The organism is Pedobacter sp. AJM, from assembly GCF_002197755.1.
GTDB lineage: Bacteria > Bacteroidota > Bacteroidia > Sphingobacteriales > Sphingobacteriaceae > Pedobacter.
In genome coordinates this window covers 57,672-115,342 of the sequence record NZ_NHOT01000004.1, presented here as the reverse complement: position 1 = coordinate 115,342, position 57,671 = coordinate 57,672, and the positions used below count along the sequence as shown (strand labels likewise).

Annotated in this window: 54 protein-coding genes (1 of these 54 only partly in view); 31 read left to right on the top strand and 23 right to left on the bottom strand. The window is 37.5% G+C overall.

The annotated features are described in order from the left end of the window. Window positions 1-844 carry the 3' portion of a serine hydrolase gene (locus tag CBW18_RS11450; RefSeq protein WP_088301470.1) on the top strand. Its footprint begins 257 nt before the window's first position, so 844 of the gene's 1,101 nt are visible here — the last part of the coding sequence; its start codon lies off the left edge, out of view; its stop codon occupies window positions 842-844. 472 nt (window positions 845-1,316) lie between these two features. On the opposite strand, the gene CBW18_RS11445 is transcribed toward CBW18_RS11450, so the two are convergent. From CBW18_RS11445 to CBW18_RS11435, 3 genes are all read right to left on the bottom strand, one after another. After that, window positions 1,317-2,441 carry a CofH family radical SAM protein gene (locus CBW18_RS11445; protein ID WP_088301469.1) on the bottom strand — a complete coding sequence of 375 codons (1,125 nt, stop codon included), beginning with the start codon at window positions 2,439-2,441 and terminating at the stop codon, window positions 1,317-1,319. A gap of 63 nt (window positions 2,442-2,504) precedes the next feature. Continuing rightward, complete coding sequence (locus CBW18_RS11440; protein WP_088301468.1) at window positions 2,505-3,182, bottom strand: hypothetical protein; 678 nt, start codon at window positions 3,180-3,182, stop codon at window positions 2,505-2,507. Window position 3,183: 1 nt separating this feature from the next. Beyond that, window positions 3,184-3,813, bottom strand: coding sequence for a hypothetical protein (locus CBW18_RS11435; RefSeq protein WP_088301467.1), 630 nt, complete (start codon window positions 3,811-3,813; stop codon window positions 3,184-3,186). A 165-nt stretch (window positions 3,814-3,978) separates the two neighbouring features. On the opposite strand from CBW18_RS11435, the gene CBW18_RS11430 reads away from it, so the two are divergent. Then, window positions 3,979-5,223, top strand: a complete 1,245-nt coding sequence (locus tag CBW18_RS11430; RefSeq protein ID WP_088301466.1) for a pitrilysin family protein — start codon at window positions 3,979-3,981, stop codon at window positions 5,221-5,223. Next, window positions 5,216-6,487, top strand: coding sequence for a pitrilysin family protein (locus CBW18_RS11425; protein ID WP_088301465.1), 1,272 nt, complete (start codon window positions 5,216-5,218; stop codon window positions 6,485-6,487). The genes CBW18_RS11430 and CBW18_RS11425 overlap by 8 nt, the downstream gene beginning before the upstream one ends. Before the next feature lie 59 nt (window positions 6,488-6,546). On the opposite strand, the gene CBW18_RS11420 is transcribed toward CBW18_RS11425, so the two are convergent. From CBW18_RS11420 to CBW18_RS11410, 3 genes are all read right to left on the bottom strand, one after another. Continuing rightward, window positions 6,547-6,828: a pyrimidine/purine nucleoside phosphorylase gene (locus CBW18_RS11420; RefSeq protein WP_088301464.1), complete on the bottom strand. Its 282-nt coding sequence runs from the start codon at window positions 6,826-6,828 to the stop codon at window positions 6,547-6,549. Between the two features lie 116 nt (window positions 6,829-6,944). Continuing rightward, entirely contained in the window at window positions 6,945-8,018 is a 1,074-nt protein-coding gene (locus CBW18_RS11415) for an HmuY family protein (protein WP_088301463.1), read from the bottom strand. Window positions 8,019-8,029: 11 nt separating this feature from the next. After that, window positions 8,030-10,108, bottom strand: coding sequence for a TonB-dependent siderophore receptor (locus CBW18_RS11410; protein WP_088301462.1), 2,079 nt, complete (start codon window positions 10,106-10,108; stop codon window positions 8,030-8,032). Between the two features lie 153 nt (window positions 10,109-10,261). Between CBW18_RS11410 and CBW18_RS11405 the strand changes: the two genes are divergently transcribed. The 9 genes from CBW18_RS11405 to CBW18_RS11365 all read left to right on the top strand — a co-directional run bounded on the left by CBW18_RS11405 (window position 10,262) and on the right by CBW18_RS11365 (window position 17,986). Next, window positions 10,262-11,212, top strand: coding sequence for an AraC family transcriptional regulator (locus CBW18_RS11405; protein ID WP_088301461.1), 951 nt, complete (start codon window positions 10,262-10,264; stop codon window positions 11,210-11,212). Window positions 11,213-11,311: 99 nt separating this feature from the next. Next, window positions 11,312-12,406 (top strand): MBL fold metallo-hydrolase, encoded by a 1,095-nt coding sequence (locus tag CBW18_RS11400; RefSeq protein WP_088301460.1) that lies wholly within the window; start codon window positions 11,312-11,314, stop codon window positions 12,404-12,406. 49 nt (window positions 12,407-12,455) lie between these two features. After that, on the top strand, window positions 12,456-12,818 hold the full coding sequence (locus CBW18_RS11395; protein ID WP_088301459.1) for a hypothetical protein: 363 nt from the start codon (window positions 12,456-12,458) through the stop codon (window positions 12,816-12,818). 53 nt (window positions 12,819-12,871) lie between these two features. Next, on the top strand, window positions 12,872-13,669 hold the full coding sequence (locus CBW18_RS11390) for a hypothetical protein (RefSeq protein ID WP_088301458.1): 798 nt from the start codon (window positions 12,872-12,874) through the stop codon (window positions 13,667-13,669). Window position 13,670: 1 nt separating this feature from the next. Further along, the gene (gene miaA / locus CBW18_RS11385) at window positions 13,671-14,597 is read left to right on the top strand and encodes a tRNA (adenosine(37)-N6)-dimethylallyltransferase MiaA (RefSeq protein ID WP_088301457.1); all 927 of its coding nucleotides are present in this window, start codon (window positions 13,671-13,673) and stop codon (window positions 14,595-14,597) included. A 116-nt stretch (window positions 14,598-14,713) separates the two neighbouring features. Further along, window positions 14,714-15,235 carry an outer membrane beta-barrel protein gene (locus tag CBW18_RS11380; protein WP_088301456.1) on the top strand — a complete coding sequence of 174 codons (522 nt, stop codon included), beginning with the start codon at window positions 14,714-14,716 and terminating at the stop codon, window positions 15,233-15,235. A 151-nt stretch (window positions 15,236-15,386) separates the two neighbouring features. Further along, a complete protein-coding gene (locus CBW18_RS11375) occupies window positions 15,387-15,935 on the top strand; it encodes a hypothetical protein (protein WP_088301455.1) in 549 nt (182 codons plus the stop codon). Between the two features lie 96 nt (window positions 15,936-16,031). After that, a complete protein-coding gene (locus tag CBW18_RS11370) occupies window positions 16,032-16,562 on the top strand; it encodes a DUF3347 domain-containing protein (protein ID WP_088301561.1) in 531 nt (176 codons plus the stop codon). Window positions 16,563-16,696: 134 nt separating this feature from the next. Beyond that, window positions 16,697-17,986, top strand: a complete 1,290-nt coding sequence (locus CBW18_RS11365) for a citrate synthase (RefSeq protein ID WP_088301454.1) — start codon at window positions 16,697-16,699, stop codon at window positions 17,984-17,986. Between the two features lie 156 nt (window positions 17,987-18,142). Here CBW18_RS11365 and CBW18_RS11360 read toward each other — a convergent pair whose 3' ends face one another. The 5 genes from CBW18_RS11360 to CBW18_RS11340 form a co-directional block, all read right to left on the bottom strand. Beyond that, entirely contained in the window at window positions 18,143-19,264 is a 1,122-nt protein-coding gene (locus tag CBW18_RS11360) for a DUF3667 domain-containing protein (protein WP_088301453.1), read from the bottom strand. Between the two features lie 19 nt (window positions 19,265-19,283). Next, window positions 19,284-20,669: a nucleoside permease gene (locus tag CBW18_RS11355; RefSeq protein ID WP_088301452.1), complete on the bottom strand. Its 1,386-nt coding sequence runs from the start codon at window positions 20,667-20,669 to the stop codon at window positions 19,284-19,286. Between the two features lie 156 nt (window positions 20,670-20,825). Next, on the bottom strand, window positions 20,826-21,440 hold the full coding sequence (locus CBW18_RS11350) for a bifunctional nuclease family protein (RefSeq protein WP_088301560.1): 615 nt from the start codon (window positions 21,438-21,440) through the stop codon (window positions 20,826-20,828). 75 nt (window positions 21,441-21,515) lie between these two features. Next, window positions 21,516-22,484: an electron transfer flavoprotein subunit alpha/FixB family protein gene (locus CBW18_RS11345; RefSeq protein WP_088301451.1), complete on the bottom strand. Its 969-nt coding sequence runs from the start codon at window positions 22,482-22,484 to the stop codon at window positions 21,516-21,518. A 79-nt stretch (window positions 22,485-22,563) separates the two neighbouring features. After that, the gene (locus tag CBW18_RS11340) at window positions 22,564-23,301 is read right to left on the bottom strand and encodes an electron transfer flavoprotein subunit beta/FixA family protein (protein WP_029284248.1); all 738 of its coding nucleotides are present in this window, start codon (window positions 23,299-23,301) and stop codon (window positions 22,564-22,566) included. Window positions 23,302-23,363: 62 nt separating this feature from the next. On the opposite strand from CBW18_RS11340, the gene CBW18_RS11335 reads away from it, so the two are divergent. Then, window positions 23,364-23,699 (top strand): lipopolysaccharide assembly protein LapB, encoded by a 336-nt coding sequence (locus CBW18_RS11335; RefSeq protein WP_088301450.1) that lies wholly within the window; start codon window positions 23,364-23,366, stop codon window positions 23,697-23,699. A gap of 41 nt (window positions 23,700-23,740) precedes the next feature. Then, window positions 23,741-24,958 carry a chromate efflux transporter gene (gene chrA / locus CBW18_RS11330; protein WP_088301449.1) on the top strand — a complete coding sequence of 406 codons (1,218 nt, stop codon included), beginning with the start codon at window positions 23,741-23,743 and terminating at the stop codon, window positions 24,956-24,958. Between the two features lie 194 nt (window positions 24,959-25,152). Here the strand turns inward: chrA and dnaB are convergent, their stop codons facing one another. After that, complete coding sequence (gene dnaB, locus CBW18_RS11325; protein WP_088301448.1) at window positions 25,153-26,733, bottom strand: replicative DNA helicase; 1,581 nt, start codon at window positions 26,731-26,733, stop codon at window positions 25,153-25,155. Between the two features lie 350 nt (window positions 26,734-27,083). Between dnaB and rlmB the strand changes: the two genes are divergently transcribed. Then, window positions 27,084-27,854: a 23S rRNA (guanosine(2251)-2'-O)-methyltransferase RlmB gene (rlmB, locus tag CBW18_RS11320; RefSeq protein ID WP_088301447.1), complete on the top strand. Its 771-nt coding sequence runs from the start codon at window positions 27,084-27,086 to the stop codon at window positions 27,852-27,854. Window positions 27,855-27,957: 103 nt separating this feature from the next. Here the strand turns inward: rlmB and CBW18_RS11315 are convergent, their stop codons facing one another. Together CBW18_RS11315 and CBW18_RS11310 are read right to left on the bottom strand one after the other, a co-directional pair. Next, window positions 27,958-29,049 carry a mannose-1-phosphate guanylyltransferase gene (locus CBW18_RS11315; RefSeq protein ID WP_088301446.1) on the bottom strand — a complete coding sequence of 364 codons (1,092 nt, stop codon included), beginning with the start codon at window positions 29,047-29,049 and terminating at the stop codon, window positions 27,958-27,960. 14 nt (window positions 29,050-29,063) lie between these two features. Further along, the gene (locus CBW18_RS11310) at window positions 29,064-30,032 is read right to left on the bottom strand and encodes an SIS domain-containing protein (protein ID WP_088301445.1); all 969 of its coding nucleotides are present in this window, start codon (window positions 30,030-30,032) and stop codon (window positions 29,064-29,066) included. A 91-nt stretch (window positions 30,033-30,123) separates the two neighbouring features. Between CBW18_RS11310 and recQ the strand changes: the two genes are divergently transcribed. The 3 genes from recQ (at window position 30,124) to CBW18_RS11295 (ending at window position 33,927) form a co-directional block, all read left to right on the top strand. Continuing rightward, complete coding sequence (gene recQ / locus CBW18_RS11305; RefSeq protein ID WP_088301444.1) at window positions 30,124-32,313, top strand: DNA helicase RecQ; 2,190 nt, start codon at window positions 30,124-30,126, stop codon at window positions 32,311-32,313. 82 nt (window positions 32,314-32,395) lie between these two features. Further along, a complete protein-coding gene (gene kdsA, locus CBW18_RS11300; RefSeq protein ID WP_088301443.1) occupies window positions 32,396-33,208 on the top strand; it encodes a 3-deoxy-8-phosphooctulonate synthase in 813 nt (270 codons plus the stop codon). Between the two features lie 2 nt (window positions 33,209-33,210). Next, window positions 33,211-33,927, top strand: a complete 717-nt coding sequence (locus tag CBW18_RS11295; protein ID WP_088301442.1) for a YqjF family protein — start codon at window positions 33,211-33,213, stop codon at window positions 33,925-33,927. A gap of 28 nt (window positions 33,928-33,955) precedes the next feature. On the opposite strand, the gene CBW18_RS11290 is transcribed toward CBW18_RS11295, so the two are convergent. Beyond that, window positions 33,956-35,842, bottom strand: a complete 1,887-nt coding sequence (locus tag CBW18_RS11290; protein ID WP_088301441.1) for an OmpA family protein — start codon at window positions 35,840-35,842, stop codon at window positions 33,956-33,958. Window positions 35,843-35,879: 37 nt separating this feature from the next. Further along, the gene (locus CBW18_RS11285; RefSeq protein WP_088301440.1) at window positions 35,880-36,503 is read right to left on the bottom strand and encodes a 7-carboxy-7-deazaguanine synthase QueE; all 624 of its coding nucleotides are present in this window, start codon (window positions 36,501-36,503) and stop codon (window positions 35,880-35,882) included. Between the two features lie 105 nt (window positions 36,504-36,608). On the opposite strand from CBW18_RS11285, the gene CBW18_RS11280 reads away from it, so the two are divergent. Beyond that, complete coding sequence (locus CBW18_RS11280; RefSeq protein WP_088301439.1) at window positions 36,609-36,944, top strand: Rieske 2Fe-2S domain-containing protein; 336 nt, start codon at window positions 36,609-36,611, stop codon at window positions 36,942-36,944. Between the two features lie 605 nt (window positions 36,945-37,549). On the opposite strand, the gene CBW18_RS21565 is transcribed toward CBW18_RS11280, so the two are convergent. The 5 genes from CBW18_RS21565 to CBW18_RS11245 form a co-directional block, all read right to left on the bottom strand. Then, a complete protein-coding gene (locus CBW18_RS21565; protein ID WP_216359227.1) occupies window positions 37,550-37,699 on the bottom strand; it encodes a DUF6364 family protein in 150 nt (49 codons plus the stop codon). A gap of 147 nt (window positions 37,700-37,846) precedes the next feature. Further along, window positions 37,847-38,728, bottom strand: coding sequence for a bifunctional 5,10-methylenetetrahydrofolate dehydrogenase/5,10-methenyltetrahydrofolate cyclohydrolase (locus CBW18_RS11265; RefSeq protein WP_088301438.1), 882 nt, complete (start codon window positions 38,726-38,728; stop codon window positions 37,847-37,849). 86 nt (window positions 38,729-38,814) lie between these two features. After that, window positions 38,815-40,602, bottom strand: a complete 1,788-nt coding sequence (lepA, locus tag CBW18_RS11260) for a translation elongation factor 4 (RefSeq protein WP_088301437.1) — start codon at window positions 40,600-40,602, stop codon at window positions 38,815-38,817. A 238-nt stretch (window positions 40,603-40,840) separates the two neighbouring features. Then, window positions 40,841-42,265, bottom strand: coding sequence for an MATE family efflux transporter (locus CBW18_RS11250; RefSeq protein ID WP_088301435.1), 1,425 nt, complete (start codon window positions 42,263-42,265; stop codon window positions 40,841-40,843). Between the two features lie 335 nt (window positions 42,266-42,600). Next, window positions 42,601-43,020, bottom strand: a complete 420-nt coding sequence (locus tag CBW18_RS11245) for a thioesterase family protein (protein WP_088301559.1) — start codon at window positions 43,018-43,020, stop codon at window positions 42,601-42,603. A gap of 295 nt (window positions 43,021-43,315) precedes the next feature. Here CBW18_RS11245 and CBW18_RS11235 point away from each other — a divergent pair, with 295 nt between their 5' ends. From CBW18_RS11235 to CBW18_RS11200, 8 genes are all read left to right on the top strand, one after another. Next, complete coding sequence (locus tag CBW18_RS11235; RefSeq protein WP_088301433.1) at window positions 43,316-43,504, top strand: hypothetical protein; 189 nt, start codon at window positions 43,316-43,318, stop codon at window positions 43,502-43,504. A 63-nt stretch (window positions 43,505-43,567) separates the two neighbouring features. Continuing rightward, window positions 43,568-43,789 (top strand): hypothetical protein, encoded by a 222-nt coding sequence (locus CBW18_RS11230; RefSeq protein ID WP_088301432.1) that lies wholly within the window; start codon window positions 43,568-43,570, stop codon window positions 43,787-43,789. 286 nt (window positions 43,790-44,075) lie between these two features. Then, the gene (rpsO, locus tag CBW18_RS11225; protein ID WP_029285581.1) at window positions 44,076-44,360 is read left to right on the top strand and encodes a 30S ribosomal protein S15; all 285 of its coding nucleotides are present in this window, start codon (window positions 44,076-44,078) and stop codon (window positions 44,358-44,360) included. 176 nt (window positions 44,361-44,536) lie between these two features. Next, window positions 44,537-46,672, top strand: coding sequence for a polyribonucleotide nucleotidyltransferase (gene pnp, locus CBW18_RS11220; protein ID WP_088301431.1), 2,136 nt, complete (start codon window positions 44,537-44,539; stop codon window positions 46,670-46,672). Between the two features lie 205 nt (window positions 46,673-46,877). Then, window positions 46,878-47,549 carry a ribulose-phosphate 3-epimerase gene (gene rpe, locus CBW18_RS11215; protein WP_172406503.1) on the top strand — a complete coding sequence of 224 codons (672 nt, stop codon included), beginning with the start codon at window positions 46,878-46,880 and terminating at the stop codon, window positions 47,547-47,549. Window positions 47,550-47,623: 74 nt separating this feature from the next. Beyond that, window positions 47,624-50,035 (top strand): TonB-dependent receptor, encoded by a 2,412-nt coding sequence (locus CBW18_RS11210; RefSeq protein ID WP_088301430.1) that lies wholly within the window; start codon window positions 47,624-47,626, stop codon window positions 50,033-50,035. A gap of 416 nt (window positions 50,036-50,451) precedes the next feature. After that, complete coding sequence (gene serC / locus CBW18_RS11205) at window positions 50,452-51,525, top strand: 3-phosphoserine/phosphohydroxythreonine transaminase (protein WP_088301429.1); 1,074 nt, start codon at window positions 50,452-50,454, stop codon at window positions 51,523-51,525. A 61-nt stretch (window positions 51,526-51,586) separates the two neighbouring features. Continuing rightward, window positions 51,587-52,537 (top strand): D-2-hydroxyacid dehydrogenase, encoded by a 951-nt coding sequence (locus CBW18_RS11200; protein WP_172406502.1) that lies wholly within the window; start codon window positions 51,587-51,589, stop codon window positions 52,535-52,537. Window positions 52,538-52,730: 193 nt separating this feature from the next. Here CBW18_RS11200 and CBW18_RS11195 read toward each other — a convergent pair whose 3' ends face one another. Then, window positions 52,731-53,246 (bottom strand): hypothetical protein, encoded by a 516-nt coding sequence (locus tag CBW18_RS11195; protein WP_088301428.1) that lies wholly within the window; start codon window positions 53,244-53,246, stop codon window positions 52,731-52,733. Window positions 53,247-53,351: 105 nt separating this feature from the next. Then, window positions 53,352-54,131 (bottom strand): S-adenosyl-l-methionine hydroxide adenosyltransferase family protein, encoded by a 780-nt coding sequence (locus CBW18_RS11190; RefSeq protein ID WP_088301427.1) that lies wholly within the window; start codon window positions 54,129-54,131, stop codon window positions 53,352-53,354. 103 nt (window positions 54,132-54,234) lie between these two features. Between CBW18_RS11190 and CBW18_RS11185 the strand changes: the two genes are divergently transcribed. The 4 genes from CBW18_RS11185 (at window position 54,235) to CBW18_RS11170 (ending at window position 57,624) form a co-directional block, all read left to right on the top strand. Next, complete coding sequence (locus CBW18_RS11185) at window positions 54,235-55,194, top strand: PhoH family protein (RefSeq protein WP_088301426.1); 960 nt, start codon at window positions 54,235-54,237, stop codon at window positions 55,192-55,194. A 90-nt stretch (window positions 55,195-55,284) separates the two neighbouring features. Further along, entirely contained in the window at window positions 55,285-56,229 is a 945-nt protein-coding gene (locus CBW18_RS11180) for a phosphoribosylaminoimidazolesuccinocarboxamide synthase (RefSeq protein WP_088301425.1), read from the top strand. Between the two features lie 43 nt (window positions 56,230-56,272). Continuing rightward, window positions 56,273-56,650 (top strand): STAS domain-containing protein, encoded by a 378-nt coding sequence (locus CBW18_RS11175; protein ID WP_088301424.1) that lies wholly within the window; start codon window positions 56,273-56,275, stop codon window positions 56,648-56,650. A gap of 68 nt (window positions 56,651-56,718) precedes the next feature. Further along, window positions 56,719-57,624 (top strand): ribonuclease Z, encoded by a 906-nt coding sequence (locus tag CBW18_RS11170; protein WP_088301423.1) that lies wholly within the window; start codon window positions 56,719-56,721, stop codon window positions 57,622-57,624. Window positions 57,625-57,671 lie beyond the last annotated feature (47 nt).

The following is a 57,671-nucleotide window of genomic DNA, read 5'->3' as shown; positions in this document are numbered from 1 at the left end:
TGCTATGGGAATTGTTTTGTTGGAAAAACAAGGAAAACTGAACTATGACGACAAAATTTCTAAATATATTCCCGAACTGGCATTCTACGGAAACATCAGCATAAGAAATTTACTTAACCACACTGGCGGGCTTCCTGACTATATAGAGATTTTTGAAGAAAAGTGGGATAGAACAAAATTTGCTACCAATCAGGATATTGTAAATGTTTTTGCGAAATACAGGCCAAAAGTTATTTTTCAGCCTGGCGAAAAATACCAGTACAGCGATACAGGTTATACTTTATTAGCATTGATAATAGAAAAAGTATCAGATAAGACATTTGGACAATTTTTAAGTGAAAACATCTTTCAACCATTAAAAATGAGAAATACGTTTATCTATAGACGTAGATTTGAACCAAAAGAAATAGAGAATTATGCTCTTGGTTATGTTACAGATAGCTTAGGATATAAAGTGCTTCCTGATAGTTTTGGAAAAGAATTTTACACTTATTATCTAGATGGAATCGTGGGTGACGGAACCGTAAACGCTACAACAGAGGATTTATTTAAATGGGACAGAGCACTTTATACCGATAAATTGATAGATTCAAAAGATAAAGAACTCATATTTAATTCTGTAAAAACCAAAGATGGCAAAGAAACTCATTATGGATTTGGGTGGTTCGTAGGGAATTCAACAAAAAATGGCAAAATCGTATATCATACCGGAGGTTGGCCAGGGTATTCTACTTATATTGAAAGGCATTTGGACAATGACAAAACGATAATAATCCTGCAAAATCATTCTGAAGCCAAAATAAATTCATCTTTGCAAAAAGTAAGAACGATATTATATAATTAATCTTAAAAAAAGATGTATCTTTTTTAAGGGGAGGCTATGATTGTTGTTAGATCTAAATTTTAGCTTTTAAACTTTTCAAATACCCAGTGTTTTTTTGTGCTTGAAAAGTTTTAAAATTCAACACAATATCCATAGTTTATTATATTCATCAAATAATATGCTCTTTATATGGCTTATCATTTTGCCTATTATGCTTTTTTTAATTCTGGCTTATCTCTGAGTAGTTCTAATGCTTTTATACCCGATATTTACTCACATCTTAAAGGGGAATTTAATATATTCAATATCAAGACATCTACATTGCGGTCGAGGTGACGAGGTGTGCTTTGCCAAGGTTTATTTTTCCTTTACAAGTTAGCTTAAACCTCGTGTCTCACCATCTCCTATAACATGCCCTTTCCCTTCCGGGGGATATATGCCAATTTCGCATCGGTAAAGGTGCCGATAGGTGGGTAGGGACTTTTACCAATTTTTAATAAGTAATTACCTGTTCTTCTAAATGTTCAGGTAAATCACGATAATTATATTTTTGTCCACGTAATTGTGGTTCAAACCCAGCAGCTTTAATAGATTGCTGAATGCCATTTGCTGTAAAACGATGTGGTGCACCTGCAGCAGAAACCACATTTTCCTCTATCATGATTGATCCAAAATCATTTGCGCCGGCATGTAAGCACAATTGGGCAGTTGTTTTACCAACTGTTAACCAGCTTGCCTGAATATTTTTAATGTTCGGCAGCATGATTCTGCTTAAAGCGATCATCCTGATATATTCATCAGCAGTTACATTATTACTAATACCACGTAATCTTTTTAACAAAGTGCCATCATCCTGAAAAGGCCATGGAATAAAGGCCAGAAAACCATTGGCATCAGCAGGCTTTTCACTTTGAACCTGACGAATCCAAACCAGGTGTTCAAATCGTTCTTCAATGGTTTCTACATGGCCAAACATCATGGTTGCAGAAGTGGTAATATCCAGCTGGTGACAGGCCCGCATCACATCCAGCCATTCCTGTCCACCACATTTTCCTTTAGAGATTAATCTCCGAACACGGTCGTTCAGAATTTCTGCACCCGCACCAGGAAGCGAATCCATCCCGGCTTCTTTTAATGCGCTTAAAACTTCGGTATGGCTAATGCCTTCTAATTTCGCTACGTGGGCAATTTCCGGCGGGCCTAAAGCGTGAAGTTTTAAATCGGGATATAATTCTTTTAACTTTCTAAATAAATCAGCATAAAAATTCAACCCTAAATCCGGGTGATGGCCACCCTGAAGTAATAACTGATCGCCACCTAAACGAAAAGTTTCTTCAATTTTTACTTTATAAGTTTCGATGTCAGTGATGTAACTTTCATCATGACCAGGTCTTCTGAAAAAGTTGCAGAATTTACAGTTCGCAATACAAACGTTGGTGGTGTTAACATTTCTATCTATCTGCCAGGTTACTTTACCACTCGGAACCTGAATTTTTCTCAGTTCATTGGCTACAAACATCAATGATGCAGTATCGGCATGGTGGTATAGGTATACGCCTTCCTCTTGCGTTAAAAAATCAAAATGTAGCGCCCGTTGCAGTAAATCGGCTGTATTCATGAAGCAAAAATACTCGAAATAAGTATCACTATAATCACAGTTTTATAAAAAAACAATGTAGCCTTAATTATTTTTAGCTGTATCTGCTTTACGTTTAAACAGGTTTCGCAAATTGTTTCCTTGGTTTTTTAATTCTTCTAAACGTTTTTTTGTGCTGTCGTTAACTTTTGTTAAACTTTCATTGGCCTTAATTACATTGTTTTTAACTGTATTTTGCCCGGTAGTAACCGCATCAGAAACTTGTTTAACCGTTTGCTCACCAGTTTTTATAGCGCCTGAAACTTGTTTTATTTTTTTATTGGCATTTACTTTACCACTGTCTATAAACTTTTTAGCTGCAGCAGCCATTGGCGTTTGTTCTAAATTACTCAATGGTTTAGAGGTTGTTACAGTTGGTAGTAAGGCTATAGTGGTTGTATCATTAACAGGTTTACCTAAAGCAGTATTTGTTTTACCAAGTAATTGCTCATCTTCCGGTTTTACTATGCCACCATTTGCGGTATAATAGGTTTTACTTTTTAAATAAGTTATTTTGGCGGTTTCTAACTGTACTTTTGCGGTTGCTATTCTTGCGGCATCGTTACTTGCAACAGCTGCATCATAATTTAACTGGGCATCGGTAAGTGCGAGGGCCGCAGCTTCATAAGATTTAGTAAAGTCAATTTTTTCTTCGTTCTTTGTTGCGGTATTACATGCTGTTAGACTGAAGGTTAACAGACAAATTAAAAATATATTTTTCATATTATTTTGAGGTAGTAAATTGGCTAACTATTTTCTTTAAAGAACTGGTTTCCTGGTCTTCTGTTATGTTCCCACCCAGTCTTTCAATCTCTAAATTGTTAATACTCTTCGCGAATTCTAAATATTTTAAGTATCTGCTAAGGATTTCTATTTTCGTTCCATTGTTGGTTTGTTCAGTATTGCTTAGGTTTTTAACGAAGGTTTCCATGTTATCTATACAAACAATATAAGCTTGAAAAGCATTTGGTGTAAAGTAATCATTAACCAAATTATTGGTTTCGAGTTGTGGGTATAATTTCGGCAATGTAACAGGTGTTTTCTTCAAGGTTTCAGTCAAGTTGACTCCGGAATTTGAAGTGTTTAAATACATTCCCTTGGTTTTCATCTGGCAATTTTCAATGGCTAAATTGGTGGTGTTAAGAAGCTTAATTAAGTTATTCTTTTGGTTGATGTTATCCAGAAAAGTATTTACAGCTAATGCAATAAATAATCCTGTAAAAGTAGAAATGAGGGAGATAATAAAACTAAACGTGTCATTATTGTTTTTACGCCAAGGGCTATTTCTTTTAAAATTGAGTAAAAAAAGACTTATAGCAACTAAAATGAGCGATATTATCACATATGTCAGCATATTTTTTTTGGTTTAATTTTTCAATAAATTTAAAGAATTAAATGTAATAAAGAAATTACAAATGGTATTTTCATCATTTAACAAATCATAAAAATTAATCATCCATTGGCTGTTTAAGTGATTAAACAATTCAGCAATTCAACAATTCGTCTATCTTTGTTGGCTATGGTAGATTTTAATCGTTTTACACTGGCTAACGGATTAAAGGTTTTGGTTCACGAAGATCCAACCACTCCAATGGCAGTTTTAAATATTTTGTATGATGTGGGTGCCCGTGATGAGGATCCTGATAAAACTGGTTTTGCTCACTTATTTGAACATTTAATGTTCGGTGGATCGGTTAACATTCCCAGTTATGACGAGCCTTTACAAAGGGTAGGTGGTGAAAATAATGCTTTTACCAGTAATGATATCACCAACTATTACATTACACTCCCTGCAGAAAATATAGAAACGGCATTCTGGCTGGAAAGCGACCGTATGTTAAGCTTAGCTTTTTCTGAGAAAAGCCTGGAAACACAAAGGAACGTGGTTTGTGAAGAATTTAAACAGCGTTATCTTAATCAACCATATGGCGATGTTTGGTTAAAATTACGCCCTTTAGCATATAAAAAACATGCTTACCGGTGGGCCACCATTGGAAAAGAACTTTCGCACATCGAAAATGCAACCATGGATGATGTGAAGGCTTTCTTTAAAAAACATTATACACCCCAGAATGCTATTTTAGTGGTTGGTGGAAATATAAAAACGGAAGATGTTAAAAAACTGGCGGAAAAATGGTTTGAACCTATTCCGGCTGGAGAAAAATATGTCAGAAACCTGGTACAGGAAGATGTTCAAACTGAGGCCAGAACGGAAACTGTAAAAGCCAATGTGCCCTTAAATGCTATTTATATGGCTTTTAAGATGCCAGGAAGGCTTAATTCCAACTACTACGCATTTGATTTGCTCTCAGATATTTTATCGCGCGGACAATCTTCACGTTTATACAACAGCCTTTTAAAGGAGCAAAAATTATTTAGTGATATCAATGCTTATATTTCCAGCAGTCTGGATGCCGGATTATTTATTGTAGAGGGCAAACTGGTAGAGGGGGTGGCGATGGAAACTGCCGAGAAAGCCATCTGGAAAGAATTGGATCAGCTTAAAGCCGAACTCGTATCTGCAAATGAATTAACGAAGGTCAAGAATAAGGTAGAGTCGGTATTGGTGTTTTCTGAAATGAGCTTACTGGATAAAGCCATGAACCTGGCCTATTATGAGCTATTGGGCGATGCTACCCTATTGAATCAGGAGGCAGGAGAATTTTTAAAAGTAACAGACGAAGATATTAAAAGAATCGCAAACGAGACTTTTGGCAGGGAACAATCATCAACTTTATATTATTTAACTGAAAAAGATGCTTAACAGACAATTAGCGCCTGATTTTAAGCAGGTATCAACCATCAATTTTATACAGCCCATTCATCACAAATTGGATAATGGTATTCCGGTTTATACCATTTATTCTGGTGAGCAGGATTTGGTACGTATAGAATTTATTTTCAATAACGTAAACTGGAATATTGAAAAACCGCTGCAGGCCATTGCCGTTAGTGCCATGTTAAATAATGGAACCAGTAAACTTTCATCAAAAGAAATTGCAGAACAAATTGATTTTTACGGTGCATTTTTTCAAACGGAATATGTACAGGATCAATCAACGGTGACACTTTATACCTTAAACAAGCACCTGGCAGCTGTATTGCCCATTTTAAAAGATGTAATTACTGACAGCCAGTTTCCGCAGGCTGAAATGGATATTTATATTCAGAATCAGAAGCAAAAACTGCAGGTAAACCTGCAAAAGAATGATATTGTCGCCAGAAAGGAATTTGCACAGGCACTTTTTGCAGATACGGCTTATGGTGTAAACATTGAAGAGCGGCATTATGACGAACTGAAAAGGGAAGATTTAATTGCTTATTTCAAGGCTGCCTACGCACCGGATAACTGTATGATTGTAGTGTCGGGTAAATTTGAAAACGAAAGCTTTAATCTACTAAATAAACAATTTGGTCATCATTGGGAAAATGGCAAGGCTGTGAAAAATAATTTTAAATTCAACATTCAGCCCCGTAAAGTTATTTATAAAGAGCGTCCTGATGCTTTACAATCTGCCATTAGAATAGGAAAGCTGGCCGTCAATCGTACGCACGAAGATTTTCCGGGCTTACAGATTTTAAATACCATTTTAGGCGGATATTTCGGTTCACGCCTGATGAACAATATCCGTGAAGATAAAGGATATACTTATGGTATCGGTTCTGGAATATCATCCCTGCAGGATGCAGGTTACCTGTTTATCGCAACTGAAGTAGGCGCTGAAGTTTGTGCTGATGCCCTTGTTGAAATTTATAAAGAGATTGAATTGCTTAAAAACGAGCTGGTTAGGGAAGAGGAGCTTATGCTTGTTAAAAATTATATGCTCGGGTCAATGCTGGGTAGTCTTGAAAATGTTTTTTCTCACGCAGATAAGTTCAAAAACATTCATTTATTTGGTTTGGGTTATGATTATTATGAAAACTATATTAAAAAAGTAAAGTCAATAACGGCCGAAGAAATCCGTTCTTTAGCCAATCAGTATTTTAATCTGGAAGATTTTACAGAAGTGGTAGTAGGGAAGAAGTAATTAATTTAGAAAGCTATATCTAAACCTATAAGGTGTTTAAGACCTTATAGGTTTTTTTATTATCTGTACTGGCAAAGATAAGCTGTAGGGACCTCTGTTTTAACTTTGAACCTGGAATTGGCCGGAACTTCGAAACTATTTCCAGCTTCAAAATGCTGCCAGTCGGTTTGGTCGGGCAGCAATGCTGATAGTTTTCCTTCCACTATATGCATAATTTCTTTGTCCGCCGTCCCAAATTCATATTCACTGGGATTTATAATTCCTAGAGTAGATTTCCCTTCTGCGGTTTCGTAACCAAGAGATTTAACGTTTCCGTTAAAATAAGTATTTTCTATTATCATCGTTTGATCTTTTTGTAAAGCTATAAAATTTGAGATAATGGTAAAGCCTGTAAAAAGATAAAGCTCCCCATCGCGGGGAGCATCTATCCAACTAACAAAACATATTTTTTAGGTTACTATCCTTTTTTAACTAATTTGTATTCAATTACTGGTTTACCGCGTTCGCCGCCATCGCTACCAACACCCATGCTTACAAATCTTAATTTGTAAATGTTACCTGCACTGTCTTTTATTAAATAAAAGTATTTTTTAATGATTCCCGTACCTGTTGTTATTCTCCAGTTGCTCCCAATAACATCTCTTGAAGTTAAAAATGTCAGTCCAGCCAGGTTAGCTTCAGTAAAATTTGTATATGTTATTGAGGCTGTTTCTTCAAATTGAAGTGCGCTTACGCCACCTAAATTATTGGTCGTGATAAAGTCCTGGTAAAAATATGGATTGGATTCCGGGTCACTGGCTAAAGATCTATAGGTACTGAAGCTCCAATGAAAATCCCACTCTGCTTTTTTAGGCTCTGCGTTGACTACAACTCCATCATTATTATTTCCGAGAGAGACAAACGACAAATTAAAATCGGCATTTTTTGAAATACTTACAGTTTTAAAAGTAGTTTCCTGAACTTTTGCATATTGTAACGTATAGCCAGTTGTGCCATTTCTTAATACCCTCACTTTGTAAAGATTTGGTTCTGTATAAGTTCCGTTTAAACCTAAAATATATACTTTATTTTCGGCATCAGTTGCAGATACTGCAGCTATAGCAGTGCGATTTAAGCTCCCGTTATAACTATCAACTAAACTAACCGCATTTACCAATGGGGGAGATGCTTGTAAACTCATATTATAAACCATTGAGGCTTTAGCATCATTCAATGTTACGGCATTAATATCAGTTTTATTAACAACCTGGGCTAGCGCCTGAAAGGATTGATTAAGTACGACTTTAAAATCAGCGCCGTTATAAAATCCTAAAGCCCAGCTTTTTCTATTAACCGACGTTGATTTATCTGTACTTAAATCTGCATACACAATGTTAGCATAATTAGACTCAGCGGTTTTACCACTTAAAGTTAGCGTACTTCCACCTGATGGTGGTACAACAATTATAGGTTCATCGTTATCTTTTTTACAAGCAGTAAAAGTGATCGCCAAAACGGCGATTGCAATCATAGAGTGAAGTTTATTCATCATTTTTTGTTTTATTATTTGTTCCAATTAAAAGTTATTCCGAGTACATAAGAGCGACCATAGCTGTAGGGCACCGCACCACCGCCTGTGCTATGGGCACCGCCTGATGCCGTAGAAGAATTGGTGAGTTGAGTAACATCAAACATATTTTTTACCCCTGCATTAATCGTGAAGTATTTATAAAGACTTTTGTTAAACATTAAATCGGCTAAACTAAAATCACCGATTTCAACCAGCTTATAATCTGCTGCATTGGCACCATTGTTTTGATAGCTGGGTAACTTGCCGGTGTATTTGTAAAATAAGCTGATGTTTCCTTTAAGCTGAGGCAGGTTATACATTATTGTTGCCGTAATTTCAGGAGACCATGAGAATGCTGGAATAGTCAGGCTTGGGTTTTCCACCAATTGTTCGTTATATCGGCCAATGTAAGAAGCACCAATAGTGGCATTGATATTTTTATAAATGACTGTATTATCTACGGTAAAGCCTGTAGTTTTAAATTTTGATAAATTGAATAATGTCGTGATTGTTGCATTTTGCACTGATTGTGCAAATGTGATGCGGTTTTTGAACAGGTTATAAAAGGCAGCTAAAGTTGTACGAAGTTTAAATTCGGAGGTATTATGGGCTTCCCATGTTAATGAACCGTTAAAACTGTTTGATTCTTCTGCCTTTAAATCCGGATTGCCGAGAATATTATGACTGGCATCTACAAAATCATAATACAATTCGCGCAAAGCTGGAGCCCTGAAGCCTCGTGCATATGCCAATCTTAAATCTAATTTTCTACCTAATGCAAACTTGGTATTGATTGATGGAATGACTGGTGGCGCAGTGTAAACAGAATTTTTAATGATCCTTAATCCTGGTCTGATATTAATGCCAGCTATTGGTTTGATTTCTGATGATATAAAGAAAGCATAATCATTGATTACAGGTGTACCATTAATTCTTTGTCCGCCGGCTGCATCCCTATTGTATTCTATCCCGGGCTGAAAGGACACTTTATCGTTCAGGATATACTGGGCAGTAGCCCTGAAAATTGCCGAATTGAATTTAGCAGTATCCTGTTTACCCTGATCTGTACCTAAAATATCTGTTCCGGTGCTAAAATTATGGTTGACTGTTTTGGTTAATCTTTTTAAGTCAGAATAGCCTGCAATTGCAGTAATTTGAAGAGAAGGACTTAATTTCCATTCCGATTGTAACTGGTTAGTATAACGGGTAGTTTTATAGGTTTGCCATTCTGCAATATAATTTAAAGGATTCATCCCTCCGCGACTGATAATTTCTTCCTTTAAACCATCCAGCCTGTACCAGATATTAAAATTTTCATTGCGATAGCCGAATTTAGTATTGGCCAGCCATTGTTCTTTTGGCTTCCAGCGGTTTCCACTGGCCAGATCCTGATCTACGATATCTCTTGGCGTGGTACTGGGTTTGATATTCCAGCCGCCAAAATCATTATGCGTAACCCCAGCCAAAGCACTCCATCCCTTATTTTGCCAGCTCAAACCAATGTTTTGAACATGATTGCCTTTACCAGAAAATGGACTATATTCTTTCCCTACTGTTTCTTCCTGTACTCTTGCTGTAACATTTAAGTTCGATTTTCCGGCTCCCTTCGTGATGATATTGATCACTCCGGCCAAAGCGTCTGATCCATACACGACTGACATCGGGCCTTCTACTATTTCTATTCGCTCAATGGTATTGATATCAATTTGATTCAAGCTTTCTCTGGTATCCGACCGGTCAATCATTGGAACACCATCCAGCAATACTTTTACGTTCCGGCCACTCATGCCCATTACAGTAACATCAGCGGTGCCTAAAGTCAGGTCATTGCTGAACCTGAAGCCTAGTTCTGTATTTAAAACCTGTTGAATATTCAGCGCACCCCGCAGTCTGATTTTTTCTGCACTTATCGTTCTTACCTGGTAAACTGAATTTTTTGTCGATTGTGGGCCATACTGACCGGTTACCACAACTTCCTTTAAATCATTTACCCCCAACGTATCAACTTTAGCATGCTGAGCTACAGCTGATAATCCACATAAAACGAAGGCAAACGACAGATATATTTTCATTTATTTAGACTAATTATAAATAATTATGCAAATTTGTACATAATCACAAAATGGAGATAACGCCAGGCGGATAATTAATGCCGTTATACGGATTAAAAACAGCATATGATAAAGACACTAATGCCTGTGATAACCTTTATAAAATTTAACTAAATGAAAATTAAACTCTCAGCGTATGCATCACAACATACCATCCATGAACAGGTTTACAAGGATAACTTCCAGATCAAGGAGGATATAGAAGAAATGGAGAAGCAAATTCAAACCCATAATTATAAGATTAAATTAAAGGAAAAATGGTTTGACGGAGTTCACATCAGCAGGGTTGAAATAGCCAATCAGGGCGTTGAAGATTTTTTATATGAATCTTCAGCTCATCATATCGGCTTCCTTTTTTGTATAGATGGCAAGATAAGTTTTAACAAGTCCACCAATACCGGTTATTTACTCAACATAGCTAAAAACCAGTATTATGTTTTATCAGGCCGGCTTGAACCCCTGGTAATTCGTGCTGTCAAAAAGGCTTGTTACGTATATGTTCAGCTAACAACATCTTATTTTCAAAATCTTACCAATCAGGAGTTAAAAGATCATCAAACGATTCAACAACATCTATTAACCCCAGAAGTAGGCTTGTGGCTTAATCGTTTAGAAAGTTATTCATACCAGGGACGGGTGGAGCGGATTTTTCTGGAATCCAGAATGTTCGAATTGATTATTTTTTACCTGCAGAAAAAAGAGCCTGCAGCTGTACCAATTAAGGAAGATGATCTGATGAAAATTATGTTTGCCAAACAGCTGGTTGAAAATAATTTGCAGCGTCCGGGTTCATTGATTGAGCTATCCCGTCGGGCCGGGATTAATGATTTTAAACTCAAGAAAGGTTTTAAAATACTGACCGGCTATACTGTTTTTGGTTATCTCTATAAATTAAGGATGGAAAAAGCACAGCACCTGCTCCTGCAGGAGAAGAAAACAGTAAACGAGGTTGCTTTTCTGGTAGGATATAAAAATGCACAACATTTTATTACGGCTTTTAAAAGACAGTATGGAATTTCGCCGGGAAGCCTGAATAAAAATAATCTGATCCAAATAGATGAATAACTAGTTTTTTGTAAGAATAAAGTGAAAAAGCACTGAACGATCAGCTTGTTGTACATAATACTTTCTGCAATAACTACATTTACGGATTAATTATAGAACATGATCATCCTTTATATTATTGTAGCCATTGCCATATTGGTTTTAATTGTTATCAATCTACCTGTTTTCGGAAGTTTACCCAGTGGTTTAAGGCTAGATAAAATTCGTCATTTACCGAATTACCGCAATGGTGCCTTACAAAACTTATCTGTTACCCCCATGCAGCCGGAAGGGATTAGTTTCTTTACCATAATGAAAGCATTTTTCTTTGAAAATCATCCCAATAAGATTCCAGTTAAAGCATTAAAATCTGTTAAGCCTGATATAGATGCTGTACCGGATCAACATTTGCCGGAAGTGATCTGGTTTGGACATTCATCTTACCTGATTAAAATAAATGATCTCCGCATTTTGGTCGATCCTGTATTTAGTAAAGTACCCTCACCTTTTTCATTTATAGGAAGTAAGGCTTTCCCGGGAACAGATTTTGTGGAGGCCGCGCAATTTAAAAATATTGATGTCCTGCTCATCACGCATGATCATTATGATCATATGGATTTTCAAACAATCTCAACCCTTATACCCCATGTTAAAAAAATCGTCACTTCCATTGGTGTGGGTTCGCATTTACAAAGATGGGGGGTATCTGCTGATCAAATCCATGAACTTTGCTGGCATGAAATGGTTTCATTAGCTGAAGACCTAAAGTTTACAGCAGTGCCTGCCAGGCATTTTACAGGAAGGAAGTTTAAACGAAATCAAACCCTGTGGTCTGCATTTGTATTGGAAACCTCCCAATCAAAACTGTTCCTTGGTGGAGATTCCGGATACGATACCCATTTTACTGAAATAGGTAAAGCGCATGGTCCGTTTGACCTGGCGATTTTAGAATGCGGGCAATATGACGCCTATTGGCCATATATTCATATGTTTCCGGAAGAAACGGTGAAAGCTGCAATTGATCTTCAGGCTAAAGTTTTATTACCGGTGCATTGGGGCAAATTTAGTTTGTCCATGCATCCCTGGAACGATCCGATAAATAGGGTGGTAAAGGCCGCAAAGGAAAATGGATTGCGTTTGGTGACACCGAGGCTGGGTGAAACCATCCGGTTAAATAGCTATCTGCCTGATACAAATTGGTGGCAGGAAGAATAAATTAAACAATAATGCTCACACTGTGTTTAATTTTAAACGCAGCTAAATTATGAAAACAGACCTTATAGAAATTTTTCAAACCATTAGGGCCGGAGTACAACCTTATGCCACACGCGGTTATACCGTTCATGAAAATTCTGAAACCGGATATGACCTCTACAGCGAAAAAAATATCGAAACTTCTGAAGGAAAAATTACAGAACGTTTCTTTATAGGCATTTATATTAATGGAGATCAAGTTGAAGTGAAGCTGAATACAGCAGAATTTACGGCTGATATATCTGGCTTGCACCAGTTCGATGATCATAAAACGGGATTTCAAATTACTGCTTTAGACGATCATAAATTAAGTGAGGTACAAAACTTTATTGAAATTATTCATACGAACTTTAAAGAAAAAGAGTGGATTTAATGATTTGATAGCTAAATTTGCTGACAGCATTATTGTTGCATAAAATAGCATCTTTGAATCACCTTTCATCTAAAAATAACATCGAATGGCATGATCAACTGAAATCCAGATTAGAGGATTCGGGATTGAAATGCCATTTTTTTGTTGAAGATAATTTCAGCTTAATTTTATTCAGCGAAAATCACATTGCCATTCATCTAATCAATCTTAAGAATCATTTTCGGCCTGCTGACCTTATTCAATTGCAGGAAAAATACAATAATTCCGGAATGAAACTCATCCACCTTTGGGAAGATATCTGGGTAAGCCGGCCAGCACAGGTATTGGCCAGAATAAAATCATTGCTTGGGCTAAATGAACGGATTCATGGCAGAAAAACAAAGGTGAATAAAATTGCAAAGCCAATTGCTGATCATTTTATCAATGAAAATCATTTGCAGGGCGCAGTGAGCAGCCGGTATAAGCTGGGCTTATTTGAAGGGGAACACCTGGTTGCAGTAGCTACTTTTTCGGCACTGCGGAGAATGAACCACACCGAAAATTATCAGTCAGCGGAGTTAATCAGGTTTGCCGTAAAAGCGGGTTATACAGTTACAGGTGGCTTAAGTAAGCTGATCTCGCATTTTCATGCTATTCAAAAGCCCAATGATTTAATGACGTATGCCGACAGAGACTGGTCAGCGGGTGAGGCTTATGCAACACTTGGTTTTAAACCAACTGGTTTACTTGAACCTCAGGAATTTCTATTGGATGAACACCTGAACCGGAAACTCAGGAAGGACCAGGTGTCTGTTTCATTTCATCCTTTGGTTTTTAATACGGGTAGTTATAAATTTATCCTGGAGTTTTAAAATGGCAGATTATAATTTAATCATTATTCTGGGTGCAACGGCATCAGGAAAAACCAGGCTCGCCGTACAGGTAGCCGGTCAGTTAAACGGCGAGGTGATCAGTGCAGATAGTCGCCAGGTTTTCAGAAAAATGAATATTGGAACCGGAAAGGATCTCCATGAATATAAAATTAACAATAAAATTATTCCGCATCACTTGATTGATATCCTGGATCCTGGCGAACGTTATCATGTAGATGCATTCAAAAATGATTTTTATCATGCATTTGAAACGATCAAATCAAAAAACAAATGGCCAATTCTATGTGGTGGAACCGGAATGTATATCCATAGCTTGCTGCAAAATCAGCCATATACTGCTATCCCCATAAATGATGCCTTAAGAAGTGAATTGTTATCTTTTGAAAAGGATCAACTGGTGGAGCTGTTAAGCAATTATCCGGAAGCACATACCGCTCATGCAGACCGATCCTCCAGAAAGAGATTGATCAGGGCAATAGAAATTGCAGCTTACTTAAAAAACCATGATATTAAAGAGAAGATAACACCTGAAATTAGGCCCGTTATTTTTGGTTTAAAGAATCAAATCGAAATTACCAGGGCAAAGATTTTATCGCGTCTGGATCAACGGCTTGAAAATGGGATGATAGAAGAAGTGGAGTCGTTAATAGCCGGTGGTGTTCCGAAAGATATTTTAGTCTTTTACGGTTTAGAATATAAATTTATAACCAATTATCTGGATGGACTGCTCAACTATCAGGAATTAAAGTCTGCACTTGGCATAGCCATTTGCCAATATGCCAAGAGGCAAAATACTTTTTTCAGAAAGATGGAGAAGGATCAGGTGAACATTCACTGGCTTGATGCATCTTTTCCTGCCCAGGCGCTCACACAGCAAATTACGGATAAAATCTACTCAAAAGTATAAATATCTTAAAATAAGGATGTTTGGTCTTTAAATTCCTAAAAGTTGTTTTGACATTGCTTTTGGCATAGGTTTTGTAACTATGATGATATATTTATTTAACTTAAAAATAATATTTCATGAAAACATTTACTAAAATTATTGCTACTTCAGCAGCTGTAGTGGCATTATTTTTCTCGACTAATGCAAATGCACAATCACAAAAATTAGGAATAGGACTAACTGCAGGTATCCCAACAAATGATGCTTATAATTTTGTTGGTGGGGTGGATGTTCGTTATCAGTTCGATGTTGATAAGCAATTATCAATTCCTGTTACTGCTGGTTATACTCGCATGTTTGCTAAAGACTTCAAAGTAGGTAATGCAACTGTTGATGGTCCGGATTTTGGTTATATCCCTGTAAAAGTTGGTGCAAAGTACTTTTTTAATGATTCTGGGGCAGGTGTTTACGGTTTAGCAGAACTGGGTGCTGGTTTTGGTACTAATTCTGGAAGCAAGACCTCATTCGTATATTCTCCAGCTGTAGGTTATGCTTGGAGTAATGGTTTAGATTTAGGCGTTAAATATGAAGGTTTATCAAGAGACGGTGGTAGCATTGGTTTCTTTGGCTTACGTTTAGCTTATGGATTTAATTTGTAAGATCATATAATTCATTACAGAAAGCCCCGGCAACAGCCAGGGCTTTTTTTATTTATCATCATTTCTGAAAAAAATGAAAATAAATAAATCTGGATGAAATTATTTTACGTATATCTATCAAAACCTTATTAATAACTTAAATTTATCTGATATGAAAACGATTACTAAAATCTTCGCAACAGCAGCAACAGCTGTTGCAATTTTTGCTTCAACAAGCTTAAGTGCCCAAACAATGACAGAACCTGATCCAAATCCGGCTCCGAAGGGTATGGCCTTCAAAGTGGGTGTAGGTGTTAATGGCGGTGTTTTTCGCGATAAATCGCCAATGGATTATGCATATGGAGCAGATCTGAAATTACAATGGGACTTATCTCCTTACGTGGCAGTTACTGCATCAGGTGGTTACACCAAATTGGTTGCAAAAGACAATGCGGTAGATGCTGATTTCATTCCGGCAAAAGGCGGTGTAAAAGTATTTCCTATTAAAAGAATGTATCTGGCTACTGAAGCTGGTGCAGGTTTCGCTATCCAGGATGGTGCTAAAACAAACTTTATCTACTCTGGTGGTTTAGGCTATGAATTTGGCGGTTTTGATGCCGGCATCAGGTATGAAGGTTATGTGAATGACAGCGCTTCAACAACCTATTTCAGAAAAACAGGTCAGTATGCTTTAAGACTGGCTTATAATTTCAAATTATAATTAAAACATCATATAATTTGAAAGCCTCGCAATTTGCGGGGCTTTTTTCGTTTATTTAATATTAAATTACCTATTTTGAACCCAAAACCAAATACCATGAAACAAATATTCGGACTTGCCATACTCTTCACTTTTATTGCTTGCAACCAATCAGAAAAAAAGTCGGCAGGTAGAACTGATTCTATACAATCAGATACATTGAGTAAAAATAACCAGGTTTCTATTAAAGATAAAAAGAAAGAAGATATCCTGATCAAGTATGTGAATCTAAAAAATGCCCTGGTTAAATCAGATGAGAAGCTTACTCAAAAAAATGCCGCAGATTTACAGAAGAGCCTGGCTGATTTTGAAGGATGTGAACCTACAGCTGAGGTTGCCGGTAAAATAGCAGGCAGTGGAAATCTTATTGATCAGCGGAAAGGTTTTACCATTTTAAGTTCTGACCTGATTGCATTGATGAAAAGTGCAGAAATAGAAAAAGGAACAATTTTTGTTCAACACTGCCCTATGGCTAATAAAGGAGATGGCGGCGATTGGCTATCTACGGAAAAGGAAATCAGAAACCCATATTATGGAAATGAAATGCTGGAATGTGGTAGGGTTACAGAAGAATTAAAAGCAAATTAGAAAATCGGTTTTATATTAAATTAAGCATGATTGTTACGTCTTTCTGACTAATTGTTCATATTAATTTAACAGATTTGTTATGCACGTATATTAATTTTATATAATTTAGAAAGCTATAAACACAATACAATAATATGTCAGATATTGCAGAGATTAAAGTTGATGGTAAGACGTTAGAATTGCCAGTAATTACAGGAACTGAAGATGAAAAAGCCATAGATATTTCAAAATTAAGGGATCTTTCTGGTTTTGTAACCTTAGATACTGGTTTTAAAAATACAGGTTCAACTAAAAGTAAAATCACATTTTTAGACGGTGAAAAAGGTATTCTTAAATACAGGGGCTATTCAATTGAAGAGCTTGCCGCAAAATCCAGTTTCTTAGAAGTAATTTATTTGATCATATACGGAGATCTTCCAACACAAACACAGGTAGAAGATTTTCAGGCTGAAATTAACAGGCATACCCTCATCCATGAGGATATGAAGAAATTTTTTGACGGATATCCATCACGATCTCATCCGATGGGGCAGCTGGGCTCATTAATATTCTCGTTATCAACTTTTTATCCGGAATGTTTAAAGCCAAATCAGACTGCAGAAGAGCAAAACCTGACCATCATTAAGCTTTTAGCTAAATTTCCGACGATAGTTTCGTTTGTTTATAAAAAATCGTTGGGTCACCCGCTGATTTATCCGAAAAATAAATATGATTATGTAACCAATTTTCTTTGGATGACTTTCGGACAACGTACAGAAGATTATGATGTAAATCCGATTGTGGTAAATGCCATGAATAAATTGCTGATTTTACATGCTGATCATGAGCAGAATTGTTCTGCATCAACTGTTCGGATTGTAGGTTCTTCTGATTGTAATTTATATGCATCTATTGCTGCAGGTATTGCTGCACTTTGGGGTCCGCTTCACGGTGGCGCAAACCAAGCTGTTATTGACATGTTGGAGTTAATTAAAGCTGACGGTGGAGATACAGAAAAATGGATTAACAAAGCAAAAGATAAAAACGATCCTTTCCGCATGATGGGATTCGGACACCGGGTTTATAAGAACTTTGACCCGCGTGCTAAAATTATTAAAAAAGCCTGTGATGATATTCTAGAAAACCTGGGGATTGATGATCCAATTTTAGAGATTGCGAAGAAGCTGGAAGAAGCTGCTTTAACTGATCAATACTTTATTGATAGAAAACTTTATCCGAATGTAGATTTCTATTCAGGTATTATTTACCGTGCGTTAGGTTTCCCTTCTGAAATGTTTACGGTATTATTTGCCTTAGGCCGTTTACCTGGATGGATTGCACAATGGAAAGAAATGCATGAAAACAAAGAGCCAATTGGTCGTCCACGTCAGATTTACGTTGGTGAAACCGATAGAGAATTTGTTGAATTGAAAGACAGAAAATAATTATGATAAATCATAAAAAACCCACTTGATAATGTCGAGTGGGTTTTTTATGGCGTTAAATCTTGAACAGTCGTCTCTCTGAATTTATTACAGGGTCTTATTATATATGTTGTACAGCATAAAAGATGCTGAAACAGTTCAGCACGAATATTAAGTCTAAGTAGCTACATAATAAATTAAATTAATCATCGCCATTTCTGATAGCTTAAAGGCAACTGCATAAAGAATTAAAATCCAAAAGATTTTAAAGACTGTGCTCCACGTTTTACGCTGATAAAAAACGGTGAGTGCCTTAAACATATACCAAAATAAATAAATGGTCACGCCGATCTCTATAATTTTAGTTAAAAAAGAATCCTCTCCAAATACATGTATCATGATTGGCTTGGTTATAATGGAGACGATAAAATAAACCATCATTCCGTGGATGGTAAAAATCAGGTGATCTAAATAGTAAATATGATTTTTTCTAAAATTGAGCATAATGAACCCTGCCAGCAAAGGCATCAATAAAAAATATTGTTTTGGCCTGTTATGTTCTAAAGTCTCCTGGATAACTTCAGATTTCTCCCCAATAGTAATTGCCCTTTTTTTAATCAATTTTTCATACCAACTGTCTTGCTCGGCTAAAGACATTTTTTTCTGGCGTAGAAGATAGGCAGCATAGGTACTGTCGTTCCTTTCAATGTGGATCTCATTAAAATCTTCAATCCTATTTGCTATAGAATCAGATTTTAACCTGGTATTTTCTGCTTTTAGTCTGTTTAATTCTTTTTCCTGATCGGCAAAGCCCAATGCAATAAATTCTTCTTTCTTGATTGCCTCATCAATCGATTTAGTGGCTTTATTAGCAATTTTTTTAGGTATTCCAGTAAGTTTTAATGCTTTGTTTACACTGTCTGTTACATTTTGATTTTTTTTCTTTTCAATATTAACATGAACATTGTCCGTATCTTTTTCGCCATGTTTTGGAGAATATACCACCAAAAAATATACAATCGATACGAAAATATACATACTTACCGGATTGATGTACCGGGCTCTTTTCCCAGCTAAATAATCAAGTGTAACCTGACCTGGCTTTGTTAAGAGAGGGGAGAGTGTTTGGAAAAACTTATTATCAAAATGGAAATAGTGTGCAATACTGTGGCTAATGAAGCCCCAGAAACTTTCTTTAAGTTCTAAATTGGGTTGGCCACATTGGCTACAATAGTGTTTCTCTACATGTGCGCCACAATTGAGGCAATCATGTTCTTTTCTATACTTACCAGATGACATATGTAATTTTGAGCGTTAATTAATGACTAATGGCCTCAATAGCTTTCTCTTCAGCTTTGGTGTGTTTGTGTTTAAAAATAAGTACAAAAACAATGGCAATGACCAGTACATAAATAGTGAAAGCAAGCCAGATATTATGCCAGTCTTTAACATCTAATGACCTGCTTAAATCGCCATTTTTTAAAACACTGATCCCTTTGTCTTTTAAAAATTTAAGCAAGTGAATGTTGTCTTCATTACTTTTTACATACCTGGAAAGTGAACCAATATTGCTGTAATAAGTTGTAAAATATTTATTAATCATCCAGCCGGAAACCAGGCTTCCGAATACAGCTCCAAAACCATTGGTCATCATCATAAATAAACCTTGCGCAGATGAACGGTTTTTAGGCGTGGTAGAAGTTTCTACGAATAATGATCCTGAGATATTAAAGAAGTCGAAGGCCATGCCATAGACCACGCAAGAGGTAATGATCATCCATAAGTTGGCCGACGGATCACCAAATGCAAACAAACCAAAGCGTAACACCCAGGCAAACATCGCAATTGCAATTACCCATTTAATTCCGAATCTTTTCAAAAAGAATGGAATAGCCAGAATGAAGAGTGTTTCTGATATTTGTGAAATGGATAAAATAATGGTGGAATAACGGATGACAAAAGATTCTGCAAAAACAGGAAATAATTTAAATTCATCCAAAAAAACATCGCCATAGGCATTGGTTAATTGTAAAGCGGCACCCAAAAACATGGAAAAGATAAAAAACAAAGCCATTTTATAATCTGCAAAAAGCCTGAATGATTCCAGTCCTAATTTTTGGGCGAATGTTTTTTTCTCACTAATCAGATTCAATGGTTTACAAGCCGGAAGTGTGAATGAATAAATACCCAGAAACAAAGCACTTATGCCTGCAATGTAGAATTGATTTGCGCTGGCTTTATTGCCTGTTAAGTTCGTAATCCACATGGCTACGATAAAACCCACTGTTCCCCATACACGAATGGGCGGAAAGTGCTTTACCACATCGAAATTTCCATTTTTTAGGGTAGTATAACTGATGGAATTACTTAATGCAATGGTTGGCATATAAAAACACATGGCCACCAATATCACCCAAAAAAATGTATGGGGATCATTTACCTGTGGAAGGTAAAACATGGTAGCAGCGTAGAGAAGATGTAAAATGGCATACAGTTTTTCTGCGTTGATCCATTTATCGGCCAGGATGCCTGTGATGGTTGGCATAAACAGCGATGCAATACCCATTGTAGAAAAAATAATTCCAAAATTAGCACCATCCCATTGTTTGGTACCAAACCAGTAATTTGCAATGGTAATTAACCAGGCAGCCCACACAAAAAATTGCATGAAACTCATTATAGTTAAGCGAAACTTAACGTTCATAATAATAGTTTAGTTTGATTTTTTAAAGTAAAGGCTGAATATAGAACTAATTTGAAACATTATTCAAAAATAAACCCAAATTATTTAAAATAATCTGGGCAATTTTAACTTTTGGTTATTTTATGAAAAATACCGGATTTAATGTCATCATGCGAGTTATGATGTACCTCTTTTATTCAGTTCGTCTCTTAACCTTGCCGCTTTTTCATAAGCTTCATCAGCTATGGCTTCCTGTAATTTTTGCTGCAGTTCTTCCACTGATAAGTCATTAAAGCCCTGTTGTTTGTTTATGGTTGGTGTACTATCTGCTTCAGGTTCTTTGGCGATGGAATCCATATTCTCCAGAAACAAAAAGTCATTGCCTTCAATAACAATCCCTGCAGAAGAAAGGATAAACTCATAGGTGTAAATCATGGCATCAAAACGAACAGCCAAAGCAATGGCATCTGATGTTCTCGCATCTATCTCATGCTTGTTTTTACCGTCATTGCAGATCAACTTGGCATAAAAAACACCATCAACCAGGTTATAAATGATAATTTCCTCGATGTTGATATGAAAAGTATCGGCCATTGACTTAAATAAATCATGTGTTAAGGGCCTGCTGGGTGTCATCTTCTCAATCTCTATCGCAATGGCTTGCGCTTCAAATGCACCAATAATGATGGGCAAACGTCTCCGTCCATTTACTTCTCCTAAAACAAGGGCATAGGCACCAGATTGGGTCTGGCTGTAAGATAAACCTACGATATCTAACTTAACTTTTTTCATATTTGCTGATGTCATGTTGAGCTTGTCGAAATATTTTGGATAATCCTTCGACAGGCTCAGGATGACATGATTGAATTATCCCTTATGGGCTTTTAAAGCTTCAATTAATTTAGGTACTACTTCAAAAGCATCACCAACAATTCCATAATCCGCTACTTTAAAGAAAGGTGCCTCCGGATCTTTGTTGATCACTACAATCACTTTAGATGAACTTACACCTGCAAGGTGCTGAATCGCACCGGAAATCCCGATAGCAATGTACAAATTCGGACTAATAGAAATTCCGGTCTGACCAACGTGCTCAGAGTGAGGTCTCCAGTCTGCATCAGATACTGGTTTTGAACAAGCTGTTGCTGCCCCCAGTAAGCCTGCTAATTCTTCAATCATTCCCCAGTTTTCAGGTGCTTTTAAGCCTCTTCCTGCAGAAACCACTAATTCTGCATCCGGCAATGAAACTTTATCAGTAGCCCTAACAATCTCCTTGATAACAGTTCCGAGGTCTGATTGTTTAATTTCTGTAGCAAAGTTTTCAACTGTCACTTCTGTTGGATTTTCTTTTACTCCAAATGCATTCGGGTTCAGTGCAATCACTTTATTGGCAGAAGTCAGTTCTGTAACGGCGAAAGCTTTTCCGGAAAAGGCTGTTTTCTTAACCGAAAATTTACCATCATTACTAGGTAGTTCAACGGCACCATCAGCCAATCCAGCTTTAAGTTTTACTGCAATCCTGGGAGCCAACCCTTTTCCAGAGAATGAGTTGGATAACACAATAATATCAGCACTTTCTTTTTCAGCCGCGGCAGCGATTACACTGGCATAAGCCTGATTAACAAAAGTTTTTAACTGGTCTGCACTTACATTTAATACCTTAGCAGCACCGTACTTTCCCAATTCTTTTAATTCACTTTCAGCAACATCACCAATGGAAATAGCGGTTAAATTTGTTGACTGTTGATCGGCAATGGCTTTGGCATAAGAAACTGCTTCAAAAACAGATTTTTTAAATTTACCTTCAGCCTGTTCTACATATACTAATACTGACATATATTTATTTCTTGATCCTTATTCGGATGTGTGTAAACGATTTGATTATTTAACTAAGTTCCTTTTCGGGCTTTAGGCATTAAATGACTTTAGCTTCGCTGTGCAATAAGCCAATCAGCGATTCTACCTGATCTGCAGGAACTAATTTAACAGAGCCGCGTGGGGCAGGGGTTTCATATTTGGCAACTTTAGTTACCTCTTCAATCGCTACGGCTTCTACTACATTTAAGGGTTTGGTTCTGGCGCTCATGATTCCACGCATGGTTGGGATTTTTGGCTCGGCAACACCCTCGGCACAGCTTGCCACAAATTTGCCTGAAACGGTCACGACTTCTTTACCACCTTCAATTTCTCTTTCAATGGTAGCCGAGCTTCCATCATAATCCAGTTTCTTGATGATGGAAACAGAAGGGATATCTAAAAACTCACCCACCATTGCTGCAACCTGGTTCCCGTTGTAGTCAATAGATTCACGACCAGTTAAGATCATGTCGAAATCTTTATCTTTGGCATATTCTGCAATTTGTTTTGCAACAAAGTAAGCATCACGCGGCGCGGCATTTACACGAACAGCATCATCAGCACCAATGGCAAGTGCTTTTCTAACCGTTGGATCATTAGCCGCTTCACCAACATTGATCACGGTTACTGTACCTTTGCCACCTTCAGTTAATTCAATTGCTCTTGATAAAGCGATTTCATCGTAAGGATTAACAATATATTGCACTCCTGCCGTATTGAATTCGGTATTATCGTTGGTAAAAGTTATTTTTGTCGTCGTGTCGGGCACGTTACTGATACAAACTAATATTTTCATATTTATTGAGATTTATATATAAGGTCTTTCTGCAAATTTAATTAAAAAAGCAAGGAAATAAAATGTCATCAACCCGTTTAGTCAAGTTATTGGAGTTTTTAGAAAGTGAACCTAATGATCCATTTATCCTATATGCCTTAGCCACAGAGTATAACAATCAGAATGATAAGGAAAAGGCCTATTCTTTTTACCTTCAGTTAACGGATAAACATCCTGATTATGTGGGGACTTATTACCATTTAGGGAAACTATATGAAAAAGACGGGCAAAAAGAGAAAGCAATCGAAGTGTATCAGAAAGGAATGGTAACTGCCAGAAATAAACGTGATATGCATGCTTTTTCGGAACTTCAGGGTGCTTATAATTCTGCTGCAGGCCTGGATTATGAGGATGATTAGTTTTTGCAATAAACCATCTTCACATTTATTAATCTCTTCAAATGCAACTTAAACCCATCTCAGCTAAGAAGCAATGGTTATTTATCCGTAATGTATTGTTTTTTACTTTTACTTCCTTTGGTGGCGCACAGGCACACCTGGCGCTTTTGTTAAAATATTTTGTGCACAGCACCAGGTTTATTTCAGAGGAGGAATTATTAGAATTAAATGCACTCGCGCAGGTTTTACCAGGCCCGGCATCTACGCAGACTTTGGTTGGTATTGCCTGGAAAGTAGGTAAACTGAAACTGGCTATTATTACCTTCCTTATCTGGATTTTACCCACTGCTGCAATCATGACCTTTGCAGCGATAAGCTATGCCTTGCTTGATCAGAAGCAAAAGTTTAATGACGTACTGGAATATATCCAACCTATTGCTTTAGGTATTGTAGCCTATGGTGCCTGGAAACTAGGTAGAAAAGTATTAACCTCACAAGTGTCACTGTTTTTAGCTGTCGGATCGGTAGTGGCTACATTTGTATTAAGAAATGCTTATGTATTTCCTTTAGCCATTTTGGTAGGCGGAATCATTTCATCTGCCGTAGAAACGCCAAAAGAAGAAGCAGAATTGAGGGTGAAGCTATTTGCTAACTTAAATCCTAAAAAGATGATTTATTTTTTAGGTGCATTGCTATTGTTTGCTTTGGTGGGCGCAATCATCAACCGGACGTCTCCCTTCAGTTTGCCTATTCGTTTACTGGAGAATTTTTACCGTAACGGTATCCTGGTTTTTGGCGGTGGGCAGGTGCTTGTTCCATTGATGTTTACTGAGTTTGTTGATATGAAGCATTATTTGGCTGCACCTGGTTTTTTATCAGGTTTTGCATTACAGCAAGCACTCCCGGGACCAACATTTTCATTTACCAGTTATTTGGGGGCATTAAGCATGAAAAATTTTGGTTATGGCTTGTCAGGACAAATTTTGGGTGGTTTGATCGGTGTGGTGGGAATTAACCTGCCGGGATTAATTCTGGTTTTGTTTATAGTTCCATTCTGGGATGACCTGAAGAAAATTTCCAGGATACGGCATAGTCTTAGTGGAATTAATGCGGTTAGTGTAGGTTTTATCATCGCCGCATTTATTTTATTGCTGGTTCCTATGGCAACAAACTGGCTCTTTTTAATAATTATGTTAATTACATTTTGCCTGCTGAATTTCACGAAAATTAGTCCGCCGGTAATTGTTTTGGCTGGAATTTTAATCGGGTATATTTTTTGAGAAGTAATTTTTCAAAAAAAATGATACTGAATATGAACGGGTGATTCTGTTCTGCAGATCAATATAAACAGCGTAGATTATGACATTTGCTTCTACAGATATCAGCTAAATCTGCGCGGGATAATGTTTGACTCAAGGTTATTCCGCTATGCAGGATTTGCAGTAGCTAAGTACAACAGGCTAAGTTCTTAAATTTAAAACGGTGGATCATCATCATCATGCATATCATTACCTCTTGAAGGCATAATGATGGTATTTCCCTGTGGTCTGGGATTGTTGAAGTTATCGAACGATTGTGATGGCATCATCCCGGCACTAGAATCTCCTGACCCTAACATTGGAGAATTGAAGTCTTCTTCCAGATCGGTGAACTTTACAAATTTACCCACGAAACGAAGCGGAACAATTCCTGTTTCACCATTCCGGTGTTTGGCGATAATTACCTCTCCTATACCAGCCTGCGAACGTCCTTGCTCATCTTCGGTAATTCCATAATATTCAGGACGGTATAAAAACAGTACCATATCCGCATCCTGTTCTATAGATCCCGATTCCCTCAAATCGGACAGCATTGGGCGTTTACCCTGTAAACCCGGCCTGCTTTCCACTGCACGACTCAACTGTGATAGTGCCAGTACCGGTACATCCAATTCTTTTGCCACTGATTTTAAAGCCCTTGAAATACTACCAATTTCCTGTTCACGGTTACCACCACCTTTTCCTTCGCCTTTGCCGTGCATCAGCTGCAGGTAATCCACAATAACCAGCTGGATATCGTATTGTGATTTAAGTCTGCGGCATTTTGCCCTGAATTCAAAAATATTTAGCGCAGGCGTATCATCAATTAATAAAGGTGCTTCTGTTAAACGGCCGATTTTACTGTGCAGCTGCTGCCATTCCCATTCCTGTAAATTTCCTTTTCTGATTTTTTCCTGCTCAATTTCTGCTTCTCCTGAAATTAGACGATTTACGAGCTGAACCGATGACATCTCTAGAGAGAAAACCACTGTTGGCTTTGCAAAATCTACAGTCGCATTTCTGGCACAGGTTAAAACGAATGCGGTTTTTCCCATCGCCGGACGGGCAGCAATAATCACTAAATCCTGTTTCTGCCAACCACCGGTGATCCGGTCAAGGCCCGTAAAACCAGTTGGGACCCCCGTTAAACCATCTGTTTTGGTCCGGAGTTCTTCCAGTGTGGCCAAAGACTGCTTAATGATATCGTCCATTTTCTGCGTATCTCTACGCAAGTTATTTTGGGCAATATCAAATAAACCTTTCTCTGCATGATCCAGTAAATCAAAGATATCTGCAGTATCCTCGTAAGCTGTAGTGATGATATCCGTAGAAATACGGATCAATTCCCTTTGAATATATTTCTGGGAGATGATCCGCGCATGAAACTCAATGTTGGCTGCTGATGCAACACGATTGGTAAGGTTGGTAATATAATAGGCACCTCCAACCATTTCAAGCGAACCCATCTGGCGAAGCTCTGCAGTAACCGTTAGAATATCAACAGGTTTAGATTTTTCAAAAAGCATGTGAATGGCTTCAAAAATCTTCTGGTGCGCTTCCTGGTAAAAAACTTCTGGCTTTAAAATATCAATTACAGCAGATAAGGCATCTTTTTCAAGCATTAGTGCACCTAAAACCGCTTCTTCTAAATCCAAAGCCTGTGGGGGTAATTTCCCCATGGTACTTACTGTGCTGGTTAGCCGGGCCTTCCTCGCTGTTAAATTGTTTTTTCCACCTTGTCCGTTATCGATACTCATTTTACAAAAGTAGTTAAAAGTTTATCGGAATGTTTTAACAAGTTACTAGCACTTTGTTAACAAATTGGGTCTTAATAAATTTATTTTTTAAAATTTTTAATGTTTGAAGCAGACAGTGAAGAGAGAGATGGAAATGGAAAATTTTAAATAGAGGAGAAGAAAGAATTGTAAAAGTAATAGAAAATAGGGAATGGATAATAGGAAGATGCCATACCAGTCAATTCCTAATTATCAATTTCCAGTTACCATGCTTAGGTTGTAGGTGGTATCGGACTGATCTATTATTCAATTAAAAATATATTTCCTCTCCTTTGCCTTAAAACAATTACTTTTGCAAACAATTTCGAAACATGGATAATTTTAGAAGGCCACAGCGCGTAAAAGAAAATAATGAGTTTGTATTCGGCATCAGGGCCGTTATAGAAGCGGTGAAAGCAGGAAGGGATATTGAAACGATTTATCAGCAACGTAGCTTAGGTGGAGAACTTTTTCTTGAACTGAAAGCACTTCTAAAAGATACCTTAATTCCCTTAAACTCGGTTCCTGTTGAGAAATTGAACCGCATGTCGCAGAAAAACCACCAGGGCGTAATTGCAGTGATTTCACCAATTACTTACCAAAATATTGAAGATATTGTTCCAGCGATATTTGAAAAAGGAGAGGTGCCATTAATTTTGGTGTTGGATAGTGTAACTGATGTGCGTAATATGGGTGCTATTGCCCGTACAGCTGCCTGCGTTGGTGTACATGCCATTGTTGTCCCCTTAAAAAATGCGGCTCAAATCAATGCCGACGCTATTAAAACATCAGCTGGGGCTTTATTTAGTATTCCCATATGCCGGCATGCCAATCTTCATAAAACCTGTTTGTATTTACAAGACAGTGGCTTACAGATTGTAGCTTGTACTGAAAAAACGAGTGATTTGATTTATGCACCAGACTATACCATGCCAACCGCAATTGTAATGGGATCAGAAGATGAAGGTATTTCCAACGATCTTTTGCGTGTAGCTGATCATTTGGCCAAGATTCCAATGTCGGGGAAAATAGAATCACTTAACGTTTCAGTTTCTGCCGGTGTGATTTTGTATGAGGCAGTAAGGCAAAGAACCATTTCCTAGAACCTTCAATTAGGCATCTGCCAGATAAAGAATTGTTAAACAAAAAAATCCTAACGGCTATATAGCCGTTAGGATTTTTTTGTTTATTCATTTACTTTTTAGCTTAAATGAATTTGTTACCGAATCTTGATTTCACCTCGGCTACAAATTCTTTCACCTTTTGCTCTTCATTTCTTGGACAGATCATCAACATATTGTTGTTTTCTACCACAATGTAATCATGTAATCCGTTTAAAATAACCAGCTTTTCTTTCGGCACGTTCACCATACAATTAGAAGAGTCAAACATAATTACCTGCTCAGAAGGGATCACGGCATTGCCAACATAATCCTTATCGGCCATTTCATAGATGGAAGCCCAGGTGCCTAAATCAGACCAGCCAAAATCGGATGGCAATACATAAACGTTATCTGCCTTTTCCATAATCCCAAAATCAATAGAAATATTGGTGCATTGGAAATAGGCATTATTGATAAATTCCTTTTCACCACCTTTATTTAACTCGGATCTGCCAACGTTGAAAATTTCATACATATCGGGCAGGTGCCTTTCAAAAGCACTTAATATGGCACGTGCCGACCAGATGAAAATGCCCGCATTCCATAAAAAATCTCCGCTTTGTATAAAGGATTTTGCAAGCTCCAGGTTTGGTTTTTCAGTAAAAGTTTTCACCTTGTGTAAATCAGTATCTGTATTCAGTACGTGATCGGTATGCTGAATATAACCATAACCAGTATCCGGGCGGTTAGGTTTAATGCCTAAAGTAATCAGGCAATCATTTTTTGATGCCGCTTCCAGTGATTGTTCAATAGATGCAATAAACCCATCCATATCTGCAATGGTATGATCAGATGGTGCCACCACGATGGTTGCATTTGGATTCAATTGGGCAATTTTAAAACTTCCATAAGCAATACAAGGTCCTGTATTTCTCATTAAAGGCTCAGCAAGAATCTGATTATCGCTTAATTGCGGAAGTTGTTCCTTGATCAGATCTGAATAGATATCGTTGGTAACAATAAAAATATTTTCCGGTGGGCAGATCTTTAAGAATCTTTCATATGTACTTTGAATCAGCGTTTTGCCAACGCCGAAGAAATCTATAAACTGTTTAGGGTATTCTGTTCTACTTACCGGCCAAAAGCGACTTCCAACACCGCCTGCCATAATTAATGCATAGTAATCTTTATTCATTATATATTTAAATGTTACACAATACCTTCGTTCAGGAGATCGTGCATGTGGATTATTCCAAAGTAAGTATTTTGTTCTAACACTAACAACTGTGTAATGTTATTTTCCTTAATTATGTATAGCGCATCAACTGCAAGTGAGTCATACTGTATACTTTTGGGCTGCCTGCCCATAATATCTTCTGCTTTTAATCCTGCTATTGAATTATTGTTCTCAAGCATTCTCCTGATGTCGCCATCTGTAATTACACCAAGCACATGATGCTCGGTATCTACAACAGCCACAGCACCCAAACGGTTTTTACTAATTTCGATTAAAACATCTTTTACCGGAGCATCCGGATGGATAGCAGGTTTTTCATTGGTTAAAGCTAAATCACCTGCTTTCAGGTACAATTTTTTACCAAGTGAGCCGCCAGGATGATACCTGGCAAAATCAGCAGCATTAAATTCCCTGCATTCTAAAAGACAAATGGCCAGGGCATCGCCTAAGGCCAATTGGGCTGTTGTACTGGTGGTAGGTGCCAGGTTATGCGGACAGGCCTCTTTTTCAAACACGGTATTTAGAATCAGGTGTGCCTGTTCGGCTAAAAAAGAGCCCAGTTCTCCAACCATACCAATTAAAATATTTCCTGCAGCTTTAAGCAGCGGAACCAATACTTTTATTTCAGGAGTGTTACCACTTTTGGATAAACAAATAATGACATCATGTTGCTGGATCATGCCCAGATCTCCATGGATGGCATCAGCAGCATGCATAAATATAGCCGGCGTACCGGTAGAATTTAAAGTGGCCACAATTTTTTGCGCAATGATGGCACTTTTGCCTATTCCGGTAACAATTACACGGCCATTGCAATTTAAAATAGTGGATACTACCTTCTCAAAATCATCGTTTAGATTTTTAGCAACATTTAATATTGCCGCCGCTTCGAGTGCTAATGTGTTTAAAGCTGACTGGAGAATATATTTTTTACTTTTCAAAGAGAAAAAAATTGTTTGTGGATACTTGAATTTCTTGTAAAATTATGTTATTTTGGATAGAAAAATAGCATCGCATATTTTATTACACAAAATGGACGTGAAAAAGTCGTTATTTGATAACCTGCAAAATTTCTTTGGGTTTGATAATTTCAAAGGTGATCAGGAGTCGATCATAACAAATATTCTAGAAGGCAACAACACTTTTGTGATTATGCCAACGGGCGGAGGGAAGTCTATTTGCTATCAGTTGCCAGCGCTAATGAGTGAAGGAACGGCAATTGTGATTTCGCCTCTTATTGCATTAATGAAAAACCAGGTGGACCAGTTGAGGGCATTTGGAGGAAATGACAGCATTGCGCATTTCCTGAATTCATCCTTAAACAAATCCGAAATTACACAAGTTAAATCTGATCTGCTCAGCGGGCAAACCAAGTTATTGTATGTGGCACCGGAATCTCTGGCCAAGCAAGATAATATTGAGTTTCTAAACCTGATTAAAATTTCTTTTGTTGCAGTTGATGAGGCACATTGTATTTCTGAATGGGGTCATGATTTCAGGCCGGAATACCGCAAAATTAAGCAGGTAATTGCTGGCCTGGGTAATAACATTCCCATTATTGCACTTACGGCTACAGCCACGCCAAAGGTTCAGCAGGATATTATGAAGAATCTGGGGATGTCTGAAGCCACACTTTTCAAATCATCTTTTAACCGCCCCAACCTTTTTTATGAAATCCGTCCCAAGCGCGATATCAATAAAGAAATCATAAAGTATATCAAATCCAATCCGGGTAAATCCGGTATTATTTATTGCCTCAGCCGTAAAAAGGTAGAGGAAGTAGCCGAAGCTTTAAACTTAAATGGTATCAGTGCTTTACCTTATCATGCAGGATTAGATCCTAAAGTGAGGGCAGAAACGCAGGACAAATTCCTGATGGAAGATGCAGAAGTGATTGTGGCTACCATCGCATTTGGTATGGGGATCGATAAACCGGACGTTCGTTTTGTAATTCATCACGATGTTCCGAAGAGTATGGAAGGTTATTACCAGGAAACGGGAAGAGCTGGTCGTGATGGCGGAGAAGGCATCTGTATTGCATTTTATGCGCAGAAAGACGTAGATAAGCTGGCCAAGTTTATGAAAGATAAGCCGGTTTCTGAGCGTGAAATTGGTACACAAATACTAAAAGAGGTTATTGATTACGCCGAGTCAGGGGTTTGTCGCCGGAAACAAATCCTGCATTATTTTGGAGAAAATTTCAATGAAACAGGCTGCAATTGCATGTGTGATAATTGTAAAAAACCCAAAAAACAATTTGATGCCGAAGCACAACTTACAACCCTGCTTAAATTTATTGAAAAAACCGGAGAAAAGTTTGATGATGCGCATTTGCTAAATGTTTTCTTAGGCTTGGAAACTGCGCAAACTATTGCCTATGAACATAGTAAGGTGCCTGAGTTTGGAATTGGTAAGGAAGAAGGAATATTGCTCTGGAAATCTGTGATCAGACAGGCCGTGCTGAATAACTTCCTTTTCAAAGACATTGATAATTATGGATTATTAAAACTAACCAAACAGGGAAAAGATTTTATTATCAATCCTTATAGTTTGAAGTTTGTTCTGAATGAACCTATTGAAACAGGTACAGACGATGATGACGATGATGTAAAACAAGGTTCCGGTGCTTTGGATACACACTTACTGCAGTTGCTGAAAGATTTGCGTAAAAAAATTGCCAAGCAAAAGAATGTTCCGCCATTTGTCGTTTTTCAGGATCCGTCTTTAGAAGAGATGTGTACGCACTATCCCATCACTACGGAGGAAATCAAACAAATATCCGGCGTTGGTTCCGGTAAAGCCATGAAATTTGGTACGCCTTTTATTGAGCTGATCAAAAAGTATGTAGAGGATAATGACATTGAACGGCCGATTGATCTAATTATTAAAACGCAGGCGAATAAATCGCAAATGAAAGTTTCCATCATACAGAATATTGACCGTCAAATTGGTCTGGAAGACATTGCCGATTCAAAAGGGATTACTTATGAAGAAATTTTGAAAGAGGTAGAATCCATTGTAAACTCCGGGACAAAACTTAACCTCAATTATTTCATTGATGAAGTGATTGATGATGACCGGCAGGATGAAGTATATGATTATTTCAGGGCAGCCGAGAGTGACTCAATTGATGAGGCACTGAATGAGCTGGGTGAAACAGATTATACCCGCGAAGAAATTCAGTTGATGCGAATTAAATTTATGTCAGAATTAGGAAACTAAAAAATAGATATGAGATAGGAGAAGCCAGATTTGAGATAAACTCACATCTTACATCTCACATCTCACATCTCACATCTCAAAAATGATAAACTATCTAGATAATATAAAAAATACCGATTCCGGAAATTTCTTTTTAATGGCTGGTCCATGCGCTATCGAAGGCGAGGACATTGCCATGCGCATTGCCGAAAAAATAATTACCATTACTGATCAACTTCGGATTCCCTATATTTTTAAAGGTTCATACCGTAAAGCAAACAGAAGTAAAGGAAGCTCTTTTACCGGAATCGGAGATGAAAAAGCCCTTCGGATTTTGGAAAGAATCGGCCGTGAATTTGGTGTGCCAACTGTTACAGACATTCATGAAAGTGATGAAGCCGCAATGGCGGCCGCTTATGTAGATATACTGCAGATTCCCGCATTTCTTTGTCGCCAGACTGATTTGTTAATTGCTGCTGCTCAAACTGGAAAAGTGGTTAACGTAAAAAAAGGTCAGTTTCTTTCTGCGGGCTCCATGAAATTTGCAGTAGAAAAAATTAAAGAAGCCGGGAATGATAAGGTCATATTAACGGATAGGGGAAATACTTTTGGCTATCAGGATCTGATTGTGGATTACCGTGGTTTACCTGAAATGCAAAGTTTTGGTGTTCCGGTAGTGATGGACTGTACACATTCCTTACAGCAACCCAATCAAAGTAGTGGTGTTACAGGAGGGAAGCCTGAATTGATATCAACCATAGCTAAAGCGGCAATTGCAGTTGGTGCTGATGGTTTATTTATTGAAACGCATCCTGATCCGGCCAATGCAAAATCAGACGGTGCGAACATGTTGCACTTAGATTTACTGGAAGAAACATTAGTTAAGCTGATTCGTATCAGACAAGCCATTTTATAATTTTGAGTAAATCTAAAGTATTCCTTACCGCAGAATGGAGAAAGCTTGCTTTGGCACAGTATGAGGTAGATCAGGCGATTCTTGAAAAATACCTGCCACCAAATACTCTCCTGGATGACTGGCAGGGAAAATTCTATGTTAGCCTGGTAGGTTTTATGTTTGTAGACGTAAAATTGCGTGGATTAAATATTCCTTTTCATACCAATTTTGAAGAAGTTAATCTGAGATTTTACGTCAAGTTTAAAGATGGTAATGAATGGAAACGGGGTGTCGTTTTTATTAAGGAAATTGTTCCCTTGCCCGCCATTACTTTTGTTGCGAATACCCTTTACAAGGAAAATTATCAAACTCTGCCTATGAAGCATGTTTGGACAGCCAAAGAAAATCAGCTTCAGGTGGAGTACCTCTGGAAGGCTAAAAAATGGAATAGTTTCTCCATTACAGCATCTTCAAAAACAGTAGATATCCTGATGGGTAGTGAAGAAGAATTTATTACTGAACACTATTGGGGTTATACCAAAATTGGTCCGGATAAAACTTCTGAATATGGCGTGGAACATCCCCGCTGGGAAGTTTACCCGATTAAACATTATGCTATACATGTAGATTTTAAGGCAAATTACGGTGAGGATTTTGCATTTCTAAATGGTGCCGAACCGAATTCAGTGATGCTGGCTGAAGGATCTGAAATCAGGGTCATGAAAGGAAAGAAATTTTAATCGGAATGCCTGATGACACCTGTTTCATTTAAATTTTGGTAATTAAAAAAGAAGTACGTCGATTGCTTTTCCTACCCATTTCCGTTTTATTATCCTGAAGCGGTTTGTCAGCCCCAAAACCTTTAAAAGTGAGGCGATTAGCTTCAATATCATTCTTAATCAGATAATTATATACAGCATTTGCCCGGTCAAAGGATAGTTTTTCGTTTAATTTGTTATCGCCAACATTATCCGTATGCCCCTGGATTTCGATGTGAACACTTGCGTTTTGCTGTAGGAAATCAATCAATAAATTCAATTCGCGTATGGATGCTGGAAGGAGATTATATTTGTTTGTATCGAAGAAGATATTTTTGAGCGTAACGTTTCCTCCAGGTTTAATTTTTTCGATGTAAACTTCAACCTCATAAGGTTTGCTCATATCACCTTGCTTTAACTCAAAATTTTCTGAATAAAACAGATAGCCTTCTGCATTTACGTTAAAAAGGTAATTGCTCCCAACAGGCATTACGGCTAAAAACTGACCTGTTTCGGGATCTGTATCATCATCAAAAACAGCGCGGTTAGTTTTCAGGTCAATTACCTGAACATTGCTTTCAATTGTTTTTTTGGTGTCCTTATCTCTTACAATTCCTTTAACATAAGAAACTTTCAGGGGTTTTGCAGTTTCCGGAATTCCGAAACGATAAATATCCTGAAGGCCGAAACCATTGCTTAAATTAGAAGAAAACATGCCAAAACTGCCGTCTGCACTTACAATAAGTCCATTTTCATCTTCGAATGAATTAATCGGATACCCCATATTAACAGGCTTTTCAAACTGTCCCTGTTCATTCATCCTGCTGTAGAAGATATCTTTATGGCCAAAGCCTGGCCAGCCATCCGATGAAAAGTATAGTGTCCGGCCATCCGCGTGCAAAAATGGTGTGTTTTCGTCAGCAGGTGTATTGATGCTTGGTCCCAGATTAATAGCAGGTCCCCATTTTGCTTCATCAGTAATGTTGCATTTCCAGATGTCATATCCGCCCGACCCACCAGGGCGATTACTGATAAAGTACAGTGTTTTTCCATCCGGACTGATGGCAGGTTGTGATTCCCAATATTCTGAGTTAACAGGCTTTCCCAAATTGTATGGTTCGCCCCAATCATTTCCTTCCCGATGGGAGACGTAAATATCACATCGGCCTAATCCATCTGGGCGGTTACAGCCTGTAAAGAATAAATATTTGCCATCGGGAGATATGGTTTGTGCGCCCTCATTATACTTTAAAGTATTAATTTTAGGAGATAATGGTACTGCTTCATTCCATGTATGATTTTTAAACTGCGAAGTCCAGAAGTCTTCATTGCCGCCTATTTGTCTTGTAAAAATTAATGTTTCTCCGTCTGCCGTTAATGCAGGAAAATATTCAGCATTATTCGTATTCACCCCCTGACCCAGATTGGCAGGAACAAAGTTTACAGGTTTTTTAATGGCTAAGGAAGCAAAATCACAGTCAAGCAGGTATTTTCTCGCTTTTTTTGCCCTGTCTGAAGAAGCATCCAACATTAAAAAAGCATTGAAATGTATTTTCGCCTGTTCAAATTCCTGTGTTGCAAATTCAGTTTCAGCAAGGCTGTAAATCACTGCCGGAGCGACGTTTTTATGAATTAAAACCGACTTTTGGTAAGCCGATTTTGCTTCCACATATTTTTTTTGCAGTTTCTGCACATTGGCCAGAAGAATATAAGCTTCCTGAAATAATGGGTCAGCATCTACAGCACTTTTAAGTACCCGTTCTGCTTCAGCATAATCCGATTTTTCAATAAACGGACCAGCATTTTCAAATAATTGCTGTGCTTTTTTATGATTTGAAGCCTGAGAAAAAACACTGAGACTAATAGCAATGAAAAAAAGGGTAAAGTAAAGCCTCATAAACAACATATTGGTTATTAAGCTAATGTATTGCTTTTTAAGGGATATTTAAAAATTTATGCGTTTGAAGTGAAATTTCCCATCTTGGATTAGCCATTACGTATTCAATAATCAATGGGGTAATTTCTTTTGATTTCGACCACTCCGGCTGCAGGTATAATTTGCAGGTTGGAGATACCATTGCCGCATATTCTTCGGCCCATTTGAAGTCACTTTTATTGAAAACGATAACTTTTAATTCGTGCGCAAAAGGGGTGATATCTGGTCGAGGGGCTTTAAATTTCTTTGGCGATAAACAAATCCAATCCCAGTTTCCGGAAAGGGGGTAAGCACCAGAAGTTTCGATAAAAGTTAAAATGCCTCTTTCTTTTAGCTTGTTAGTTAAATAATCCAGGTTATAAATTAACGGTTCACCACCCGTAATAACCACCGCTTTCCCTGGAAACTTGTCTGCATGTTCAACAATCACATCAGCAGGTGTTAACGGGTGCATTTCGGCATCCCAGCTTTCTTTCACATCACACCAATGGCAGCCCACATCGCAGCCACCCAGGCGAATGAAATAGGCCGCTTTGCCAGTATTAAATCCCTCGCCTTGTATCGTGTAGAACTCTTCCATTAAAGGAAGTAATGTGCCGTCTTCTGGTATCTGTTGTTTCATTTTTGAGGATGCAAATATCCTAAAAAATATGGTGGAAATGTTCCTCATCTAAAAATTAATGCAAAGATGAAATAACACTGATATTTAAATTCTTATTTTAGGTCAATGAAGTGGTTTAAAGCGTTGAATAAAGTTCAAATTCCTGCTATTGATTCAATTATAACCGTTGAAGTCAATGGAAAACAGCTTTGTATCATTAATAATGATGATAAAATTACAGCGACACAATCTCATTGTCCGCATGCTGGTGGTCATTTTTCTGGTGGCTGGTGCAAAAATGGTCATCTGATTTGTCCGATTCATCGCTATGAATATGATTTAGAAAGTGGAAGAGGAGCAGAAGGGCAAGGAGATTACATTAATCTTTATCCAACAGAGCTTCGGGAAGATGGATTATATATTGGTTTTGAGGAGAGTTGGTGGAGTAAGCTTTGGGATTGATGAATAAAAGAACAAGGAGCAAATAAAAGAGAAGGGTTGGTTTGAATTCTTGATCTTTGCTCATTTACCTTTGTTCCTACCGCAAATGTTTTTTAAAAAACTCCTGGCAATTTAAAATTTCCAGTTCTGCAAAATAAAAATCTTTAATATCCTCTGTAATGATGCAGGTGCAACCAACTGCTTCCGCTGCATAATATTCCAGGCCATCTTCAACATCGTGGATGGATTTATTTGTAATGTATCAAAAACACCTTTTGATGTATTTCCTGCAATTTTAATATGCTGACAGAGTAAATCGATTTTCTGCTTCGCCAATTGAGGTTTATGTTTCTTTTCAGCAAAGTAAAAAGCAATTGCCAAAAAAGCGGCGAAGTGTAAACTTCAAATTTTGGATGTGATGCCAAACTCAAAATCCTCGAAGAATATGTAAAAAGCGGGTACTCTTTATTTAAAACGGAAATAAGCACATTTGCATCTAAAAATATCTTCATCAATTACTTTTTAGAAGAAAAGAATTCATCTTTTGATGCCTTTCGGCTAGCTTTTACTGTTTTTTTATATTCTACTTCTCCCTCTGCAACCATACTTACCCACTCAGAAATGGACTAATCTTCAAGGGATTTATAATCACCGGATGTAACTTGGATTAGTAAATGCTCAATTAAGCGGGATAAGCTAATGTTATGATCAGCAGCATATTTTTTAGCTTTTGTAACCACATCCCGGTTAAAGCTTAAGGTAAGTTTCGAATCCATAACATCATGTTTACGAACAAATATAATTGCTTTACGTATAATAAAAAGTATTTACACGTAAAAAAGGCAACTCAAATGTTTGAATTGCCTTTGTGATTTTATAATGATGAGATTTTACCTTACTCCCTCAACCTTTATAGCCTCTACCTAGTTATAGATTTCTTTCCTTGCTGAGGCGAGTGTATTTTTCAGTAAGCCAACAATTGTCATTAAACCAACGCCACCTGGAACAGGCGTGATGTAAGATGAAATCGGCGCTATATTTTCAAAATCTACATCACCATAAAGCTTAAAGCCTGATTTTGTTTCTGTAGACGTTTCACGGTTAATACCCACATCAATGATAATTGCACCTGGTTTCACCATATCAGCAGTGATGAAGTTCTTTTTACCAATGGCTGCGATGATGATATCTGCCTGTAAAACCTGCTCCTTCAAATCTTTTGTACGGGAGTGTGTGAGTGTTACGGTGCAATTTCCGGGATTAGCATTACGCGCCATTAAAATACTCATCGGACTGCCTACAATATTACTTCTACCGACCACAACGCAATGCATCCCGGTGGTGTCAATGTTATATTCCTGCAGCATCAATAAAATGCCATAAGGCGTTGCCGGGATAAAGCACGGTAAATTACGCATCATTCTACCCAGATTAACAGGGTGGAAGCCATCCACATCTTTTCTATGGTCAATTTTTTCGGTAACTTTTTCAGGATCTATATGCTTTGGTAAAGGTAATTGAACAATTAACCCGTCCACATCCTCATCCTGATTAATTTCTTCAATTTTTGCCAGCAATTCAGCTTCTGTCACCGAGGTATCGTATCGGTGAAGTGAAGATTTAAAACCTACCTTTTCACAGTTTTTCATCTTACTAGCTACATAGGTCTCGCTTCCACCGTCGTTACCAACTAAGATAGCGACCAAATGAGGTTTGCGTCCGCTTTTATTTAAAAATTCTGCAGCCTCTTCTGCAATCTGAACTTTAACTTTTTCTGATACGTATTTACCGTCTAATAATTTCATTCTTATGAGATGTGAGACACTGGATATTAGATTTGAGATTAGACGGTTATCATCTCAAATCTCAAATCTAATATCTCAAATCTATTTTAATCCAATTTCAAAACTGCCATAAACGCCGTTTGTGGAATTTCTACATTTCCAACCTGGCGCATGCGTTTTTTACCTTTTTTCTGTTTTTCTAACAACTTACGTTTACGTGAAATATCGCCACCATAACATTTAGCAGTTACATCTTTACGCAAAGCACTAAGCGTTTCGCGTGCGATTACTTTAGCACCGATAGATGCCTGAATTTTAATTTCAAACTGCTGACGCGGAATTAATTCTCTCAGTTTCTCGCAGATTTTCTTTCCGAAATCGTAAGCATTACTGCGGTGGATCAAAGATGATAAAGCGTCAACCGGTTCATCATTCAATAACATATCTAAACGAACCAAATCTGATTTACGGTAACCGGTCTGGTGGTAGTCGAAAGAAGCATAACCTTTAGAAATTGTTTTCAGTTTATCATAGAAATCGAATACAATCTCACCCATTGGCATCTCAAAAATAAGCTCTACCCGATCAGATGTCAGGTAAGACTGGTTCACGATAATACCACGTTTCTGTATACAAAGCGACATTACAGGCCCTACAAATTCAGCTTTGGTAATGATATTGGCTTTGATATAAGGTTCTTCAACTGAATCCAGTTTACTTGGATCTGGTAAGTCGGAAGGGTTGTTAACAATAATTTCATCGCCTTTAGTGGTGTGCGCGATGTAAGATACGTTAGGAACCGTAGTGATTACGGTCATATCGAATTCACGCTCCAAACGTTCCTGGATAATCTCCATGTGCAGCATGCCCAGGAATCCGCAACGGAAACCAAAGCCTAAAGCTGCTGAACTTTCCGGTTCGAAAACAATAGAGGCATCATTCAACTGTAACTTGTGCATCGCTTCGCGAAGTTCTTCAAATTCATCAGTGTCAACAGGATAAATACCCGCAAAAACCATTGGTTTAACCTCTTCAAAACCCTGAATAGCATCTAACGATGGTCTTGCAACAGTGGTAATGGTATCTCCAACCTTCACTTCACGGGCTTCTTTGATTCCTGAGATAATATAACCCACATCGCCTGTTTTGACCACGTTACGTGGCGCCATATCCAGTTTTAAAATACCCACTTCATCAGCCAGGTATTCCTTGCCTGTGTTAATAAATTTTACTTTATCTCCTTTTTTAATCTCACCGTTAACTACTTTGTAATAGGCGATAATCCCTCTGAATGAGTTAAAAACAGAATCGAAAATCAATGCTTGGAGTGGCGCTTCCGGATCACCGACAGGTGCTGGAACCCGGTCTACAATGGCTTGAATAATATCAGGAATACCCATACCAGTTTTGCCGGATGCGGGAATAATATCCTCACGTTTACAACCAATTAAATCAATAATCTGGTCTTTAACCTCTTCTGGCATGGCACCTGGTAAATCCATTTTATTTAAAATCGGGATGATTTCAAGGTCATGCTCTAAAGCCAGGTATAGGTTCGAAATGGTTTGTGCCTGAATACCCTGAGAAGCATCAACAATAAGCAAAGCACCTTCGCATGCCGCAATTGAACGCGAAACTTCATACGAAAAATCGACATGTCCGGGGGTATCAATCAGGTTGAAGTTATATTCAATATCTCCAACTTTATAATTCATTTGTATGGCATGACTTTTAATCGTAATGCCCCGCTCGCGCTCCAAATCCATATTGTCGAGCAATTGCGCCTGCGCTTCACGCTGCGAAATCGTCGCTGTATATTCTAATAACCTATCAGCCAAAGTACTCTTACCATGGTCGATATGTGCAATAATGCAAAAATTACGTATATGCTTCATCTTTGCGCAAAGATATAGTTTTTAATGGAATTTGTAAGATGGAAAAATGGCTGGTTTTTTAAATATTTGAAAAGCAAATTCAGTAGTTTTAAGTGAAGGTCGTCCTGCTTTTGCTGCTCCTGATGAAAAAAACGCAATATACTTCATCAGGTTTATGTAGCTCAGAGCAGTTATCCTTTTTTTGTTTTCTGTGCAATCCATGTTTCGGTGGCTGGTTTTATTGGTGGTTAAGTTGATTTTAAACCATCGTTTTCTTCCATTTACCTTTTTTGAATAGAATAAAAGCGGCAATTGCAATACCAATTTCAGCGGTGGGGATGGCTATAAAAACACCTGTTGGCCCCATATCCAGGTATTTAGCAAGGAAGTATGCAAACGGAATCTGGAACAGCCAGAATGCAAAAATATTAATTTTAGTAGGTGTCCAGGTATCGCCTGCACCATTGAAAGCACTGGTCAGCACCATTCCCATCCCATATATAACAAAACCGATACTTAAAATCCTTAGTGCCCTGCTGGCCATATCAATAACCTTTTCATCCGATGTGAAAAACGCAGCGAATAAATGACCGCAGGTTAGGAAAAGTACACTTACCACCACCATAAAAACCAGAATGTATTTCATGGTTTGATAAACAGATTTTTCAGCGCGATCGATATGACCAGCACCCAGGTTCTGGCCAACTAAAGTGGCGGCAGCATTACTCAATCCCCAGGCTGGTAATAAGAAAAACATCATTAATCTCAGTGCGGTCTGATAGCCAGCTGATCCTTCATCTCCGCCAGTTGTGGCCACTAATTCTGCTAAAAATACCCAGCTGCAGCTTGCTATAACAAACTGGAAGATAGCAGGGGCAGCTATTTTTACAATGGCCTTGATTTGTTCGAAATCAGGAATGAAATGACTGATTCTGATCTTCAAAGCGTTTTTACCATTGAATAAATTGTATACCTGATAGGTTACGCCTAAACCACGACCAATGGTTGTGGCAATGGCTGCACCTGTTAATCCAAACGCCGGAATAGGACCAAATCCATTAATAAAAACAGGGCAGAGGATGATGTTGGCAATATTGGCGATCCATAAACTGCGCATGGCGATGGCAGCATTTCCAGCACCTCTGAAAATACCATTGATTAAGAACAACAAAACAATGATGATGCTTCCCCCCATCATGATGCGGATAAAAGTTGTACCATGATCAGCAGTTTCGGCAGATGCACCCATGAGCAAAAGAATATCCCTTGCATAAATCAATCCGGCAATGCTGATTAAAATATTTACAGCCACCGCTATAATTATGGTTTGTATTCCGGCCTGAGCTGCAGCTTCCGGATTTTTCTCGCCGATTCTTCGTGATACTACTGCTGTAGCAGCCATGCTTAAACCTATTGCTAAAGAATAAATGATGGTCAGAACGGATTCAGTTAGGCCTACTGTTTGTATAGCATGGCTGCTGTTTTCCAGGTGACCTACAAAATATAAATCAACTAAAGCGAATATAGATTCCATGGCCATTTCCAGCATCATTGGAATGGCTAATAAAATAATTGCCCGTTTTATACTGATTGAGGTTAGATCCACTTCATTTCCCTTTAAGGATTGTACTAATACCTCAAAAAAGGAAGATAGTTTGCCCCGTGTCTTTATTGACTGTGACATATGTAATAATATAAAATGTAATGAATAAATGAATGAAACGCGGCTAAGCGTATATTCGTGAATTTTAAATGGGAGGGAAATCCTCGGTTAACTAAAACCTCAAACGGATCGCAGATACTATCATGGTTCTGTTCTTTTTGATAAGGCAAAGATAAATAAATTTCCTGTCTGTCAAATTTTAATGGTTGATTTTTAGTAGTTTGATGAATTTATTGCCACAGAACCACTGAAAACATGGAATTATATCATTGAGTTGAGAATGCTGGATTAGGTTTGAGGCTCAGGATATATTTGTGAAACACTAAATCTTCGGACCTCGGTCTTCTGACGCCCAACTAAATACTATACGCTTTAATCATTTCTTCAGTCACTTTTGTTCCACGACTGGTGTTTAAATCAATTAAGACATAATCGAAAATTCCATCGGATGCAACTTTGCCCGTTTTTTTATTGATAATTTCGAACTGAACAGCACAACCTTTATCATGCATCGTTAATATGCCTGTTCTGATCAACATTAAATCATTCATCAAAAGTGGGCGTTTAAAGTTAATGTCTACATGGCTAACTACCCAGCCTAAACCTTGTTTAGTGAAGTGCTCCCAAGGCATTCCATAAAACTTTTCCATTTGCTCATAACGGGCTGCCAATACATAATCCAGGTATTTGCTGTTATGCACATGGTTAAACATGTCTATGTCGTCAGGGCGTACGCGAAGTTCGCTTTCGAAAATGCTGAATTGATTCTTTTCCAAGGGTAAAAGTGTTTTGTACAAAAGTATTAAATAACCGTTCCAATGTAAAGTATTAGTTTCTTTTTCGTATTTTTGATATGAAATGGGAAAGCTAACTTTATATGATATTTCAACTCCTCGCGAAATAATTGCGGAAGAGCGTGAAAGTGTTTATTTAAGTCATACTCCGGAGCAACGTTTTCTTAGCGTGTTGCATCTCAATCACATTTCAATGGTTATGAATGGCAGTAGGCCTTTAAAATCTCCTCAAGGCAAAGGCCTGGTCATTCGTAAGCCAGCCATATAATTTCCGTATATGTCTTTTGATAAAGAAAACCCAGAAATGCTTTTGCTGTTGGCAACTTTTCAACAGTTTGATTTACATTATTTAATTATAGGTGGCTTTGCTGTAAACCGTTATGATTATAACCGTACTACAGGAGACCTGGATATATTTAAAAGATACAAAAGAAAACAGGCAAAACTTAATTTATGCACTGGATAAAATGGGTTATGGCAAATACGACATGTTATTGATGTTCCGATTATTGAGCGATATTACGAAGTGATGATGGATGATGGGATGTATGCAGATTTAATGACAGATATTCCCGGATTGGATAAAGATAATTTTGATGAATATTTTCAAATGGCAACTGTGGATGAAATAAATGGGATTAAAGCCAGATTTCTTCATTATAACCATCTCCTTGATAACAAACGCGCTACGAATAGACCGAAAGATCAATTAGATGTTTTAGAACTGGAGCGTATTAATAAGAAAAACTAAGTTTTTTGCATAATCTTATTTTTCTAAACCCGATTTAGCGGAAATCCTTTTGCCGCAATTTCAGAATGAGATGGCTTCGTTATTCCTCCTCGCAAATATGACAAATGAACTAAGACAGGCAAAAATATTGCAGGGAGGGTGGCACTGAAGTAACAAACTAAGAAATAGCGTTACTTTTGAAATGATTTAACGATCCAGCAATTAAACAATGCTTTGCTACTATGTAAAAAATCTTTATCTTTGCGGCATTATTAATTAATTTTATACACTTTAATATTATTCAAGAATGTATTTAAGTTCAGAAAAGAAAGCCGAAATTTTCAAAACACACGGCGAAGTAGAAACCAACACGGGTTCTGCTGAAGGTCAGGTAGCGTTGTTTACATACCGTATTGCGCACTTAACAGAACACTTAAAGAAAAATCGTAAAGATTTCTCTACCCAGTTGTCACTTCAAAAATTGGTAGGTAAACGCCGCGGTATTTTGGCTTACTTATACAAAAAAGATATTGAGCGCTATCGTGCTATCATCAAAGCTTTATCGCTTCGTGATATCATTAAACAAAAATAAGCGTAATTTTATCATTAAAAGCCATTCTCTAGAATGGCTTTTTTACTTTCCTGTTAAATATTTTGACGGGATTTATTATAGATAGGGTTTTTTAATCTTATCTTCGTTTGCAAAAACAAAAACATATATAAACAACGGTGTGTAGAAAGAGGAAAACACACCACAATTCTAATTAAATGAATGTAATAAAAAAATCGTTCGATTTGGGCGATGGCAGAACAATTGAAATTGAAACTGGTAAATTAGCCAAACAAGCTGATGGTTCGGTAGTAGTGAAAATGGGCGATACCATGTTGTTAGCAACAGTAGTATCAACTGTAGGTGCTAAACCAGGAACTGATTTCTTACCATTATCAGTTGATTATCAGGAAAAATATGCGGCTACCGGCCGCATTCCAGGTGGATTTTTACGCCGTGAAGCAAGGTTATCAGATTATGAGGTTTTAATTTCCCGTTTGGTAGACAGAGCTTTACGCCCTATGTTCCCTTCTGATTATCACTCTGATACGCAAGTGATGATTTCATTAATTTCTGCTGATAAAAATATCCTTCCTGATTGTTTAGCCGGTTTAGCTGCTTCAGCTGCATTAGCTGTATCAGATATTCCTTTTAACGGTCCGATTTCTGAAGTACGTGTAGCTAAAATTGACGGCAAATTGGTGATCAATCCATATGCAAGTGATTTAGAACGTGCCACATTAGAATTCATGGTTGCAGGTTCTGCAAACGATATCGGTATGGTTGAAGGTGAGTGCGATGAAATTCAGGAAGATGAAATGGTTGAAGCTTTAAAATTTGCACATGCTGCCATTAAAGTTCAATGTGCGATTCAGGTTGAATTAACTGAAGCAACAGGTAAAACTGTAAAACGTGAATATAGCCATGAAGACCATGATGCTGATTTAAGGGCTAAGGTTTTTGCTGATACTTATGATAAGGTTTATGCAGTAGCGAAATCCGGTTCAAATAAAGATGAGCGTAAAGTTGGCTTTACAGCGATTATCAATGAGTTTTTCGAGGCGATGCCAGAAGATACTGCAGATTTAACCAAAGCAATGGCTAAACATTATTACCATGATGTGCAGTACGATGCGATTAGAAATCTGTTATTAGATGAAGGTATTCGTTTAGACGGTCGTAAAACGACAGAAATTCGTCCGATCTGGAGTGAAGTTGGTTATTTACCTGCTGCTCACGGTTCGGCGGTGTTTACCCGTGGCGAAACCCAATCATTAACATCAGTTACTTTAGGTAGTAAAGATGATGAGCAAATGATTGATGGTGCTTTCTTCAATGGTTACCAGAAATTCTTATTGCACTATAACTTCCCGGGTTTCTCAACAGGTGAGGTTAGACCGAACAGAGGTGCTGGTCGTCGTGAAATTGGTCACGGTGCCTTAGCGCAACGTTCATTGAAAAAAGTATTGCCACAGGGTGATGCCAATCCATATACCATCCGTATCGTTTCTGATATTTTAGAATCAAATGGTTCATCATCAATGGCAACTGTTTGTGCTGGTACACTAGCATTGATGGATGCAGGTATTAAAATCAAATCTCCGGTTTCCGGTATTGCAATGGGTTTAATCACTGATGAAAAAACTGGTAAATATGCCATCCTTTCTGATATTTTAGGTGATGAAGATCACTTGGGAGATATGGACTTTAAAGTAACCGGTACTGAGAATGGTATTGTTGCTTGTCAGATGGATTTGAAAATCAATGGTTTATCTTATGAAGTTTTAACTAAAGCTTTATTGCAGGCTAAAGAAGGTCGTTTACACATCTTAAATGAGATGAAAAAAACCATCAGTCAGCCGAATGAAGATTATAAACCACATGCGCCACGTATCGTTTCTTTAACTATTGAGAAAGAATTTATCGGTGCAATTATCGGCCCTGGAGGAAAAATCATTCAGGAAATGCAACGCGAAACCGGCGCTTCCATCTCTATCGAAGAAGTTGATGGTAAAGGAATCGTAGAAATTTTTGCTGATAATAAAGCAGCTATCGATTCAGCTGTTACCCGTATCCGTAACATCGTGGCTAAACCAGAAATTGGTGAAGTTTACCAGGGTAAAGTAAAATCGATCATGCCATTCGGTGCTTTCGTTGAAGTGATGCCAGGTAAAGATGGGTTATTACACATCTCTGAAATTTCATGGGAGCGTTTAGAGACTATGGATGGTGTATTGAAAGAAGGTGATAAGATCGAGGTTAAGTTATTGGATATCGATAAACAAGGTAAAATGAAACTTTCACGTAAGGTTTTATTGCCAAGACCAGAGAAACCAGCTGCGCCACAAGCATAGCAAAAAGTCCGAAGTCTATAGTCAGATTTCGGGAGATATATGAGCCCTTTCAGTTTTACTGAAAGGGCTTTTTTATTTATATAATGTTAATTTCAATCTTTCGGACTAAAAAACTTTCACAGTTCTTTTGTAACTTGCATCTTAGTAAATCGTATTAACAAATAGTCATTGCTCCGTGTCTCGCAATGAAGGAAATATAAAAGAAATGAAATACATCATCGCCCCATCCATACTTTCTGCAGATTTTGGCAATTTACAACGTGATATCGAAATGATTAATCAAAGTGAGGCCAACTGGTTTCATGTGGATGTAATGGATGGTGTTTTTGTGCCAAATATTTCTTTCGGTTTTCCGGTCATGGCTGCAGTTAAAAAGCATGCAACTAAACCTTTAGATGTTCATCTGATGATCGTCGATCCAGATAAATATGTACAGGAATTTGCAGCTGCTGGTGCAGACCGGATAACGGTTCATTATGAGGCTTGTACACATTTACACCGAACTATTCAATTGATAAAGGCATCGGGCTGTAAGGCTGGCGTGGCTATAAATCCCCATACACCGGTTACTTTGTTGCAGGATGTTATTGAAGACCTGGATTTGGTATTGATCATGTCAGTAAACCCGGGTTTTGGCGGACAGCAATTTATCCATAATACTTACAAAAAAATCAGTTATTTAAAACAATTGATTCAAGGCATTAACGAAGATTTAATTATTGAGGTTGATGGTGGCGTAGGTTTACAAAATATTGCTACATTAGTATTAGCAGGTGCTAATGCTTTCGTGGCCGGAAATGCAATTTTTGCTACAGATAATCCTAAGGAAACCATTTCTAAAATGAAAAGTCTGACGCAAAATAGTTTAAGCGTTTAAGCATGCCTTTGGCTTTGGTCAGGTTGATCGCTCGAAATTTCCAATGTCTGATAATTTCATCTTGATACTAAAAAATGCTCCAGATTAGGCTAACCCTTTTAATGTTAATGGCTTGTTGCGGCATTGCAGTTGCACAGCCTTTAGTAAGGGTCTCAGGGGTTGTTTATAATGAGCGTAAATTGCCTTTATCGCAGGTTACGGTTATTGTATTGGGACAGGCGCAATCAACAGTTACCGACGAATCGGGCAAGTATACTGTCTATTCAAAATCAGAATCATTTAGCATTAAATATTCCCTCTTGGGCTATTTGCCACAGGTTTTAAAGTTTAATACACATTCAGGTGTACGGCTAACACAAGATATAAACCTGTTTGCCAATATTAATGAGCTGGAGCAGGTAAATATCACAAACAAACAAAATCAGCTCAGCAATACCACCACCATCAATATCGCCGATGTAACTTCTATGCCAATGGTTTCAGGTAATTTTGAAACGATATTAAAAACTTTGCCGGGCGTTTCTACCAATAATGAATTAAGTGCGCAATACAGTGTGCGGGGGGGTAATTTTGATGAAAATTTAATATATATCAATGATATAGAAATTAACAGGCCTGTTTTAATTCGTAACGGGCAGCAGGAGGGCTTGAGCGCTATTCATGCCGAACTGGTGAGTAAGGCTAAGTTTTCTGCTGGTGGATTTGAAGCCAGGTACGGAGATAAACTTTCTTCAGTTTTGGACATCAGGTATGATAAGCCTGATAGTAACCAGACCATGCTGAGCGCCAGTTTTCTAAATACCTCATTAGCAACGAAACGGATTTTTAAAAGGAGTTTTTTCCTAGCAGGTTTTCGGTATAAAAATAATTCAAGTGTGCTGACTAAGCAAGATGAAAAAGGGAGTTACAGTCCTCACTTTGCCGATGTACAACTCCTGTATCAATATGAGTTTTCTCCAAAATTAAGCATCAGTGTTTTAGGTAATTTAAATATGGGCCGGTTTAAACTTTTACCTACCAACCGTGAAACCCAGTTTGGAACATTGAACACAGCCCTTCGACTGGATATGGAATATACAGGCCAGGAAATTGATGACTATCAGACATTTGGTACCGCAGTTACGGCAACCTATGCCCCACAACCCAATCTGGTGATTAAATTAATCAATAGTTACTTTAATACCATCGAGCGGGAACAGTTTGATATTACGAGCAACTATGTTTTTGGTAAAACTGGCCAGGGAATTTTTAATCACTCGGAGCAGAATAAAAGCACAGGAGTTTATTATAACTACGGAAAAAATAACCTGAATACGCAGATTTTTGCTACTGAGCTTAAGGTTGATCAAAACTTTAATAACCATTTATTTTCCTGGGGTTTAAAGCTGGATCAGTCGCATTATAAAGATCAACTAAATGAATACAGTTATACTGATTCATCAGGCATCATTCAGCTAAACGCGAATAATAAGGCTTTCAATAATATAGTTAAGGCAGAAAATAATATCAGTATAAAAAATTATAGCGCTTATATTCAGGATAGTTATTCTCTTTCAAACTATGCAGAGTTACAGTTAGGCACCCGTGCTGCATACAATACCTTAAGCGGTCAATTGATCATCAGCCCGAGAATGTTAATCGCCTACCGGCCAAATTCCAACAACAAAATCCTGAGGTTTGCCGCAGGTGTATATAAACAACCACCTTCATACCGTACACTCCGGGATTTTTTCGGGGAACTGAATACCAGCCAGAAAGCACAAAGTTCTTATAATACATCACTTGGGTATGACTATGCATTTGATGCCTTTGGGGCTCGTTTAAAGTTTACTTCCGAAGCATACTTCAAGTATTCGGATCGGTTAATTCCTTATAAAATTGATAATTTAAGAATCAGGTATTTGGCTAATGAAGTATCAAAAGGATATGCTTATGGTGCTGATTTTAGTGTTGGAGGTGAATTTGTAAAAGATTTAATTTCCTATTTCCGGATGTCGATCATACAGGCCAGCGAAGATATTATCGGAGATCGTTATATACAGAACGGACAAATCATTTATCCCGGATATATGAAACGCCCTACCGACCAAAGACTGAATTTTTCCATTTTCTTCCAGGATCGGTTATTAAACAGCCCAACCTATAAAGTGCATTTAACTGCAATGTATGGTTCGCGTTTACTCATCGGACCGCCACAAACACCAAAATATCTTGATAAATTTTTTATTCCCTCATACAAGCGTTTAGATATCGGTTTTTCTAAAGATTTTCTAGATGATGTTGCCATACATAAGCCTAAATTTTTAGATCAGAATTTTAGTTCGGTGATCCTGTTTTTTGAAATTTTTAACATGTTAAATATTAACAATACCGCATCTTACCTGTGGTTGAATGATGTTGATAATGTACAATATGCAATTCCGAACTATTTAACCGGAAGGCAGTTTAATTTGAAGTTGATTGTGAAGCTGAAAAATAAAACTTAAAAAACAGCATTAAATATTGTAGAAATCCTGATAATATCGGATCTGATTAATTTAAAGAAGGAGCAGAAATACCTTTTATTTGTAGCAATTTTAAATTAAGTTCATGTTGAGTAAAATCTCCGGCAAACGATGAAACAACTGTTTTTAGCAGGCTGAAGTTGCTTTTTTGTCAGCTGCGCTAATCTTTGTAAAAGATTATAGCATATGGCGGGATTGCTTTAACTCAACTGAGACTGCTTTCCTTTTCAAATTGTTAATACACCACTATTTACCATTTTATATAATTGCAAAAACGTTAATAAAATCATCAATATGGCCACATTTTTTAACAATATTTAATTTTTTATGATACGATTTTATGGACATAACTCCTTTAAAAATTTTACATTTACGGCCATAAAACATTATATAATAAGATGAAGCATAATTTTGGCGCAGGCCCTTGTATTTTACCTCAAGAAGTGTTTAAACAAGCTGCACAGGCAGTTTTAGATTTTAACGATGGATTATCAATTTTAGAAATTTCACACAGAACAACCGAGTTTGAGGCCGTTGTTGCTGAAGCTGGAAAATTGGTGAAAGAGTTACTGAACGTGCCATCGGGTTATTCCGTTTTATTTTTACAAGGCGGCGCGAGTTTGCAGTTTGCAATGGTTCCCATGAATTTATTGGGTGATGGACAAACGGCCAGTTATTTAGATTCGGGCGTTTGGGCTACTAAAGCCTTAAAGGAAGCTAAATTCGTAGGAAATGTAAATGTTGTGGCTTCCTCAAAAGATGCAAACTATACATTCATTCCGAAAGATTACGAAATCCCTGCTGATAGTGCTTATTTCCATTATACCTCTAACAACACCATTTATGGAACAGAGCTTTTCGACGTTCCTGAAACGAAGGTTCCTGTGGTTTGCGATATGTCATCAGATATTATGAGCCGCGTTATTGATGTTTCAAAATTCGATTTAATTTACGCCGGAGCACAAAAAAATATTGGTCCTGCAGGTTTAACTATCGCGATTGTAAAAGATGAAATTTTAGGTAAAACAGGACGCAAAGTGCCATCAATGCTTAATTATCAGTCTCATATTGATAATGATTCCATGTATAATACCCCTCCTGTTTTCTCTATCTACGTGGCTTTGCTTAATCTTCGCTGGTTAAAATCTAAAGGTGGTGTAGCTGAAATTGAAAAAGAAAACAAGCAAAAAGCTGAGGCACTTTACCGGGAAATTGACCGCAATCCTTTATTTAAAGGAACCTGTGCAGTTGAAGACCGTTCCAGGATGAATATTTGTTTTGTGATGGAAAATGCTGAATTGGAAAAACCATTCCTGAAATTTGCAGAAGAACAGGGCATCGTAGGTATTAAAGGTCACAGAAGCGTTGGCGGTTTCCGGGCATCAATGTACAATGCATTGCCTATTACAAGTGTACATGCCCTAATTGATGCCATGCAAACTTTTGAAGAAAAACAAGCGAAAGCAAATTAATTAAAATTATAATCACAGATTATCAGTGTAATCCTGGTAATCTGTGCAATCATAAATAACAATGATTAAGATACTAGCAAACGATGGAATAGATCCTATCGGTAAAGAACTATTAGAAAAAGCAGGTTTCCAGGTAGATACAGAAACCATTCCACAGGATCAGTTGGCGGAAGCTTTAAAAAATTATGATGCCATTACGGTACGTAGTGCCACAAAAGTCAGAAAAGAATTAATTGATGCCGTTCCGAATATCAAATTGATTGGTAGAGGAGGCGTTGGTATGGATAATATTGATGTGGAATACGCACGTAGTCAAGGTGTTGCGGTGGTAAATACACCTGCTGCCTCATCATTGTCAGTAGCAGAATTGGTTTTCTCTCATTTATTTACGGGGATCAGGTTCTTACAGGATGCTAACCGTAAAATGCCAGTTAATGGCTCTACAGAATTTAATAATCTTAAAAAAGCTTATGCTAAAGGGACTGAACTAAGTGGAAAAACCATTGGGATCATTGGTTTCGGTCGTATTGGTCGTGCAACGGCTAAAGTGGCTTTAGGATTAGGCATGAAAGTACTGGCCTATGATTTATATCCCTCTTCATCTGAAATAACTTTGGAATTTCAGGGAGGGCAATCAGTGAGCATTCCCATCCAAACCGTTTCTTTTGATGAAGTAATTGCCGGAAGTGATTTTTTTAGTTTGCATACGCCTTTTGCTGATCAACCTATTTTGGGCGCAGAGGAGTTTGCTAAAATGAAAAATGGTGTGGGGATAGTAAATTGTTCACGTGGAGGAACTATTGATGAACCGGCGCTGATTGAAGCTTTAAATTCAGGTAAAGTTGCTTTTGCAGGTTTAGATGTTTTTAATAATGAACCAACACCTTTGGCAGAGATTTTAACACATCCTAAAATTTCTTTAACACCGCATATTGGTGCATCAACCAATGAAGCGCAGGAACGTATCGGTACCGAATTGGCGACTTTGATAATTGAGCATTTTAAGAAGTAATAAATTTTTCATCCTTAGCCTGTCGAAAGACAACTGTGTTTCGACAGGCTTAACATGATATTTTGATTAATCCAAAGCATTCGTTAATACCCAATAACGATAACCTAATATTGCTTTCTGAAAAGTGGTAAGCCTATTTGGATCTTTTTTAAACAAACTTGGTAAAACTACCTTGTTTATCTTTGCTAAAGTTTTAAATATTGCCTTTTTCATATTTTTGAATCTTCTTATTATAAAAATAAAACATAGATACTAGGATTAGAATCAGCAGGATAATAATGTAAGTAGATATTCCGTAATTATTTTTGTTCGATTCTTTTTGAAGTATTTCATTCTGATCCTGTAGCTTTTTAATGGTTTTCATATAACCCTCAATCCTTTCTTGAGAGTGATCTGCAGCCGCAACCTTTTGTTGATTCTGCAGGTCTTTATATTCCATTAATACTTTTAATTCCTTAAAGATATTATTATCTGTTAACACCACCTCACGAAGAATTTCATTGGAATTTTTGATATCCTTTTTGGTTTGCCAGCCAAATATTCCGGTTCGTTGGTTTAAGCTCTCATCATATTGTCCGAATTTTGCACTTCGCTCTGCCAGTAAAGCATTTACTTTAACCCGTTGAGCAGCATAAGCCGTGGTATCCTGCTGGGCGTAAGTTTGAAAACTTACGGATAGGACGACAAGCAGATAAAAATATTTTTTCATGAGATATAAACGTGAAAACAGTGGAAGTTGTTTTATTTGCCACTGAAAGATAGAAAGTGTGGAATTAGATTATGAAATCAGGTACAGCTTTCAGCTTAGCTTTTTTTAAGAATGAAACTCAACCCTTACAATATCGCCCAGGTGCAGGCCCAATAAGCCACTGGCTTTACCTTTGTTGATGGCAATTTCTAAATGGTTACTGATGCCGAACAAGCAAAGTTTTTCACCTTCCTGCACTTCATTATAATGCCAGCTCAATTGTGTAATGGTTTCACTCTTGCGGAAATATAAGGTGAAATCACGGTTTTTCTGGATGCGTGTAAAAAGATCTTTTGTGATATTGGTAATTACATTGCAGAATGTATCAATGTAAACCACACTTCCACGAATAATATCCCGTTCAATTACAGGGTGAAGCAGCATTTTCTGTTCAATTTGAGCTACAGGTAAACCAATATCCTTTAACCTGCCACCTTTAGCCAGATGCGTGGCCGCTTTAACAAAAATATCAACCAGGGGAAAATGAAGATATTTTAAATCCTGCATAATATTCAGTTCTACCACATCCTCAGGTATATCATCAAAAAGCAAAGAAAAGATACCATTATCTGCCCCTACAAAATAATGATCACGGTGCCTGATAGCAATGTATTTAGTGTTTTCACTGTAAACGGAATCAATCCCTATTAAATGTACAGTGTTCTTTGGGAAATATGGATAAGCATTCTTTAAAACAAATGCTGCATATGAAATATTGAAAGCAGGAACTTCATGGGTAATATCAACTAAATTAACATTAGGCATAAGACTTAGCAGGCTACCTTTAAGGGCACTCTGGTAAAAATCTTTCGAACCTAAATCTGTTGTTAAAGTAATTATCCCCATTAAAAATTCATTATTATTGCTTATTCTTGCGTAGAGGCCTAAGCGTCTGCAAATATTCAAATTTTAATTAATATACCCCGATAACTTTTTAAAATACTATAGTTTGAACGAATTAAAATTAACTCTGGATACCGTAAATCCTGCTCACTTCTGGGGAGCAAATAATGAGAATTACGAAATGATTAAAAGTGCCTTCGCTAAGTTAAAGCTGGTGGCAAGAGGAAGTGAAATTAAGGTTCTCGGTGATGAACAGGAACTTAAGGCCTTCGAAGAAAAATTCAGTCAGCTGGTGGCACACCTGGAAAAATATAGTTCACTAACCAATAATGATGTGGAAACCATATTAGGCGCAAAGGCCAATGGTGTAGCAAAAAAAGATGCAGAACAGCCAACCGGCGGAGGTGGAGAGGTGATTGTTTTTGGTACTAACGGTCTTTTAGTGAAAGCCAGAACGGCCAATCAGCGAAGAATGGTAAGCAGTATTGCTAAAAATGATATCCTATTTGCGATTGGTCCGGCAGGAACGGGTAAAACGTATACCGCAGTAGCATTGGCTGTTCGTGCGCTTAAGAATAAGGAGATTAAACGCATTATATTAACACGCCCTGCCGTAGAGGCAGGGGAGAACCTCGGTTTCTTACCGGGCGATTTAAAAGAAAAAATTGATCCGTATTTACGTCCGCTTTACGATGCGCTGGATGATATGATTCCGGCAGAGAAGTTGAAATTCTATATCGAAAACCGAACCATAGAAATTGCACCCCTTGCATTTATGCGTGGCCGTACGTTAGATAATTGTTTTGTAATTCTTGATGAGGCACAGAATGCCACGGATATGCAGTTAAAAATGTTTTTAACACGTATGGGACCAACTGCTAAATTTATTGTAACAGGTGATGTGACACAGATAGATTTGCCTAAAAAACAGATGTCCGGCTTGTTCAATGGCTTAAGAATCCTGGAAGACATCAAAGGCATAGATATTATCTATTTAAGCGGAGAGGATGTGGTTCGCCATAAATTGGTGAAAGATATCTTAAAAGCTTACGGCGATATTCAGTAGGTGAGTCCTGAGTCGGTAGTCTATAGTCTAAATTGACTCTTGACTAAAGACTTTCCGACTTTAGACTTTTTTACTTATTTTTATCCCCTCATGAAAGCACTAAAAGAAACCCGTTTTAATTTTCCAGATCAAAGTAATTTCTATAAAGGTAAAGTACGTGATGTGTATACCATAGCCGATAGATTAATGGTAATGGTGGTATCAGATCGTATCTCTGCATTTGATGTCGTTTTGCCTGAAGCCATTCCTTTTAAGGGACAGGTTTTAAATCAAATCGCTGCTAAATTTTTAGCTGCTACGAATGATATTGTTCCAAACTGGGTTTTAGATGTTCCAGATCCAATGGTGACTATTGGTCGCATTTGTGAACCCTTTAAAGTTGAAATGGTAATCAGAGGTTATTTAGCTGGTCATGCCTGGCGGGAGTATAGTGCGGGTAAACGTTCAGTATGTGGTGTTTCACTACCTGATGGTTTGAAAGAAAACGATAAATTACCTCAGCCTATTATTACGCCAACGACAAAAGCATCAGTAGGGCATGATGAAGATATTTCAAAGGAAGATATTTTAGCCAAAGGAATTGTGTCTATCTCTGATTATGAACAATTGGAGAAATATACCTACGCATTATATGAAAGGGGAACTGAAATCGCAGCCAAAAGCGGATTGATTTTAGTGGATACGAAGTATGAATTTGGTAAGGCGGATGGTGTTATTTACCTAATAGATGAAATTCATACGCCAGATTCTTCACGCTATTTCTATGCAGATGGATATCAGGAACGTCAAAATGCTGATGAACCACAAAAACAACTTTCAAAAGAATTTGTAAGAAAGTGGTTAATAGAAAATGGTTTTCAGGGTAAAGATGGGCAAGCTGTTCCGGAAATGACACCAGATATAGTTAATTCCATATCAGCGCGTTATATCGAACTCTATGAACAGATTGTTGGAGAGTCTTTTATAAAAGCTGATGCCGATGCCATTTCCAGTCGCATTGAAGCCAATGTGATCAAGGCTTTGCAATCACTCTAAAAATCGATGGAATTTATACTTTAGTAAAACAAGAAGAACAGAAATGAAATTTTCAGTAGATAAACACGATAAATACGTTACTTTAAAGTTAGAAGAGCCTAAATTTACCAATGATAATGCACCTGGCGTAAAATCTGAATTGTATTTGCTTAATGCAGAAGGATTTAAAAATATTATTGTCGACTTAAGCGATGTACAGGAATGCAATGATGCACAGGATCTAAGCTGCCTTTTGGTTGGCGACAGGCTTTGTAAGTCGGTTGGAGGATTATTTATTGTAACAGGTATTAATGATCAGCTCGAACCGATTATAGAATTGTCAAACATATTTCAATCTGTAACGTTTGTTAATACAATAGAAGAAGCGACCGATTTTATCTTTATGGATGAATTGGAAAAAGAGTTCAGAGGCGATAAATAAACAACGTTTTAATTCAAAATTTAGCCTCGTAGTACGAAAACCTACGAGGTTTTTTATATCATACCATTATGAAATTTGAAGTTACTATTCTAGGAAGTAGTTCGGCGACACCTGTTTTCAACAGGAATCCTTCTGCACAACTTTTGAATTGTAACGAAAAGTATTACCTGATTGATTGCGGAGAAGGCACCCAGCAGCAGCTGACCAAATACAATCTTAAGGCTGCACGGATCGATCATATTTTTATCAGCCATTTGCATGGCGACCATTACTTTGGTTTGATTGGTTTACTTTCCAGCCTTCATTTAAATGGCCGGATTAAACCCATGCAGATTTTTGCTCCTGCACCACTTCTGGAGATTTTAGAAATTCAGTTTAAATATTCTGATACCAACTTAAGGTATCCTATCGAATTTTTTCCAATTGAGGCTGATCAGTCCAGACAAATTTTTGAAAACCAGGACCTGATTGTAAAAACAGTAATATTAAACCATCGGATTCCAACTACCGGATTTATATTTCAGCAAAAACCAAGACAGCGTAAGTTAATCAAGGAAAAAACTGAACATATCCCCATGGCTTACTATGCAGCCTTAAAAAAAGGAAAGGATGTAGAGCAGGCTAATGGTGAAATTTTAAGAAGCGAAGACTTTACAACACCTGCTGAGCCACCAAGATCATATGCTTATTGTTCAGATACCATGTATGATGAAAGCTATTTTGCAACCATCAAGGGATGTGATACCTTGTATCATGAAGCTACCTTTATGCACGAACTGCTGGATAGGGCAAATGAAACCCATCATACCACCGCAAAGCAGGCAGGCGAAATAGCCAGTATCAATGGGATAAACAAGTTACTGATCGGCCATTTTTCATCGCGTTATAAAACGCTCCAAATGCTTCTTGAAGAAACACAGTCCATTTTTGAAAATACAGAATTAGCAGTAGAAGGTAGAACCTTTCAGCTTTAAATTTAGTCTGCTTTAATCGTAAAGTTCTTGAATTTAGCGGGTTAAAT

Coding starts and splice junctions, on each gene's coding strand:
- CBW18_RS11370 (WP_088301561.1), top strand. CDS start 16,032: ATGAAACAAATATTCGGACTTGCCATACTCTTCACTTTTATTGCTTGC.
- CBW18_RS11350 (WP_088301560.1), bottom strand. CDS start 21,440: ATGAAAAAAGTTAAGTTAGATATCGTAGGTTTATCTTACAGCCAGACC.
- CBW18_RS11360 (WP_088301453.1), bottom strand. CDS start 19,264: ATGTCATCTGGTAAGTATAGAAAAGAACATGATTGCCTCAATTGTGGC.
- lepA (WP_088301437.1), bottom strand. CDS start 40,602: ATGAAGCATATACGTAATTTTTGCATTATTGCACATATCGACCATGGT.
- CBW18_RS11230 (WP_088301432.1), top strand. CDS start 43,568: ATGATGGATGATGGGATGTATGCAGATTTAATGACAGATATTCCCGGA.
- CBW18_RS11200 (WP_172406502.1), top strand. CDS start 51,587: ATGATTAAGATACTAGCAAACGATGGAATAGATCCTATCGGTAAAGAA.
- CBW18_RS21565 (WP_216359227.1), bottom strand. CDS start 37,699: ATGGATTCGAAACTTACCTTAAGCTTTAACCGGGATGTGGTTACAAAA.
- CBW18_RS11405 (WP_088301461.1), top strand. CDS start 10,262: ATGAAAATTAAACTCTCAGCGTATGCATCACAACATACCATCCATGAA.
- CBW18_RS11335 (WP_088301450.1), top strand. CDS start 23,364: ATGTCATCAACCCGTTTAGTCAAGTTATTGGAGTTTTTAGAAAGTGAA.
- CBW18_RS11250 (WP_088301435.1), bottom strand. CDS start 42,265: ATGTCACAGTCAATAAAGACACGGGGCAAACTATCTTCCTTTTTTGAG.
- CBW18_RS11280 (WP_088301439.1), top strand. CDS start 36,609: ATGAAGTGGTTTAAAGCGTTGAATAAAGTTCAAATTCCTGCTATTGAT.
- CBW18_RS11355 (WP_088301452.1), bottom strand. CDS start 20,669: ATGAACGTTAAGTTTCGCTTAACTATAATGAGTTTCATGCAATTTTTT.
- rpe (WP_172406503.1), top strand. CDS start 46,878: ATGAAATACATCATCGCCCCATCCATACTTTCTGCAGATTTTGGCAAT.
- CBW18_RS11170 (WP_088301423.1), top strand. CDS start 56,719: ATGAAATTTGAAGTTACTATTCTAGGAAGTAGTTCGGCGACACCTGTT.
- CBW18_RS11435 (WP_088301467.1), bottom strand. CDS start 3,813: ATGCTGACATATGTGATAATATCGCTCATTTTAGTTGCTATAAGTCTT.
- CBW18_RS11425 (WP_088301465.1), top strand. CDS start 5,216: ATGCTTAACAGACAATTAGCGCCTGATTTTAAGCAGGTATCAACCATC.
- rlmB (WP_088301447.1), top strand. CDS start 27,084: ATGGATAATTTTAGAAGGCCACAGCGCGTAAAAGAAAATAATGAGTTT.
- CBW18_RS11340 (WP_029284248.1), bottom strand. CDS start 23,301: ATGAAAATATTAGTTTGTATCAGTAACGTGCCCGACACGACGACAAAA.
- CBW18_RS11345 (WP_088301451.1), bottom strand. CDS start 22,484: ATGTCAGTATTAGTATATGTAGAACAGGCTGAAGGTAAATTTAAAAAA.
- pnp (WP_088301431.1), top strand. CDS start 44,537: ATGAATGTAATAAAAAAATCGTTCGATTTGGGCGATGGCAGAACAATT.
- CBW18_RS11395 (WP_088301459.1), top strand. CDS start 12,456: ATGAAAACAGACCTTATAGAAATTTTTCAAACCATTAGGGCCGGAGTA.
- rpsO (WP_029285581.1), top strand. CDS start 44,076: ATGTATTTAAGTTCAGAAAAGAAAGCCGAAATTTTCAAAACACACGGC.
- CBW18_RS11410 (WP_088301462.1), bottom strand. CDS start 10,108: ATGAAAATATATCTGTCGTTTGCCTTCGTTTTATGTGGATTATCAGCT.
- kdsA (WP_088301443.1), top strand. CDS start 32,396: ATGATAAACTATCTAGATAATATAAAAAATACCGATTCCGGAAATTTC.
- CBW18_RS11210 (WP_088301430.1), top strand. CDS start 47,624: ATGCTCCAGATTAGGCTAACCCTTTTAATGTTAATGGCTTGTTGCGGC.
- CBW18_RS11190 (WP_088301427.1), bottom strand. CDS start 54,131: ATGGGGATAATTACTTTAACAACAGATTTAGGTTCGAAAGATTTTTAC.
- CBW18_RS11235 (WP_088301433.1), top strand. CDS start 43,316: ATGTCTTTTGATAAAGAAAACCCAGAAATGCTTTTGCTGTTGGCAACT.
- CBW18_RS11400 (WP_088301460.1), top strand. CDS start 11,312: ATGATCATCCTTTATATTATTGTAGCCATTGCCATATTGGTTTTAATT.
- serC (WP_088301429.1), top strand. CDS start 50,452: ATGAAGCATAATTTTGGCGCAGGCCCTTGTATTTTACCTCAAGAAGTG.
- CBW18_RS11265 (WP_088301438.1), bottom strand. CDS start 38,728: ATGAAATTATTAGACGGTAAATACGTATCAGAAAAAGTTAAAGTTCAG.
- CBW18_RS11365 (WP_088301454.1), top strand. CDS start 16,697: ATGTCAGATATTGCAGAGATTAAAGTTGATGGTAAGACGTTAGAATTG.
- CBW18_RS11195 (WP_088301428.1), bottom strand. CDS start 53,246: ATGAAAAAATATTTTTATCTGCTTGTCGTCCTATCCGTAAGTTTTCAA.
- CBW18_RS11415 (WP_088301463.1), bottom strand. CDS start 8,018: ATGATGAATAAACTTCACTCTATGATTGCAATCGCCGTTTTGGCGATC.
- CBW18_RS11285 (WP_088301440.1), bottom strand. CDS start 36,503: ATGAAACAACAGATACCAGAAGACGGCACATTACTTCCTTTAATGGAA.
- CBW18_RS11445 (WP_088301469.1), bottom strand. CDS start 2,441: ATGAATACAGCCGATTTACTGCAACGGGCGCTACATTTTGATTTTTTA.
- recQ (WP_088301444.1), top strand. CDS start 30,124: ATGGACGTGAAAAAGTCGTTATTTGATAACCTGCAAAATTTCTTTGGG.
- CBW18_RS11380 (WP_088301456.1), top strand. CDS start 14,714: ATGAAAACATTTACTAAAATTATTGCTACTTCAGCAGCTGTAGTGGCA.
- CBW18_RS11175 (WP_088301424.1), top strand. CDS start 56,273: ATGAAATTTTCAGTAGATAAACACGATAAATACGTTACTTTAAAGTTA.
- CBW18_RS11180 (WP_088301425.1), top strand. CDS start 55,285: ATGAAAGCACTAAAAGAAACCCGTTTTAATTTTCCAGATCAAAGTAAT.
- CBW18_RS11315 (WP_088301446.1), bottom strand. CDS start 29,049: ATGAATAAAGATTACTATGCATTAATTATGGCAGGCGGTGTTGGAAGT.
- CBW18_RS11375 (WP_088301455.1), top strand. CDS start 15,387: ATGAAAACGATTACTAAAATCTTCGCAACAGCAGCAACAGCTGTTGCA.
- chrA (WP_088301449.1), top strand. CDS start 23,741: ATGCAACTTAAACCCATCTCAGCTAAGAAGCAATGGTTATTTATCCGT.
- CBW18_RS11290 (WP_088301441.1), bottom strand. CDS start 35,842: ATGAGGCTTTACTTTACCCTTTTTTTCATTGCTATTAGTCTCAGTGTT.
- CBW18_RS11430 (WP_088301466.1), top strand. CDS start 3,979: ATGGTAGATTTTAATCGTTTTACACTGGCTAACGGATTAAAGGTTTTG.
- CBW18_RS11420 (WP_088301464.1), bottom strand. CDS start 6,828: ATGATAATAGAAAATACTTATTTTAACGGAAACGTTAAATCTCTTGGT.
- miaA (WP_088301457.1), top strand. CDS start 13,671: ATGGCAGATTATAATTTAATCATTATTCTGGGTGCAACGGCATCAGGA.
- CBW18_RS11440 (WP_088301468.1), bottom strand. CDS start 3,182: ATGAAAAATATATTTTTAATTTGTCTGTTAACCTTCAGTCTAACAGCA.
- dnaB (WP_088301448.1), bottom strand. CDS start 26,733: ATGAGTATCGATAACGGACAAGGTGGAAAAAACAATTTAACAGCGAGG.